The sequence below is a fragment of the Pseudomonadota bacterium genome, from assembly GCA_036141575.1.
Taxonomy (GTDB): domain Bacteria; phylum Pseudomonadota; class Alphaproteobacteria; order UBA2136; family JAPKEQ01; genus JAPKEQ01.
Genome location: JAYZXF010000002.1, coordinates 1 through 57671, shown reverse-complemented (window position 1 = coordinate 57671; position 57671 = coordinate 1). Strand labels below are relative to the sequence as shown.

Below are 57671 nucleotides of genomic sequence, written 5' to 3'. Positions count from 1 at the left end.
AAAAAACCGCCCCGAAGGGCGGCTTTTTTATGCTTAAAGCAGCAAATTACATCATGCTAGCAATAGTCTTACCTAGATCAGATGGCGTTGGAGCGATTTTCGCACCTGCATCAGTTAGAGCTTCAACCTTACTTTCAGCAGTACCTTGACCACCAGAAACGATCGCACCAGCGTGGCCCATGCGCTTACCTTTAGGTGCGCTAGAACCGGCGATAAATGCAGCAACAGGTTTGGTTACGTTTGCTTTAATGAAAGCAGCCGCTTCTTCTTCTGCTGTACCACCAATTTCACCAATCATCACAATACCTTCAGTTTGAGGATCATTTTGAAACTCTTTAAGGACATCGATGAAGTTTGTGCCGTTCACAGGGTCACCACCGATACCTACACAAGTCGACTGGCCAAGACCTTCAGCTGTTGTTTGTGCAACCGCTTCATAAGTCAGTGTACCAGAGCGTGATACGATACCGATTTTACCTTTTTTGTGAATGTGTGCTGGCATAATACCAATCTTACAGCCTGCATCGTCTTCTGGTGTAATCACACCTGGGCAGTTCGGGCCAATGAGGCGTGTTTTACAGTCGCTACGCTGAAGACGCGCTTTTACTTTAATCATATCTTTTACAGGGATACCCTCAGTAATACAGATCGCAAGCTCAATACCTGCGTCAATCGCTTCAAGGATTGCATCCGCTGCAAATGGAGGTGGTACGTAGATTACAGATGCTGTTGCTTCTGTTGCTGTTACCGCTTCCTTCACTGTGTTAAATACTGGCAGACCAAGGTGCGTTGTGCCGCCCTTACCTGGTGTTACACCACCAACCATTTTTGTACCGTACTTAACCGCCTGCTCACTGTGGAACGTACCGTTCTGACCAGTGAAACCTTGGCAAATTACTTTTGTATCTTTATCAATGTAGATAGACATAGTCTTTCCCTTTTATTATTAGGCCGCTTTAACAGCAGCTTCCGTTAAAAATGTTAAAATTTCATTATAGTCATCCATCACCCAGTCTGCGCCAGCTGCTTTCATCAGCTCAGTACGCTCTGCTTTATCTGGATATACCCCTGTGTAAGCTATTACCTGCATGCCTGCCGCTTTACCAGCCTTCACACCTGTTGGACTGTCTTCAATCACCACAGTTTCGTGTGCCTCAAAGCCAGCTTCTCTCAAGGCCATCAAGTAAAGATCTGGCGCAGGTTTTGGATTCTCAATCAAATCCACACCCACAACTGTTTCAAATACATCATCCCAACCATGGTTAGAGATGTGCTCTTTAACTGTTGGCGTTCTCGAGTTAGATGCACAAGCTTTCTTAAGAGATGGTTCACGCAGAAGCTTTTCTACATCCGTGCATGCTTCCAGGCCCACCGTATGGTCATATTCAAGCATTGCATCACGCAGATCATTATAAACCGTTTCAGGAAGTGTGACACCAAAGCGTTCTTCAAGAACAGGGAAGAACGACGTCCACATCGCCCCGCTAAACTCAGCGACAATCTCAGCAGCCGTCATAGTAATGCCGTGCCCCGTCAGATACTCAGACATAATCTGATAGTGCGGCGTTACGGTATCCACCAAAACCCCATCACAATCAAAAATGATATTTTTAATCATCGCTATATCCCCCTATTTCAATATGAAAGTCTCTAATTTCTTGAGCTATATTCGCAACATCTAACAATGATGAAATAACAACTATAACCGCAAGAATAACTCCAAAGACAAGAACCGCGCCAGAGAACTTAAACTCCTCAGGAAGAAGCTCATCCTCCTTGTTTAACACACGTAATGGTTTAAAGTTTGTCACAACTGCCACCACAGCATAAAACACACTTAATGCTAGCATAATAACAAGCAGTAAATATATAGATTCCGTATATTCAAAAGCATCTGATTCCCAATAAACCATCCCCCCAACAACTCCACTTACAAACAAAATAGAACCGTAATACAATAAAGTAAGAAGCCCTGGCCTTTTAATATTAAAGTTTTTAAATCTAAAATAGAGAAACCTAATACTTCCCAAGACAGCAATAGCAAATCGGTAAATAAAATATGACGAAAATATAATCGCAAGAATTGTTGTTTGCAGCCCAGACAAAGTCCACCCTAGATCAACATGGTCATGCGTCAATGTAATCAAAACTCCACTTACAACACCTGATACAAATCCGGGTGCAAAGTAAGCCGCAACGACACATACAGACATAGCAAACGCTAAAAACAACATGTGCATTACGTTACAAAACGCAAGGTTACGATAAACCTGCGAACCAATGCTCACCTGATCTTTAAAAGACGATTCGTTTAAGAACTGTAAATAAGTCTTCATTATATTTTCTTTAATAGAGGCGGAGAGCTTTCACCCTCCGCCAACACATATTCTACTTACGCAGCTTTCGCGTTACGCACTTCTGCGATGATCTTCTTGGCAGCGTCGTCTAGACTATCCGCTGGTGTAATTGGCAGACCTGATTCAGATAGAATCTTCTTACCAGCATCAACGTTTGTACCTTCTAGTCGCACAACAAGTGGTACAGAAATCTGTACTTCTTTCGCTGCAGCGACCACACCTTTTGCGATCACATCACACTTCATGATGCCACCGAAGATGTTCACAAGAATACCGTTTACGTTTGGATCAGATAGAATGATCTTAAACGCAGCTGTTACTTTTTCTTCTGTTGCGCCACCACCAACGTCTAGGAAGTTCGCTGGAGATTCACCGTAGTGCTTAATAATGTCCATTGTCGCCATCGCAAGGCCAGCACCGTTTACCATGCAACCAATTGTACCGTCTAGAGCCACGTAGTTTAGGTCGTATTTGTGTGCTTCAACTTCTTTAGAGTCTTGCTGTGTGTGATCATCCATGTCAGCAAGATCAGGGTGACGGAATAGTGCGTTCCCATCAATAGCAAGCTTTGTATCAAGGACAAGAACCTTGTTATCGCCCGTCACAACAAGTGGGTTAATTTCAAGCATGTCTGCATCTAGGGCATCAAACGCTTTCCATAGGCCCATTGCCACTTTAGAAAAGTTCTTAATTTGCTCACCTTCTAGACCCATACCAAACGCAAGATCACGTGCTTGGTAAGGCATAAGGCCAACCATAGGATCGATATCTACGTTTAGGATTTTCTCAGGTGTTTCTTCAGCCACTTCTTCAATGTCCATACCACCTTCAGAAGATGCCATAATGAATGGGCGAGAAGTTTCGCGGTCTAGCATGATTGAGAAGTAAAGCTCGTTTGCAATGTCGCTACCTTCTTCAACGTATACTTTATGAATAGGCAAGCCTTGTGGGCCTGTTTGCTTTGTCACAAGAATTTCGCCAAGCATTGCTTTAGCAGCTTCTTTTGCTTCAGCTGGTGATTTACACACCTTCACACCACCCGCTTTACCACGGCCACCCGTGTGCACTTGAGCTTTAACAACAGTGATTGCTGTTCCTAGCTCTTTTGCAGCAGCTTCCGCAGCTTCTGGGCTGTCAGCCATAATACCATTCGGTACGGCTACGCCAAATTTCTTCATGAGTTCTTTTGATTGATACTCGTGTAGGTTCATAATATTTATTCCCTAAAGTTTAGTTTTATTAAAATTTAAATTTTTATGCCGCAGACTTGTTCAGGTCGATACTATCTACAAGCCCCTTCACAGCGCTTACAGAATGATCAAACATCGCTTGCTCTTCGTCTGTTAGGTCAATTTCAACAACCTTCTCAATACCACCGGCACCAATCACTGCTGGTACACCCACGTAAAGATCTTTCACGCCGTACTCACCTGTTAGGTGTGCTGCACATGGAAGGATACGTTTTTTATCTAGTAGGTAGCTTTCAGCCATTGCAATCGCACTTGCAGCTGGCGCGTAAAACGCACTACCAGTTTTGAGAAGACCAACAATTTCAGCACCGCCATCACGTGTACGCTGAACAATCTCATCTAGCTTCGCCTGTGTCATCCAACCTTTAGCGACAAGGTCTGTTACTGGAATACCTGCAACTGTGCTGTAGCGAGTCAGTGGCACCATCGTGTCACCGTGGCCACCAAGTACAAATGTGCGCACATCTTCAATTGATACGCCAAGTTCTTCAGATAGGAAGTAAGAGAAACGAGAGCTATCAAGCACACCCGCCATACCCACAACTTTACTGTGGTCAAAGCCAGTTGCTTCACGCATCACCCACACCATTGCGTCAAGTGGGTTTGTAATTACGATCACAAATGCGTTTGGTGCGTATGTTTTAATGCCTTCACCCACGCTCTTCATCACGTTTGTGTTAATTTCAATTAGGTCATCACGGCTCATGCCTGGCTTACGCGCCACACCTGCCGTCACGATGCAAACGTCTGCATCTTTAATATCTTCGTATGAGTTTGTCCCTGACATAGATGAAGCAAAACCATCCACACTGCTGCTTTGTGCAAGATCAAGTGCTTTACCTTGTGGTAGACCTTCTGCGATATCAAACATTACAACATCACCAAGATTTTTAAGGCCAGCAAGATGCGCTAGCGTACCACCAATATTACCTGCACCAATAAGAGCAATTTTTTTACGTGCCATGAAGGTTCCCTTCCCTTTTTATTCTTTAAAGACGCACATAGGATACGCCCTTAAAGGAACAATTGCAAAGAAAAGAGGGCGCTTTTTACGCCCTCTTTATTCATCGATTATTTCTTGTTCTTTGACATGAAAAGATACACAAGGCAAACCCAAGGGAATACAGGGATCAGACACAAAGCCAGAACCAAACGAAACGGCCAAAACCTAAAAATTCGACCTGCAACTTCCCAAAGAATAAGCCAGAATATAGCCAACAGAGCAAGAAAAGCAACAAAAGCAAGAATGCTGCTATCCATTCAATTCTCCATAAAAACGGAACAAATAGAGTTAATATACTTATTGGTTATAGGGATTTTGTAGGATATTTCAAGATTTTTACTGTATCTCACGCCTAAAACCAGTAAACTAAGCCTATCAACTACCTTTCCTTCCCGTTTTCAAAGGATACGCCATGTCGTGGTCTCAAAGACCCCTTAACCCCAATAGCAAACGCTACAAACTGGCCTGCTTTATCTCTTCTCTTCTCACTGGACATAGCATTCAGCACATGAACCAATGGGGCGGATTTAACGCAGCCACCATTAATGTACTGATTCATGACGGTAAAGTTCTCATGGGCAAACGCGCTCCCTTTCTTGAACGCCACGGGCTTTACTCTCTCATGGGTGGTTATATCGAGCCTGAAGTTGCCGAAAGCTTTGCCGAAGGCGCTGCACGTGAAATTCTTGAAGAGTGTCACATTGCCATTGACCCTGACGCCCTCATGCTTCTAGAAGAAAAGAAAGCACCCAAGATTCATCACCATGTCAAAACCAAACACCACGCAGAAACCCATAATATTATCTGTGTTTTTGTATATGTGCTCAGTGATGAAGAAGCCGCAATGGCCGCCCCTTCTGATGAAATGGATCCACTTGAGTGGCTCACTTTCTCTGAAGTTGTGCAATATGCCAAAGATGACAAGCTCGCTTTTCGTGAAGATCTGCGCATCCTCAAAAAAGCGCGTACCCTTGGGTATTTTTAAACGATCCCCAAAGCCTCCGAAAGGGGGCTTTTTTTTGTGCTTAGAGACAGTGCCTTGCACACGAAAGCCCTAACTGCCACAACCTGCTTTACTTATATTTAGCTTGCCCGCCTCGCTCTCGCTCGAGCGTAGCATTACCTTGCGGACCAGCAACAAAAGGCCTGAGCCTTTTGGGTCGCACTTGCTCCCACTCGCACAGGCTTAATTTAAAAAATTTTAGGAGAGGTTTTTGTGCCTTTAACGAACGCAGAGCACAAAACGTGCTTAAGTGAGGCAAAGTGCAAAAAGCACCCTAAAGAAAAAGGCCAAGGACGACCCACCCGCTTTTGCTACCGTTGCTCCCTTTCGGGCCTGGCGGGGTTTACAGTGCGCTGCGTCCGTCCTTGGTGAGCTGCACCTTACACCAAAAGTCCCAGTTTGGAAAGCGTTAGTGCACTGTCATATTCAAAGCCTTGTGGACGCTCTGTATAAACGGTTTTATTTACGCTAAATGGCAGAGCTGGAAACTCACTGTGCCACAGCCCTTTCACTTGCAGAGACAGACAATCACTCCTAGCAAGGTTCACTACAATACGGTGGTCTGATAACTGCGCTGTCACAACCTTTCTGCCAGACCCATGCAACACGCCCATGCCTAAACCTTGCAAAGCTGAAATTGGAAATGGTGTAAACGAGACATTGGGTGTTTGGTACCAAAACTTCGGCCCCACACGAGAATCAGCCTCTAAACAAATGAGACCCTTATAAATTTTCGCCTTGTTAGATTCTTGCTCCATATGTAGGCTTATTGTGCAAAAAATAACCATAAAAAGGCAAGACCTTGGCACCAAAAAATTTATTTCGAGGTAAAATCCCACTTTTTATCAGTGTATTTCTACCCATTGCCCTATTAATGGGTCTTTTTTACAGTGTCAGTGTTGCGACTTTTTATAAACAAGCTGAGCACCAGTACCAGCTTGACACAAACAAAACGCTTTCAAGTGCCCTGCAATACGGTCGAAGCCTCCTTTCTGCACGTTGGAAAACAGAAGAGCGTCCAACAGGGTCTGCCTATAAAGACAAAAAAGAGTACATCAATAGAGCTCTATCAAATGAGCTCTCCCTTCTCTCTCTTTCGCCGACAAGCGGACTCATGCTTATTGATACAAAAGCAAAGCGCGTTCTGGCAACTTACCCTGAAAAAAGCCGCACCCTAAAGTATGCCAACATTCAAGAACACCTGCTTCATAAAAACAGCAGCATTGAGCCTTTTAAATTAATAGGTGAGCAAGGCGGTTACGCCCTTATTACATACTACGCACCTCTAGATATCCACTTTATTGCTTATGAGCGCCTCTCTTTTGAATCTTCCCCTCTCTATGAAGGTGTAAAAAACTGGGGCTACATGACTTTACCATCTGTCATTTTTTTTATTGGAATTGTTCTCGTCCTCATTTGTTTAAAAGCTTTCATTCAGCCCGTTCAGAGGCTTACAAGAACACTTGCTGAAGCCATTCAAAAAGATGACTTTAAGACCAAAATCCCAGCCTCTGGCTCATCAGAAATGCAATCTCTTTCAGATCAGATTAACACGCTGTTCTCTTTCATTAATAGGCGTGATGAAAAACTCGCCAAGCATGCAGATTATCTTGAAGAGCTTGTAGACGAACGTACAACTGATTTACAAGCCGCACAAAAACAGCTGGTTCAACATGAAAGACTTGCTGCTGTAGGTGAGTTTGCCTCCAGCATTGCACACGAACTCAGAAACCCTCTTGCCTCCATTAAAATTGGTGTAGAAAAACTTGAAAAACTGGCCTCTTTACCAAACGATCAAAAGCGCGCTCGGCTTGTTAAAAAGGAAATCCTTCGCCTAGAAAACATGCTCACAGGGATTCTTTCCTTCACAGCGAACCGCCCAAACACGATTGAACACGTTGAAGCACAAGAAATTATAGATCAAGCCATACCATCCATTGAATCTTTCGGTTCAAACAAAGATGTATTTGTGAATATTATTGGTAAAGAGAGCCACCAAAGAGTTGCTATCGATCGCAATAAAACCATGCAAGCCATCCTAAACATTACCAAAAATGCCTTTGATGCAGCACCACCAGAAAGCATGATTACAATTACGCTACACCAAACAGATAAAGACTTCTGTATTGATGTCCATAACGAAGGTGATCCAATTCCGGGCGATATTGTAGAGCGCCTGTTTGAACCATTTTACACAACTAAGTCAGGTGGTACAGGTCTCGGTCTACCAACAACTAAGCGTATTCTTGAAGAAATGGGCGGAAATATCACATTACGTACCGAGCATAACTACGGAACATGCTTTACTATCCACCTGCCCCTTGCATAACCTTTATGACACCCCTATATTTTAAAGGGATGAAACAAGGGGTTATAAAAGAATATGCCAGCTCTTAAAGAAGCAAAGGTACCTTTCTATAAGAATATGATGCTGATCACAGACTTTAACTGTGGTGTGGCAAACGCTCAAATCGAACTGCGCTTTCAAAACGTTTTTCTCTATACAACACAAGAGCTAGCTAAAGGCAAACTCACCAACATTGATAGACGTCTTAAACCTGCAGATTGGATTGAAGACTACATCTACAGAGAGCGCCCATTTGTTCCAACATCTATTCACAACGTGCCATTTGGTAATATTGATTTTGCAGCTTATGCAAACTACACATGTTACCGCGCTCTAGGCAGCAACACGCGCCCTAACATTTTCATTCACGTGACTGACCCGGGCGTTGGATTCGGGAAAGACAGAACCATTCTTGTAACAGATGAGCACAATGTGTTCATTGGCCCAAACAACGGATCACTCGGTCTAATGGCACGCTACTTTGAGTCTCGCGGCATTGGCTACACCATTTACAAAATTGATATTCCATTTATTGAACATTTAGAGCGCACACGTACAGGCAGCCCAACATATATTCTGCCGCACACCTTCCATGGTCGTGACCTGTTTGCCGTTGTCGCAGGCCTCATTGCAGGTGGTGTTCACCCAGAAAGCCTTGCACTGGATGAGCCAGATACAATTCTAGAACCTGCTTACGCACAAAACATTTCTCGCTTGCCTTCTAAGGTTGGCCAAGTTGCAAGATTCCAAGTCTTTAGAGACAACACGGCTGGTAACATCAAAACCAGCTTCTCTATTGACCAGAAGAGCTTTGACCGCATTGTTGCTGAAGGCGCAAGGTACCGCATCAGCAAGCCCAATACGGCAAAATTCCAGATTCCATTTTTAAAACGCCAAATGACGTTCCCTGCTAAAAATGTCTTCGCAGACATGAAAGCTGGCGAACCTCTTCTCTATCTCGGTAGCACCTTTGCTGTAAACTGGGATGAGCGTTTTGTAGAACTTGCCATTAACATGGGGAACGCAGGCCAAAGCCTTGATGTTTCTCCACTGCATGGCGCAGAGATGCTCATTGAGCGCATCCAATAAAATTAAAGTAAGAAACTGACAAAGAAAGAAGTAAAAAATGGCTAAAGCGTATCACATGTTTAATGTTCGCCAGTACGCACTGATCTTTAACGATGAGAACAAAGTACTGGCTCTTCAAATCCCTAAGCGTTACTCAGAGAGTGGCGGTAAGTGGGCATTCCCAGGTGGACGCATGGAAGCACATGACCAGCCTAAAGGCGGTCTCCTGCGTGAAGTGAAAGAAGAAACTGGCCTAGATATTCAGCCAGACGGTATCTGCCATGCAGGTGTATGGAGCAGTGAAGCTGTTTCTAAATACGCTGTCTTTTACACAGCAACACTGAGCGGTGATATTGCCCCCGTTCTAAGTGAAGAGCATGAAGATATGACTTGGATTGGTGAAGATGAAATTGCAGAACACACATTCATCTACCCAACATTTACGCAAGCGATCAAAAAGGCGTTTGAATCACGTAAATAAGCTTGAGTCCCTACAAAAAAATCCCCGCATCTAGCGGGGATTTTTAATGCATCAAACTTATGCAGCTGCCGTTGGCGAGCTTTCGTTTTTCGCAAGGTAAGCACCAGTGCTTTCACGGTCAGCAGTAATCGCTTCTTCACCGTTCTTCCAGTTTGCTGGGCAAACTTCACCGTGCTGCTCGTGGAATGCAAGCGCATCAACCATACGAAGCATTTCGTTTACGCTACGACCAAGTGGAAGATCGTTGATCACCATGTGACGCACAACACCATCTTTATCAAGTAGGTAAGATGCACGGTACGTTACGCCACCAGGAGCAAGAATACCAAGCTCGCTTGATAGTTTACGCTCAATGTCACTTACCATTGGGAAGTCAACTTCACCAATACCACCATCGTTGAGTGGTGTACGGCGCCATGCAGCGTGTGAGAATGTGCTATCTACACTTGCAGCAACAACTTTACAGCCACGCTCTTCAAATTGCTTAACAGCTTTGTGGAACGCAACAATTTCAGTTGGGCACACAAATGTGAAGTCTAGTGGGTAAAAGAAAACAACCGTGTAGCCGCCCTTACCGTATTCAGTTACAGAAAAATCATTATCGATGTTACCATCTGGGTTCACCGCGCCAACGCGTACAGATGGGAATTTATGGCCAATCATAAAGCTCATTTTTGACACCCTTTTATTGCAAATTTAGTTTCGTAACGCTAATGTGACTGAACTCTTTTTAGGCGTCAAGCATTAAAATAGGATTTTTGTAGTACCATTTCTTTGACAAAGATTTTTTTTGGCGATAGATTGAGAAAATATTCGATAGAGCTGTTTGGATTCTTATCCAACAGTTATGCTGGAACACTGTTGTTCCAGCCACGCACGAGCACCAAGTAAAACCGCGTTTTTACGCCGGTGAGAGGGCAGTGCTAAAATATATAGAGAAGCGAGAAGGAAAATAAAGCCCATGAGCACACAACATCACAAAATGATTATTCTTGGTAGTGGCCCTGCTGGATGTACAGCAGCAATTTACGCAGCGCGCGCCGGCCACAACCCAGCCCTTATTCACGGCATGCAGCCAGGTGGTCAGCTGACCATTACAACTGAGGTAGAAAACTACCCTGGTTTTGCAGATGTGATTCAAGGCCCATGGCTCATGGAACAAATGCACAAACAAGCTGAACACTGTGGCACTCAAATGATTACAGATTACATCACTGAAGTGAAACTGACTGATGGCGGCATTCAAACACTGATTGGTGACAGCGGTACAACTTACACAACAGACGCCCTTATCATCTCAACAGGCGCCAGCGCAAAATGGCTTGGCCTTGAAAGTGAGCAAAAGTTCATGGGTAAAGGTGTAAGTGCCTGCGCGACATGTGATGGCTCATTCTTCCGTAACCAAGACGTTGCCGTTGTTGGTGGTGGTAACACAGCAATGGAAGAAGCGCTTTACCTTGCTGGCTTCTGTAAGAGCGTGACAATGATTCACCGTCGTGATGATTTCCGTGGTGAAAAGATTCTACGTGAGCGCGTAAAAGCACACGAAAAAATTAACATCCTTTGGGATAGCACAACTGAAGAAATCCTTGGCAGCGATGGCCCAATGGGCGGTGTTGAAGCAGTGCGTGTGAAAAACGTGAAGACTGGCGACACAACAGATGTTGCCATTCAAGGTATCTTTATTGCCATTGGCCACAAGCCAAACACAGACCTATTTGTTGGCAAACTAGACATGGATGAGTACGGCTACCTTACTGTTCCAGCTGGTAAAGTTGAAACAAACCTTAAAGGTGTTTACGCGTCAGGTGATGTATGTGATGACACATACCGTCAAGCTGTCACAGCTGCTGGCCTTGGTTGCATGGCCGCTCTTGATGCTGGTCGCTACCTTGAGAACAAGGAAGCTGAGCACATGCTTAAGGCGGGCTAAATCGTCACATAACCCTTTGAAAGCGGCGCTAAATGCGTCGCTTTTTTCTTGAGTTCAAAGCAAATCTCCGTATGATAAATACACAGAACGACGTTCAATAATAAGAATATATTCAGGATCTAACCGATGAAAAAGATTTTACTTGCCCTCATTCTTCTTGTGGCTGCTGCCGCTGGCGGAAGCTATTTCATGTGGGACTCATACGTAACAAGCAACAAAGATAAACTTGATAAAGCTCTTAAAGAGCAACTGGTTCAAATGCCAGAACTCAACGTCACTTATGACGTTGAAACATCAGGTTTCCCACTTGCTGCAAAATTGACTTACAGCAACATTCGCTCAGAGTTTAAAGACCCTGAAACAGGCATGGTTTTCACAGCAATCATGAATACACCTGTGGTTGCCTCAGCGTCTCTGTTTAGCCCAAATGAAGTTGCCATCACATCTGATAACGCCCTTATCACGGTTGATTTTCCTGAAAACTTCATGGAAGAACTTGGCGAAGAGCCAATGCCAATCACATTCTCTATGGGTTGGGACAGCCTTGTGAGCAAACACAAGATTGACAACATGAACTCTGGTGAAACTGTGATCAAAAATATGAACTTTAAAGCTGGCGCCGAAGCTATGCCAATGACAGCAACAATTGCTAAAGTTCTTTCACGTCGTGACATTACAGAAACGAATGGCCTTGTAAGTGGTAAAGCATACGCACGCATGGATGATATGGAAGTTCGTGTAGCTGTTATCAGTGTTCCAATTGCTCTTTACGAAGTAGATGCTTCATTCACAAACTTCCCTGTTGCCAAAGAACTGCAAAACTTGTCTCGTAAACTTCAACTGAAGTCAGGTGAAAACGTAACAGAAGAAGAATTTAATCAACTCATTGCTGTGGCAAAAGACATGGTACAAAAGATGGTTGATAACGGCTCTAATCTAACACTTAACAAGCTTCGTGTAGAATCTGATGCGCTACAGTTTAACCTTGGTGGTGGCGTAACAGTAACGCCAGAAGCTCTCCTTGATGGCGGCTTTGACGTGAAGGTTTCAGGCATTCAAAAATTTATTGAAATGCTTCCAGCAGACCACCCAAGCAAGCAAATGGCTGGCATGGCAACAATGATGGGTGATGGTGAAAACCTTGAACTCTCTCTTGCCTTTAAAGATGGCATGGTTGTTTTCAACGGTGCGCCAGTTCTCCCAATTCCACCAATCAACACGCTACTGGATAACGTAACATACCCAGAAGGTGGCACCCTCGGCATGAGAGAACCAAACGTGAATTCTCCAATGGATCTTCCTATTCCAGATATGCACGATCACGCACATGAAGGTATGGACGACATGCCTATGGAACACCTGTCTATTGAAATTAACCCCATGGAAGGTGGCGCCACCTTTGAAGGCATGAAAATGGATGAAATCATTTCTAATGTTGAAACAGTAGAAGAAGTTGAAGCTGCTGCACAGGAAGCCATGGACATAATGGAAACAACAATGGAAGAAGCGCCTCAAGTAGAAGAAGTTGTTACTGAAGTAGAAGTGGACCTTCCGCCACAATCAGAAGCAGACTTTGAAGTAACTGAACAAGACCTTCAAAAAATGCTCATGGAGATTGATGAAACCTTGAAGGAGACAAACCTTCCATAAGCTTGAAAGCACATAAAAGAAAGCCCCCAGTTGGGGGCTTTCTCATTTCGTTTATTTACCGTACTTTTCGGCAACCAGATCGTTCAAGGCACCAAAGTCAACCTTACCAGAACCCAGCAGCGGAATTTCTTCCACCACCAAAAACTTAGCAGGAACATTCAAAGGGCTAAGATCTTCAGCCTTAGCCATTTCCTGCAAAGTCTTTTTATCGGCATCCGGATTTTCGGTCACCAGCAAAATTTGCTGACCTTTGCTTTCATGATCAACAGCCACACTTGCATGGTTGAAGTCAGGCCACGCACGCGCAGCCAGATCATCCACCACAGGCAGAGCAACCATTTCACCAGCAACCTTTGCAAAACGCTTGGCACGCCCCTTGATGGTCAAGAAGCCCTGCTCGTCACATGCAACAATATCACCAGTGTCATGCCAACCATCTTCAAAAGGCTCCAGAACACCAGGGTTGGTATCACGGAAATAACCCAACATCACGTTAGGGCCCCTTACAAAGAGACGGCCACCATCTTCAATACCTGGAACAGGATCAAAACGAGCCTCAAGACCAGCAACCAGCCGGCCAACAGAGCCATTTTTATTGTACATAGGCGTATTCACCGCAATCACCGGTGAACATTCCGTTGCACCATAACCCTCGAAAACACCACACATAGGGAATTTTTCACCATAAGTGCGACGAGTTTCGTCTTTCACCTTTTCAGCACCTGCGAAGATCATCCGTACCGAACCAAAGTCCGCCGAGTGAGCTTGTTTAGCATAGCCTTGCAAGAAGGCGTCGGTACCAAACATGATGGTTGCGTTAATATCATACGCAATCATCGGGATCACCTTGTAGTCCAGTGGGTTCGGATACATGAAGGTTTTGACACCCTCCATCACAGGAAGGATCATACCTGCAAGCAGACCAAATGAGTGGAATAGCGGCATAGCGTTCAGCACGGTGTCCTGATGGGTAAAGCCGATCATGGTTTTCATCTGTGCCCGGTTGGACAGCAGGTTTTCATGGCTCAGCACAACGCCTTTCGGCACACCTTCAGACCCAGAGGTAAACAGAACCACAGCAGGGTCTGTCGACTTACGAATCCGGCTGTCCCAGTTTTCATAGGTCAGCGCAGCAGACAGTTTATCAACCGTCGTCACCGTTTCACGGATGTCATCCAGATAGACGATTTTACGACCGGATTCCTCCAGCGTCTTCACGATCTCACCCGGAAGCGTGTTCTTCTTTTCTGCCGCCAACTCAATGAACGTGCGCGAAGTCAGAACCGTTTGAACACCCGCTGTATCACAGCACGACACAACCGTTGCCGGCCCCATTGTAAAGTTCAACATCGCAGGAACAGCACCCATACGGTGCATTGCAAAAAAAGCAACAGCACTACCGGCAGCGTTCGGAAGCATCAGCCCCGTCACTTCACCAGCATTTACAATGCCTTTCAGCTTTTTCTCCAATACACGCGTACCAATCAAAACTGTTTTAAAGTCCAGGGTGATACGCTCTTCCGTCACCGGGTCAATGTTTTCCAGCACAGGATGGTCATAACCATGAAGCTGCGCACTGCGGAACAGTTCACCAAGAAGCGTCTGACCTTTCCAGCCAAAAGTTTCAAACATGGTGCTACGCATTGCGTCATACAGTTGAATGTCTTCACGGGCTGCACGACCGGTTTTCTTTTCCAGTTCAACGGGGTCCGTAAAGGACACGCGAACCTTCGGGAAAGCACGACGACGCAACTTGCCAGACATACGGTTTGCAAACGAGAACTGCAGACCATCCACATGAATCGGGATAATCACAGCATCCGCGTTGTTCACAATCATGGTGGAACCATTTTGAACCTTCATCAGGCTGCCCGTAAAGGCAATACGGCCCTCAGGGAAGATACAAATGGTCCGGCCAGCTTTTACATCAGCCACCATACCTTTCAGCGCCATCGCATTCATCATGTCTACTTTATAGATATCAGCAAACGGTGCGCCAAGGCGCGTGATGAACTTGAAGTGTGGCATCTCCGCTGTTGCGGCATGCATGGCAAAACTGATTTTATCAGGCACGGCTGCAATAATGAAAAACGGGTCAAGGAATGAAGGGTGCGTTGGGCAAAGCAAACGGCGCGGGCCAGCAGCCTTATAGTGCTCAATGCCTTCATACTCAAACCCGAAAGCCATTTTTTGAAAAGCCACAATCGGCGGCTTCACAACGGCACGGATCCAAGAATGAGGCGCAAACGCAAGGAAACTATAAGCTGCAAACAAAATGCCCCAAAGCCACACAGACCCATAAGCATATGTATTTGCAACCCAGCCAACATCTGCGGCCAAGTTATAGAATGCCATACCACCCAAGAAAACCAGCATAACCGGCTTCACAAAGATGACAGACAATGCGCCAAAAGTGATACGCCCAGGCAATAGCTTGAACGCAGCAGCAACAGCGACAATTGCAACAAACCAGTTGCTGGCAACATCCCCAAACAGGGTATTAATACCAACACCAGTCAGCACAAGTCCTGCCAATATGAGCAGTTTGTTAAACATGGAGGGGTTCTCCTCTAGAAGTGAGAGATAGGAAAAAGAGAGACAGATTTACAAATCCGTGCAAATTTATCGTATACAAAGAACCCTGTCAAACGCTTAATAACATTTCATTTTTTTTCATTTTCCGTTAAAGTCGCTGCCATGAAATTATATAAAAGACTCGTGCGCGCCGCACATAAAACCAGTACAAGAGTGACTCTTGTTCATAGTAAATTCCGTAGAGTGACACGCCGCTCTGGGCATTCTATTTTTATTGCAGCGATGCCGAAGTCAGCTTCAACCTATTTAGTACGCTTGATTGAAGAAGCAACAGGCTTTATTCCGCACTCTTACACATACAATCCGCATCAAGAGCAAGACCTCTACCTACCAAGGCTGACAGACGGCTACGGCATGAATACAGTGTCTCACCAACATACAAGACCTTCTCCTAAAAACTTAGATCTGATGGAAAAATTCAATATTAAGCCTGTGATCCTGACACGCAATCTTCCTGATGTGATCATCTCTCACAAGGACCTCCTTCTGAAAGATTCTCTCAACCAGCCTTCTATTCATGCTCCTGAAGAGTTTAAGAGCTGGCACGAAGACAAACAGCTCGATTTTATCGTTGACTTTGCAGGCAGCTGGTGCACGCAGTTTTTAGGGCAATGGCATGAGCATAGAAAAGATGCACTCTGGCTTACCTATGAAGATGTAACCGCATCCCCAGAAAAAGCCCTTGCCCAAGTCCTTGATTACTACAACATCTCATATAAAGATGAAGATATTCAAAAAGCGGTTAAAATCGTTGTAAATTCAGATAAGGAAGGGCATGGCAAAAAGCTCTCAAAAGCACAACTTGACCGCCTCAATCAATTTGCTTCTCACTATCCAGACGCACCCTTAGACCTAAAAACATCGTCTTAAGTCTTACAAAACACTTGCATTTTGTATTCATCTCTCTTATAAAGCATCCAAACCTCTTCTGTATGGCCCCTGTAAAAGTGTTTTAGATGGTCTAAAACCGCCAGCAGAGAGACGAGAAAGGGACAGTAATATGGGTTACAAACTCAAGACTAAAAAATCTGCCGTTCGTCGTTTTTGGAAATCAACAGCGCGCGGTAAAATCCGTCGTGGTATTAAAGGCCACGGTCACTTCCTAAGTAAAAAAGGTCAGGATGCTCACAAGCTTCAAGGTACTGCTATCGTTGACGATAACAACTTTGCAGTAGTTGATAAGCTACTTCCATACCGTAACGCAAAACGTAAGCGTACTAAGGCTCTTAAGCGTGCAATGCGCCGCGAAGCTGCAGCAAACGCTACGGCCAAATAAATTTTGTGCTAGCAAGTAATTTTTAGGAAAGGACACATATTATGACACGTGTTAAGACTGGTATTGTAAGACGCCAACGTCACAAGAAAATTTTGAAAATGGCTAAAGGCTACCGCGGACGTTCAAAGAGCTGTTTCCGCGTTGCTATTGAGCGCGTTGAGAAAGGTTTGCAGTACGCATACCGTGACCGCCGCGCCAAGAAGCGTGACTTCCGTCGCCTATGGATCGTTCGTATTAACGCTGCTGCTCGCCTAAACGGCATGAGCTACAGCCGCTTCATGAACGGCCTTAAGAAAGCAAACATTGAAATGGACCGTAAGGTTCTTGCATGGGTTGCTATGAACGACGAGAAAGCCTTTACAACTCTTGTTGAAAAAGCTAAGTCGGCGCTATAAGCGTAAGCGATTCAAAAGGCCGGCAGAAATGTCGGCCTTTTTTGTATAAAAAACATAGGAAATTGGGTGCGTTTCACCTCATTTTCATATAGGATGTGAAGCTGTTCAAATGGTTTACTAGATGGCTCGCGAAAATTGAGTTTTAGCGAGAACCAGAGCGCAGTGTACTTCATGATACATGAGCACGGGAAGCGCAGATAAAACCAATTTGCAGCACCATATAGAAAACTAGAAACAGCTTTAAAAAAGTATAGGATCATGAACACAGTGAATCTCAGCGCACTTAAAGAACAAAGCTTAGAGAGCATTAATGCCCTTAGCACACCAGCTGACCTCGAGGGTCTGCGTGTCAAACTGCTTGGTAAAAACGGTGAAATTACAGGGCTTCTTAAAACCCTTGGTACACTTCCGCCAGAAGAACGTAAAAGCTTTGGTGGTGAAGTCAACGCTGTACGTGACACTGTTACAAAAGCCCTTGCTGCGCGTAAAGAAAAACTTGATGCCATCGCTCTTGAAGAAAAGCTAAAGAGCGAAACATTGGATATCACACTACCAGCAACACCAACAACGACTGGTAAAATTCACCCTATTTCATACGTGATGGAAGAACTTGAAACAGTGATGGAGCGCATTGGCTTTACAACAGTTCAAGGCCCAGAGATGGAAACAGACTTCTTTAACTTCACTGCGCTTAATATTCCAGAAAACCACCCTGCCCGTCAGGATCATGATACGTTTTACCTAAAGAAAAAAGATGAAAACGGTGAGCGTATGGTTCTGCGCACACAAACATCTAACGCACAAATTCACTCTATGATGGAGCATGGCGCACCACTACGCGTGATGTCTGTGGGTCGTGTGTATCGCTGCGATAGCGACATGACACACACACCTCAGTTCCACCAAATGGAAGCTCTGTGTGTAGATAAAAACATTACTTTTGCAAACATGAAAGGTGTGCTGCACCGCTTCCTCACTGAGTTCTTTGAGCGTGACATTAAGATGCGCATGCGCCCAGCTTACTTCCCATTTGTCGAGCCTGGTGCTGAAATTGATATTGAATGGACATACACAGCTGCAGACGGCACAGAGAAAACACGCTGGCTTGAAATTCTTGGCTGCGGCATGGTGCACCGTAACGTGCTTAAAAATGCTGGTGTAGACCCTGAAGAGTACCAAGGTTTTGCCTTTGGTGTAGGTGTAGACCGCCTCACAATGCTGAAGTACGGTGTGAACGATCTTCGCACAATGTTTGAAGGTAACATTCCATTTACACAGCACTTCGGTATGGACGCCGCTAAGGTGAGAAAATAATTCATGCTTAAAAAACTTGCCCTTATGTTTGGTCTTATAACGTCTGGTTGCTCAGGCGTACAGCCGAGCGCAGACCCACAGCCCGAAATGGACTTTCTTTCATACTTTGAAGGTAAAGTTGATGGATGGGGTGTCATGTACGACTGGCGTGGCCGCGTGACGGATAAGTTCCATATCCTTATGGATGGCAAGATTACAAACCGCGAAAATGGTGACACTCACCTACGCCTTGATGAAACATTTAGTTATTCAGATGGCCGCACAATGGAGCGATACTGGGAAGTCACAAAGAAAGCAGATGGCACATACGAAGCTTTTGCTCCTGAAGTACCAGACGGCGTAAAAGCTGTAGAGATGGGAGATACCATTTCATTTCATTACACATTTAACGCACCAGTTGGAGAGCGTATCATCGCCCTTAAGATGGATGACCGCATGTGGATGATTGACGAAGACACGGTTATGAACAAAAACGTATTTAAAAAGTTCGGCATTAAAGTTGGCGAGCTCAACATTTTATTTAGAAAAAGAATTGAGGGATAAACGCAATGAAATTCACTTACTCATGGCTTAAAGAACTCTTAGATACAGATGTATCTGTAGAACAGCTTTGCTCCGACCTCACACAGCTTGGGCATGAAGTTGAAGAAGTAGAAGACCATGCAGAAAGCCTGAAAAAGGTTGTGATTGGTCATGTACTTGAGCGCACACAGCACCCAGATGCTGATAAGCTTGGCATTTGCAAAGTTGAGGTCGGTGAAGACTCTCCACGCCAAATTGTATGTGGTGCACCAAACGTACGCGCAGGCCTTACTGTTGCGGTAGCTCTAGACGGCGCTGTTCTTCCTGGTGATTTTAAGATTAAACCAACTAAAATCCGTGGCGTTGAATCTAACGGTATGATCTGCTCAGCACGTGAGCTTGAGCTTGGTGAAGACCATGACGGTATTATGGAACTTGAGTGCGATGCAAAACCAGGTAGCGATTTTGCAAGCGCCATGGGCTATGACGATACAACCATTGAAGTGGCCATTACACCAAACCGTGGTGACGCACTCAGCGTTCTTGGTTTGGCTCGTGACCTCGCAGCCCTTGGCACAGGCACACTGAAAGCCCTTCCAACAGCAGAAGGCATGGCCAAGGCTGGTGATGTTTCAGTCAACACAGACACTGAAAACTGCGCCCTCTTCTCAACAGTGAAAATTGAAGGCCTCAAAAACACATCTAGCCCAGACTGGATGCAACAGCGCCTGAAAGCAGCAGGTCAGCGCCCGATTGATGCGATTGTAGATGTAACAAACTATATTGCACTTACATACGGACAACCTCTGCACGCTTACGATATTTCTAAAATGAACGGCCTTACGCTTACGGCTCGTATGGCAACAGAAGGCGATAGCTTTGAAGCCCTTGATGAAAAAACATACACACTGAAAAGCACAGATATTGGTATCTATAATGGTGATACGCTTGTTGGCCTTGGTGGCATCATGGGTGGTGAAACAACAGCTGTTGATGAAAACACGACAGATATTCTGCTAGAAGCCGCGCACTTTGATAAAGACATCATTGCAAGCACTGGCCAACGCCTGATGATTCTGAGTGAAGCACGCCACCGCTTTGAGCGTGGTGTAGACGCCCATGGTTCAGTCAACTTTGGTGCTGTTGCAGCGGGGCTTATTACTGATATCTGTGGTGGTGGTATTAAAGGCCAAGCCGTTGCTGGTGAGGCGCCTGCTGAATCACGTAAGGTAACATTTGATACTTCGCGCATGGAAACATTTGCAGGTCTTGCGGTAAAAACATCTGAGTGTGAATCTATCCTAACGAAGCTTGGCTTCACGGTGAAAGCAACTGGTGGCTCAGTGCTCGAAGTGACTCCGCCAACATTCCGCACAATGATGGACACAGACGCAGACCTGATTGAAGAAGTTCTACGTGTGAAAGGCTACGACCAGATCCCAACGGTTCTGCCTGAACTTCCAGAAGAGAAAACAAAAGCCTCTGCGCCAATGCTCAGCTACGAGCGCCACATGCGCCGCAAGCTGGCAACGCTTGGCTACACAGAAGCCCTGACATACAGCTTCATTAGCCGTGAGCATGCTCGAGCCTTCACAAGCTCTCCTGATACATTGGTTGAACTTGAAAACCCAATTGACCAAGCAACCATGTCAACGCTTCGCCCGTCTCTTGTACCAGGCCTACTGGCTGCACTTAAAGCCGGTATTAGCCGCGGTGAGCAGCATGTAAAGCTTGCTGAAGTGGGTAAAGCTTACGATGAAAAATCTGGTGAAACATGGATGGCCTGCGGCCTTATGTATGGCGCTGGACATGACGCACACTGGCACAACGCCAGCACACCTGCTGATATCTTTGATGTGAAAGCAGATGCCCTTGCTTGTCTTGAAGCCATGCAAGTGCGTGCAGACCGCATGCAGATCTCACGTGACGCGGGTACAAGCTACCACCCTGGCCGTTCAGGCTCTCTGCGTCTTGGTAAAAATGCTTACGCAACATTTGGTGAGATTCACCCAAGCATCCTTAAGAGCTTTGGCATTAAAGGCCGTGTTTGCGTATTTGAAATTAACATTTCCGCATGTGCAAAAACACCAATGAAAGGCGGCGCATACGCCCCTTCTAGCTTCCAAGCTTCTAGCCGTGACTTCGCCTTTGTACTCGATAAAGGCGTAGATGCAGAACAGCTTCTCCGTGCCTTTAACGGTGCAGATAAAACGCTTGTGAAGTCAGTCAGCATCTTTGATGTCTACGAAGGTGACAAACTGCCAGAAGGTAAAAAGTCAGTCGCACTCCGTGTGGTTCTACAATCTGGTGAGAAGACACTCACAGATGAAGAGATCAACACAATCTGTGACAAAGCTGTAAAAACTGTAGAAACAAAACTGGGTGGAGAGCTCCGCGCGTAATGACTGAGAAAACGCTAAAAAACATTCGTAACTTTAGTATTATTGCCCACATTGACCATGGGAAATCAACGCTTGCCGATCGCCTGATTCAGGAATGTAACGCTGTTGATGCTCGTGAGATGCAAGACCAGCTTCTTGATACAATGGACATTGAGCGTGAACGCGGTATTACCATTAAAGCTAACGCTATCCGCCTCTACTACCAAGCCAAAGACGGTGAAACATACCAGCTAAACCTAATTGATACACCAGGACACGTAGACTTCACATACGAAGTCTCTCGCTCTCTTGCCGCTTGTGAAGGTGCACTGCTTGTTGTTGATGCCTCTCAAGGTGTAGAAGCCCAAACGCTTGCAAATGTTTACCTCGCCCTAGATAACGACCTTGAGATTTTCCCTGTTCTGAACAAGATTGATCTACCAGCAGCTGAACCTGAGCGCATTAAAACGCAAATTGAAGAGATTGTTGGTCTTGATACATCTGAAGCTGTTGAAGCCTCAGCAAAGTCAGGCATTGGTATTACAGATATCCTAGAACAAATTGTTGAGAAGGTGCCTGCACCTGTCGGTCAGCCTGATGCTTCACTGAAAGCACTCCTTGTTGATGCTTGGTATGATAACTACCTTGGTGTCGTTCTACTTGTGCGCCTAGAAGACGGCTCTATTAAGAAAGGCCAAAAGGTTCAATTGATGTCTAATGGCCGCAACTACACGGTTGAGCGCGTGGGTGTACTTACACCTCAACTGAGTGTGGTTGAAGAACTGAAAGCGGGTGAAGTAGGTGTCCTCACGGCTGCCATTAAATCGGTTGCCGATGTATCTATTGGTGACACAATTACTGACAGTTACAATCCAACTGAAAAGCCCCTTGACGGTTTTAAGGAAGTTCACCCTCTTGTCTTCTGTGGTCTATACCCAACAGATGGCGCAGACTATGAAAAGTTGAAAGAAGCCTTTGGTAAACTACGTATTAATGATACCTCATTCACATACCAAGGTGAATCTTCTCCAGCCCTTGGACATGGTTTCCGTTGTGGTTTCCTTGGCCTTCTGCACATGGAGATTATTCAAGAGCGCCTTGAGCGTGAGTTTGACCTCGATCTTGTAACAACAGCGCCAAACGTTGTGTACCGCGTGGTACAAAACAACGGTGAAACGATTGAGGTTGAAAACCCAGCAGACCTGCCTGAACCAAACTTTATCTCCCACATTGAAGAGCCGATTATTAAGGCAACAATGCTGATGCCTGAAGAGTTTGTCGGTGGTGTGATTAACTTATGTATTGAAAAGCGCGGTGTTCAGGAGTCTATGACATACCACGGTTCACGTGTGATGTTGGTTTACAAACTGCCTCTTAACGAAGTGGTTCTAGACTTCTATGACCGCCTCAAGAGTATCTCTCGCGGTTACGCCTCATTTGACTATGAGATTGAAAGTTTTGAAGAGAGCCCACTGGTAAAAGTAGCCATTATGGTGAACGGTGAAAACGTAGATGCGCTCTCTATGATCGTACACCGCGACAACGCTGAATTCCGTGGTCGCCAACTGCTTGTGAAGCTCAAAGAGCTCATCCCACAGCAAATGTTTGAAGTTGCTCTTCAAGCTGCCATTGGCGGTAAGATTATTGCCCGTGAAAACGTGCGCGCACTCCGTAAAAACGTAACAGCTAAATGTTACGGTGGTGATATTACCCGTAAGAAGAAACTGCTTGAAAAGCAGAAGAAGGGTAAAAAGCGTATGAAAGCGATTGGTAACGTGGAAATTCCACAAGAAGCTTTCCTTGCAGCCCTTAAGCTGAACGACTAACAAGCTTGCCATTCTACGTAAGATGCCGTACACATACCGTATACGGCATCTTTTTTAATGTTTACAAGGAGAAGAACTATGCAAATTGTGTACGTCCCTGAAACGATTATGGATGAAACTCTACGTCCTGTTCCGACAACACCAAACAGCATCTTTCTTGCAGGCCCTACGCCTCGTGACGAAAAGAACGTGGCTTCTTGGCGCCCTGAAGCGCTAAAGATTCTAAAAGAGCTTGGATTTACTGGCACTGTTTTCATTCCTGAAGCCCGTGGCGGTGGCTGGGCCAATGACTATGACACTCAGGTCAAATGGGAATGGACTGCCCTTGCAGCCTCAGCCTGCGTTGTTGTTTGGGTTCCGCGTGAACTTGAAACCATGCCAGCCTTTACAACCAATGTAGAGCATGGCTTTATCTCAGCATTGCGCCCTGACCGCCTGGCCTTTGGTTACCCTGAAGGCACCCCCAAAAACCGCTACCTTGAGAGCATGGTTACAGATATGGAAGAGTTCCATTCCATTTTTGGAGGCACGCATCATAAGGCCTCTTTTAACTTATCGCGCTCAAGCACACTAGAGGACACCCTTAAAGGTGCAATGCAAAAAGCATCACGCTTCCACTAGTTTAATAACCGATTAAAAAAGGCCGCAACTGCGGCCTTTTTCTTTTAAGCATAGCAAGCTCAAAGAAGAGAGATTTAGGATGTGTTTTTATATTGTGATCAGCCGCAGAGTAGTAAACCTACTTCAGGCTGGAGGAATATAAAAAACCGCCTATAGATCCTTCTTAAAGAGAGACGCCAAACAGGTAACCTATCCCTGCCGTCAATGCCATGGCAAGAATACCCCAGCCAACAACACGACCAATGGCACGCGCCATTGGTGCGCCACCAGCTCTCGCACCAAGTGCACCCAGCACCACCAAAGCAAAGATAGTAGAAACGCCGACACTAAATAGGGCATACTTATGCGCAAAGACAAGCACTGCCAGAAGCGGCACCCCTGCTCCAACAGCAAAGGTAAAGGCTGATGTCACAGCCGCTTGCATAGGCTTTGCTTCACCATGTTCTGTAATACCCAGTTCGTCACGCAGGTGCGCTTCCAGTGCGTTAGACTCACTCAGCTCCTGCGCTGCTTTAAGGGCTGTTTCCTTACTCATACCCCACCCTTCATAAATAAAGGCAAGCTCTCGTAGCTCTGCTTCTGGGTTATGTTCAAGCTCATGCAGTTCACGCTTAATATCCGCATCTTCTAAATCTGATTGAGAACTGACTGAAACATATTCTCCGGCTGCCATAGACATCGCACCCGCCATAAGACCTGCTACACCAGCAAGAAGCACTTCAGGCTTATCTGCGCCTGCTGCAGCAACTCCCATAAGAAGACTGGCCACTGACACAATCCCATCATTCGCGCCCATAACAGCAGCACGAAGCCAGCCTGTACGGTGAATTAAGTGATGTGGTTCAATATGTGTCATAGCATCGTCCTCTTTTATTTTGGCGCTACTATAACACGCCTCTCCCTAAAGAAGAATCTGGAAAACGAAAAGAGAATTTGCATATCTATACAACTCTTGCTAAATTAAATGCATACAAAATCTTTTCCTCCGTTTTCCTGAAGGAAGAATTCCTATGAAATCTTACCTCTTTATCTTAGCAGCAGCGGCTGGCTTGCTATTTTTAGCAGGCGTCCCTTTTGCGACGATTCTTCTGTTTCTGGGCCTTATTGTCTTTGTCTGGTTTGGTGTCACCAAGCTTGGCAACCTTGAACAAAGGCCAATACATGACACATTTGGTGGTCAAACCATTGAACAGCACATCGAACGCTGGGATGATCATATTCGTCGTTGTTTGCCCAATCACCCTAAAACTTACGTCCAAACCTATGGTGTGTATGGCAATGCCCTCTACCCCATTATGGATAAAGACGAAGAAGACAAAGTGATTGGCTATCAGGTTGATTTCCTGATCTTCAATGTGCGCAACCATGCTCATACTCACCGTGAAGGGCGCCTCTCATTTCTCGACGCAGAGCTCAATGATACGCTGAATACGGCTTACCAATTTTGGGAAGAAGTAGACCGCCTGACTGAAGAGCTCAGTAAAGCGAACAGTGACCTTGTTCATGATGAAGTTCTGGAACAACTCAAAGATACCTTCTTTGAGATGTATTACAATATTTATCCAGATGAGCGTCCAACCGAGGACGAAACTCCTGAATAATTCGAAAAAGAAACCTCCCCTATTTGGGGAGGTTTTGCTATATCACAGGCTTTTCATAAAGAAGCTTATCACAGCCCTTTTCCCCTTCAGGAATAAGTGTCCAGCCATCGGCAGGGAGAAACTTCAACATAGAGGTATGTCTCGGCGTTGTTTTAAGCTTGAGAGACGTATAGCCGTTCTCTTTTGCATAAGACATGGTTTCATCCATAATATGGCTCATAACACCCTTACGGCGCCCCTCAGGCACCACACCACCCATCCAGCAGTAAAGAGACCCATCCTCATAACGATCATAGCGCAGAGCGTACCCTACAGGCGCGCCCTCTATGTAAGCAACAAAACAAACATAGCTTTTACCTTTTAAACGCTCTTCAAAGAATGAAAGATTCACGTCCTTCATTTCAGGAATAGCCTTATGAACGAGAACAGCCTCACTAAGTGAGGCTGTTTGAATGTTAGTGGTGCGCTGGTTCACTTGCGCCTTCTCCATGAATTGGAAGCTTGAGACCTTCATACTCAATCTCAACGCGGTCACCAAATTGCTCAACAAATGGCTCGTACTTTGTGTGCCATGAGCCGCCAAGGAATGTCACCATAATAAAGAAGTAACCCACACCCAGAAGAATGATTGCACCTACTGCTTTCATAGAAAGGTTGTACACTTCTGTGTAATCTTTATGAAGGGCCTCTTTATCGTAGTGAAGCTTATCTTCTTTTTTTGCTTTTGTTGCCATAATCTTTTCTCCGTTTCAAACCTTAAGTGAGCCAAATGCCTGCTGTTGCTACAAGAACAACCATCACACCCAGTACAAGAGCAATCCATACATTCATGCTCTTGCGCTGCGCTGCAAATTCATCAAGCCCAGGGCCTTTATCTTTAGAAACTTTTGTTTTAACTGAAGACATACTTAGTAGGCCTCCTTATCCGCTGCAATGACTGGGATTGTTTCAAAGTTATGCTCTGGTGGAGGGCTAGATACCTGCCACTCAAGCGTATGACCTTCCCATGGGTTATCGCCAGCTTTCTTACCTTTTTTCGCAGTATGGAATAGGTTCCACACAAGGAAAAGCTGAGCCAGACCAAAGCCAATCGCACCGATTGTCGCAATCATGTTGATATCCGCGTAAGCTGGGTTGTAATCAGCAATACGACGCGGCATACCCATCATACCAAGGAAGTGCATTGGGAAGAATGTTAGGTTCAATGTAATAAACGTTGTCCAGAAGTGCCAGTTACCAAGGCGCTCGCTCAAGTACTTACCTGTCATTTTAGGGAACCAGTAGTACACACCCGCCATGATAGACATCAGTGAACCTGCCACAAATACGTAGTGAATGTGTGCCACAACAAAGTATGTATCGTGCATCATGTAGTCCACAGGAACACTTGATAGCATCACACCAGACAGGCCACCAATTGTGAACAGGAAGATGAACGCAGTCGCAAACTTCATCGCCACGTTAAAGTGGATTGAACCACCCCACATTGTTGCGATCCAAGAGAAGATTTTTACACCTGTTGGAACGGCAATCAGCATTGTCATAAACATGAAGATCGATTTCGCCATCACGTCCATACCAACCGTGTACATGTGGTGTGCCCATACAAGCAGACCAAGTACCGCAATTGTAGCTGTCGCTGTTACCATGGCTTTGTAACCAAACAGTGGCTTCTTAGACATTGTCGCAATGACTTCAGACACAATACCAAAGCCTGGGAGGATCATAATGTAAACCGCTGGGTGAGAGTAGAACCAGAAAATGTGTTGGAACAGAACTGGGTCACCACCACCTGCAGGGTTAAAGAAAGCTGTACCAAAGTTACGGTCAGTTAGAAGCATTGTAATTGCACCTGCAAGTACTGGTGTACCAAGAAGCATCAACCATGCAGTAATCAGCCATGCCCATACAAATAGAGGCATCTTAAACAGTGTCATACCAGGGGCGCGCATGTTTAGAATTGTTACGATAAAGTTAATCGCACCAAGAATAGAACTTGCACCAGCAAGGTGAACCCCAAGGATCCACATATCAATACCAGGTCCTGGTGAGTAGAGGGCATTTGTAAGAGGTGGATAAATGGTCCAACCTGCTGCGTTTGCACCACCTGGCGCAAAGAGGCTAAGAACCATAAGAAGTGCCGCAAATGGCACAATCCAGAACGTCCAGTTGTTAAGACGTGGAAACGCCATATCTGGCGAACCAATCATGATTGGTACAAAGTAGTTACCAAGACCAACAAACGCAGGAATAATTGCAAAGAAGATCATGAATGTGGCATGCATTGCCGTCATTTGGTTGAACACGTCACCTGTTACGAATTGCACGCCAGGTTTCATAAGTTCAAGACGAATCACTTCTGCCATGATCCCACCAACGAAGAAGAACGTTAGTGCGCTAAGCAGGTACATGATACCGATATCTTTATGGTTTACCGTTGTTAGGTAATACATAAGTCCTTTTTTTACAGGAGCTGTAGATGCCATTTTCATATTCTCTTTCTTTTTTATGCTCGTCATTTATAGCATTAATTTTCGGTCTGTTCAAACAAGGTATAGCCAAAAACAAGCGTGTGAACTTCTTTTGGTAAATCCTCTGTGATGAAAAACTGTAACGGGAGGTTTACATCCTCTCCTGCAGGGTAAATTTGCTCCTCAAAACAGAAGCATTGTTGCAGGTCAATGTAAGCACTCATATCTTCCCCACCTGTTACCCCTTGGCCATTTACAGTATGCACAGCAACACCATTCATACTTTCAGGTGAAAGGTTCTTTGCCTCATACGCTGTGAGGAAGTTTTGGCCAATTTTAAGGCGCGTTACACGTTCCACTGGCGCAAACTCAATCGGAAGGCCTGCTTCAGTATTGGCCATAAAGCGCACAACCACTGTTCTATCTTGTGGCTCTTTTGGCATCGGCTTTGGTTCACCAGCTTTACCAACCATGACACTTGGTGTTGGGATGCCAACAAAATCACAGAAAATTTTATAGAGCGGTACAAATGCGTAACCAAGGCCTAGCATACCCAGCGCTACAAAAAATAAAATAATAAAAAGTCTTACATTTTTACTCATATGAATGTATCCAGTACCATTGCCGCAAAGAGGTATGCGAGGTAATAAAGTGAAAAGCGAAACACATCTGCAGCTTCATCAAACTGCCCCGGCGTTGCCTTTGTTGTTGAACGCATAAGCACCATCGCTTTTTTCAGCCAGATTGCACCCAATACACACGCTGTTGCAAGGTAAATCCAGCTAATTGACTTCCCTGTTGCCATAAGTAGCGTTACAGGAATCAGAATCAACATGTAATACACAATTTGAGATTTGGTTTCATCTTCACCTTTCACAACAGGCATCATCGGCACACCAGCTTTGGTATAGTCACCGCATTTTTTAAGAGCAAGCGCCCAAAAGTGAGGCGGTGTCCAAAGGAAGATAATTGCAAACATCAACCACGGCTCAAGCGCCATCACATCACCGCGCACAGCTGCCCACCCCACAAGCGGAGGAAACGCACCAGCCGCGCCACCAATCACAATGTTTTGCACCGTACGACGCTTCAGCCAAAACGTATAAATAAACACATAAAACAGGTAACCTGCTAACGCCATAAGTGCTGTCATTGGGTTCACAAGAATCCAAAGAAAAGCGGTTGAAAACACACCCAGAAAGATACCGAGAGCCAGAACAGTAGACGGCTTCATACGACCAGATGGAAGCGGGCGGTTCTTGGTGCGATTCATCACCTTATCAATATCGCGATCATACCACATATTCACCATGTTTGCGCCAGATGCACTCATCGCAAGGCCAAAGCATGCAAAAAAAGCAAGAGACCAGCTCATCAGGTCTGTATTTCCACGCGTTGCTACTCCCATAGCACCTGCACATGTAATCACTAAAAGTAGAATAATACGCGGTTTACAAAGCATAATAAGGTCGCGGTAAAGTCCCTTACGCATGGTCTGCCTCCTTGTAGTGGCTACCGCCAGCTGCGCCGTAGTAAATTTTACCAAGCGTACCAATCGTTGCCATGAAGAACAGTGTGCCCCAAGCAAGGTGCGCCACGCTCAAGTGCATGTAGTAATCCGCATAATGAGAGAAGCTGTAAAGCGTCAATACACCCAGTAGAATTTGGCCAAGCAGGAACACTTTAAATGCAATGGCACTCTTTTTCAGTTCAGGGTGAACCTTCTTCACTTTAATAAAGTAAAAGACTGTAAGAAGTGTTGTAAAGAGAGCCAAGTAACGGTGCTTCATATGTAGAAGCTGTTGGAAGTCTTCTGATGGCATCCAATCGCCCATGCAACTCAACAGACCACCACAGCTACCGCCTGCATGTGCACTGCTCACCATTGCGCCCATAACCATTGTAAGGAAAACAGATACAGCGACCAACCATGTAAGAACCTTGGCACCAAACGGCGTTTCAAACTCACCTCTGTTTGGGTTTTCACCTTGGGCAACAAGGCGCTTAATCATAATTAAAGTACTAAAGAAGATCATGGCATTTCCAAGGTGCAAAGCCACACTCCAGTGAATGTTAGACAACCACACAGTAATACCACCCAGTTTCACTTGCACAGCAAGCACAACAAATGACGCCACCGTCCACCAGAAAATAGCAGGACGCACTTTACGCACTTTAACAGCCATCACACCAATACCAATGAGGAAAAATCCAATAATAGAAGCAAGAAGCCTATGTCCCCATTCCATAAAGACTTGGAAGTTTGAGTAACCAGAGCCTTCAGGCGCTGGGAAAGGAATCCACTGACCATAACAAAGCGGCCAATCTGGGCATGCCATGCCACTATCTGTCACACGTACAGTGGCTCCCATAACAATAAGAGCATATGTTAAAAACAATGTTAATTTAACCCATGGCAACATGATTTTTGGCATGTAGATCATCCTATTTTTTATACTTGGCTTCTGTTTTACCTGACGGATACGCAGAGGTCAAAAAAAACTGGACGAAAATCGTCCAGTTTTTGCAACTTCGTTACGTTGAAACTTATTGAGCCGATGCCATTGTTGGAGACGGCATCGTATCAAAATCAACAGGTGCCTCACCATTTTCAGAACGCATCTTGTTGACCCAAGCGCGGTACTCAGCCTTGCTCACAACTTTTACGTTGAAGAACATTTCACCGTGCGCTGAACCACAAAGCTCTGCACATTGGCCAATGTAGTCACCTTCTTTAGGTGCATTAAACCATGCGTAGTTAATACGGCCAGGTACAGCATCAATCTTAAGACCCAGATCAGGCGCATAGAACGCGTGGATCACATCACGGGCTGTAATATGTAAAACGATATCTGTATCTACAGGAACAATGATGTCTTTTACGTAACGATCCACACCAGCTGATGAAAGCTGTTTGTGTGCCTGCGTTGCTTCTTCAGAAGAAATACCGTAATCAGGGTAATCAAACTCCCAACCAAACTGGTAAGCAATCACTTCAACTGTCTCGCCTGCTTCAGGCATTGTACGGATATGCTTCATCGCATCGAAAGATGCCCAAGCAATCACAGCACAAATCAGAACAGGTACAGCTGTCCAAATGACTTCAATCAAGTTGTTATGTGAAAACGTTGCAGGAGTCGGGTTTTTGCTACGTCTGAACTTGTAAACAGCGTAAAGAATAAGAATTTGCACAAACGCGAAAATAACAAGGCAAATCCAGAAAATAAGGTTGTATGTCAGCGTAATTTTTTCAGCAACTGAACCAATTGCAGTCGGGAAACCGAGTGGGTGAGCGGTGTTAACTTCCGCAAAACCAGTTGAAGCTAAAACCAGAGTACATAGTGCTGTTAGCAAAATACGATGCATGAATCTTTTCTCTTATACAGTTTTTATTACCCCCTCTTTGTACCGTATTTTTTGCAAAAAGAAAACCGCCTTTATAGGGCATACCTTTTTGAAACCAAACTGCGTGCTTGACAGAACACACAAAGCTTAGGTATACAACAGCTGATCTATATGATCTATCTTCACTTTTCCCACATCTATCTGGAGGTCTGTTATGGACTTTATTACTGGGTTTTTCATCGGCGCCTTTGCACCGTTTTTTGCCTTGGGCTGGATCTGGATGGCAGCTATTGTTGCTTTCATTATTGCTGAAACAGTTTGTGTTCGCAATGACAACTGGTTCTTTTCCACGGCACTTCTGATCGGTGGTGTTCTTGGCATCTTTTTCCTTGGAACTCCGCCTGACGGCCAAACATGGCTGAGCTTCACTTCTGCCCTGCTGTCTGTTATGTGGCTGGTTATTTATGCTGGCTCTGGCATTGTCTGGTCTTTGTTCTTTGGTGTTTTTGTCAAAGGTGGCAAAGCCAACAAAGAGTTTGACCGCCGCAAAGCCAAGATTCTGGAACAGCACCCTGCAGGTGACCAGCGCGACAAAGAACTGAAGCGCCTGAAAGAATGGCTGCGTGAACGAGCACCGAACAAAAGCAAGTTCCTTGGCTATTTCTTCTTTTGGCCGTTCTCTGTTCTTGGCTGGATCATTGGTGACTTCCTGGGCGACATCTTGGAAGGTCTGTGGAACGTCATGAAGCGTTTCGGTACCGCTGTTTGGAACGCTCTGTCTGGCTTTTTTGCAGCTGCATGGAAGCGTCGCATCGGCAACCGCCTGGACGACTAAGTTCTAAATCGAAGTAATCTATCTTTAGATTCAACAGGAAAGCTCCCATCACGGGGGCTTTTTTGTGTCATGTATGCAACAACATGTGTCAATTTGGTCGGACAAAAATCTTTCTTCCCTTGCAAAAGCATTTCACATTGCGCCACAATGAGGATGTTAAGCCTCTGGGCTTGGCCTGCTTGCCTCTATCACCAATGGACTTCGCGAGCGAAAGGGGCCAAGGCCAGGGGTTTAAAATATTTGCCCCCCTCTTCCCCATTTGCTACATTCCTCATGCCTTAAGATGAATGTGAAAGGGACACACATGCAAAAAGCAACATTTATGGGAAACTCTCCTATCGACATCCTTCAAGAATCACCTCTCGAAAAAATTTCTGAGTACGGCCTTAAGCTTGGTGATTTTCAAGGGACAGATGCAGATACAATTCACCGCATACAAAACGAATGTGGCGAAGAAACCCTGTGCCCAGGTGGCGCCGTTGCAAACACAACATGGTCTCTTGGTATGCTCGGCCACAAAGCAAACTTTATTGGCCGCGTGGGTGATGATAAAGCCGGCAACATGTTCTTTAACAGCATGGAGAGCGCTGGCATCACAATGCCAAAGCCTGAAGCTGGCAAAAAATCTATGGAGATTCGTGTACTGGTTACACCGAATGGTGAGCGCACATTCGCAACAACGGGTATCCCTGCCCCAATGACGGCAGATTTTGTTCCACATAATCTGATTACAGAAAGCGACTGGCTCTTTGTTGAAGGCTACCTGCTTCTTGATCCGAACCAAGTTAACGCTGTGAAAGAATCAATTCAAACAGCCCGTAATGCAGGCCTTAAAATTGCGATGACACTGGCCACTGTTGCGGTTATGGATGTGGCTTTTGACCACCTTGCTGAAGAAGTGATTGGTCACGTCGATCTTATTATTGGTAACGAAGATGAATACCGCGCCCTTATTCATGCTGCGGAAAACTACAAACATGAAGCCGCAGATCTACTGGCACAAAAACTTCAAAAAACACCTCGCCTTGTGACACATGGTGAAAAAGGTGCAAGCTTCCTCGATAGCGAAGGCAACAAAACATTTGAACCTTGCCCACCTGTTGCTGAAGTCCTCGACACAACAGGCGCTGGCGATGCTTTCCTTGCAGGCTTTCTAGATGGATTCCTTCAAGACAAACCCATTGCAGAGTGCTTGAAGCAAGGCCACGCCATTGCAAGCATGGTTGTGCAACAATTTGGTGGCCGTTACCCACACGTCGGCGCACACCTTTACGAAAACGTAGCTTAATGGGTCACGCACTTCGCTTTTTTATTGAAGGTGATTATAAGGCCAGGCAGAGTTTTCCTCTGCCTGACCCTTTAAGGCACCGCCTAAAAAAAGTGCTGCGTCTCTCTCGCGGAGATACCATTCACCTGTGGAATGGTAAAGATGGCCTTTGGCTTGCTGAGCTGAACCATGACAATTTAAAGACTGTGGAACTTAAAAAGCAACTTGAGGCACAGACCTTCCAACCTAAAAAGCACCTGTTTATGGGGCTCCCTAAGCGCGATGCATGGGAAACTATTCTTCGTCAGGCCACAGAGCTAGGCGTGACAGATATCCACCCGATTAAAACTGACTTTGCAGACAGAGATAAAACCAAGCCTGAGCGTGCTCAGCTGATTTGTGTTGAAGCTTCAGAACAATGTGAACGCCTTGATGTGCCAACGGTACACGCAGTAACAAACCTGCAAGAGACTATTTCAAATTTTGACAGTACTATTTTCTGGGCAGCTGAGCGCGAAGACAGCGCTAAGGAGCGCCCAACTTACACAGAAGGTCATGGTTTTCTAGTTGGCCCTGAAGGTGGTTTTTCAGATGCTGAAAAAGCCTTCCTTATGGATCAAAAACATATCATTCCAATTTCTCTTGGCCGCCTCATCCTTAAAGCAGATACAGCGGTTCCAACTTTAATTGGTAAAATTTCACTCTAAGCCTTGCATTCCCCGCTTTTCAGGCTTATATCCAGTCCACCAATTCACTCTTTCTTACCGTTTACAGGAGAAAAATATGAAAGATATCCACGCCATTAGCGGCAAACAGGACATCATCACCTTCACCAACACCCTCTGGCAAACAGACATGTTTCGGATTTTTGCAGGCCAGAAAAGCTCACCCTTACATGGCATTCTGGAAAAATTTGCAGAACTCCCTCGCGTATTCTATCGCTATACGGACCCAAGCATTGAACGCTTCCACAATACGCCATGGTTTAGCGCATTAGCTGATCTCAGCGACATCAAATTCAAAAACCCCTATGTTGCAGATATGGCTCTGCTACATGAAATCTGCCACATGGCTTACGCGGAATATGATATCAACCTCTCTTTTGAGGCTTGGCATCAAAAAATGCTAAAGGAAGAAGCCCTTGCTAGGACCATCAGCGATGTAATGGTGTATTTCTGGATGCCTGACCTTCGCCCCCTGACCTTTGAGCAGCCCATTTGGGCGGATCGCTTCCTCAATGAGGATAACTATGCTCTCTTTGCTGAAGATCCCAAAGCACTGAAAGACTACATCATGCGCGCTCGACTGGAGTGCATGAAGGAAACGCACAAAAACAGTGCCGACCCTGAAGTGCGCCGTATTGCACAATACGGCTTCAGCAATTACGAATGGTCCAGTATTTGGCAGGAAAGCTACCGTGAGGTTGAGTTCAAAATGTATTTGCTGATATATGGCTCAATGCGCAACCGCGAGTCAGCTCTCAGTGATCACATCAGCTGGCTTAAAAGTAAAATGCTTCATGGCATCCCGTTCCGCGCTCAAGCCGAAGCCTATGCAGCCCACCTTGACGAGGTATATGGCGACTAATCGAAAATAAGAACAAGGCCCCATTCTGGGGCCTTGTTTGTGTTTAGAATGCATTCACGCGAATGGTATCGACATCACTCAACAAAGTTTCTCCCTCTCGCTTCACCGTAATACTACCACGATACACACCTTGTGGAAGGCCGTAAGTTTCAGCCTTACGACCTACATAAGCAAAGTAGCGTTCCTGATCCTTAGGAAGGATATCCTCATGACGAGAAACCATGGCCCCTTTAGGGTTATAGATAGCAATGGTCACTTTATCGCCCTTCTTAAGGCCAAAGGCATAACTCCAAAACAGAATCTGATCGTCATCCCCTCTAAAGTAGCTACTATCCAGCATAGAACGCTTTACACGCTCAATGTCTGGCACTTCTTTAGAAAAACCTGTCGCAATTAAACCAACATCACGTGTAAAAGCAATTTGCTCAAAGTTTTCTTTCCAAAGCGGCTTACGCTTTAAGTCTGTTGTGAACATACCGTCATACACGCCTACAAACGGATCAATTGGAATACTCTTATGACGTACAACAAAGTGCATTGTTGGGTAGCTTTGGCGCGCAAAGCGTTGCACCTTACCAAGCACATCACCCGCTTTAACTTTGTCCCCTCTTTTCACAGGCACACTGTTTTTTAAGAGGCCGCTGTATTGCGTTTCCCAACCATTACCATGGTCTACAACAACAGAGTTCCCAACAGACTCACGCAAGCGAGACCCTAACACTGTAATCGCATAAGGATCGCTCGGCAGTTGGTCACGAACAGAGACAACCACACCATCAGCTGAAGCCGTGATATCTGCCCCTCTATCTGCAAGGGTTGAATTATAGATTTGGAAACGCGTTCCGTAGTAATCATCTGTCGTACGCTTGTTGCCTGTGTAATCCATCAGAAACGGATGCCCCATTTCATCCAAGTTACGACCATGGTCATATAAATCCACAATAAAACATGTACGCCCTAGAACACAGTTTATAGGCAGTTCTAAAGCAGGTTGCGCATGTGATGTGACTGCTGCAAGCAGGCTTAATCCTAAAAGAAGTTTAGCTTTCATCTTCTGATTCCTCATGCTTAAGCAGACGATTCATGACCACAGTCGCTGTTAAGTCACCTGTTACGTTAATCGTTGTACGACACATATCTAAAATACGGTCCACACCCAAAATTAGCGCAATCCCTTCAGGTGGTACACCCACACTCACAAGAATTGTAGCCAACACAATAATACCAACACCAGGTGTACCCGGCGTACCCACAGAGGCCGCAATGGCGAGAGTCAGAACCATACCCATATCCCACATTGAAAGATCAATCTGGAAGACTTGCGCAAGGAAGATCGTCGCAATGGTTTGGTAAAGCGCAGTACCATCCATGTTAATGGTTGTACCCAGCGGAATTGTAAAGCCAGATACGGATGGCTTCACACCCAGCTTCTCATCTGCCACACGAAGTGTGACTGGCATAGTTGCTGCTGAAGAGGACGTTGAAAACGCAATCAGCTGCGCTTCACGAATCTTCTTAAAGTACTCAAGAGGGTTCATGCCCAGAAGCGTTACAATTAAGCCATAAAACACCACCATCAACACAAGCCCTGTAAAGACTGTCACCACATAAAGCCCCATTGCAAGAATAGAGCTTACGCCGAGTTTCACCATCGCATCCATAATCAAACCAAACACCGCGTACGGCGCAAGTTTAATCATCCAACTTACCAGCACCATACACAAGTCTTGAGTACTCTGCGCCAGCTCTAAAATAGGTTTTGAACGTACAAGGCTCATAGAAGCCAGAGCAAACCCAATAAAGATCGAGAAGATCACAATGCTCAGCATGTCTCCGCTGGCAATAGAAGCAAATGGGTTTTTAGGAATAAGACCCACAATACGCTTTGGAATATTACTGCCATCTGTAAGAGCTTGATTGGTTGGTGGAGGCGTGTAGCCTTGTGTCAACGTACTCGCTTTTTCAATATCCATCATCTGGCCCGGCTCAAACAAGTTACCAAGCGTTAAACCAATGCTCACGGCAATGGTTGTTGTAAACATAAAGTAAAGAATCACACGCCAGCTGAGTTTTTTAATCAGACTTAAACTTTCACCACCTGCAATCCCAAGAATAAGAGAGGCCATAACAAGAGGGATCACCACCATTTGAAGAACACGCAGGAACAAGTACCCTGGGAAAGCGACCCACGTTGAAATCTGTGTTGCATGTTCAGCTTTCATGACAGCCACATCAGGGCTAAGGATATACCCAAATACCCCACCTAAAAACAGGGCGATAAGGATCTTTAGCCAGAGCTTTTCTTGAATATGCTCTGTAATTTGGCGCCTGAATGCTTTTGGAGATGTCTGGTCTTCTGATTTTTTAAACCACATGGGATTCCCTATTCTTAATCTTTTTAGCCTTCATACTTTAACCGCAGGCCACAGGATTCACAAATTATTCTTTAATTTTGAGAGCTGCCCCACTATGATGGGCCTTATGAATTTACAGGACGCACAATCTCTTCATCAAAGTGGCGATTTACAGGGCGCAATTGCGGCTTATGAATCTCTTGTTAAAGCCAATAAAAACGATGCTGCTGCCACACACTTTTTAGGCATGGCAAAGCTCCAAGCTGGCGATGCATCTGGTGACATACACCTACAAAGAGCTATTGAGCTAGAGCCTGAAAATGAACTTTTCCAAACAAACTACGCCAATCTTAAGGCACAAATGGGTGACCTAAAAACAGCGTACGCTTTGTTTGAAGCCACCACACAAAAGTCACCACAAAACCTCCTTGCACAAGAAGGCGCTGGCCAGTGTGCGATGAGACTTGGCAATATGCTCCAAGCTCTTGGACATTTTAAAACCGTTCTCGCACACGATAAAAACCGCCTCAAAAGTTTAGAGCTTGCAGGTGTTGTCTCTTTCCGTATGGGCCGCTACGCAGAAACAAAAGTATACTTTAACAAAGTGCTGGGACACGCCCCAAAACATATTGGTTCACACCTTCACCTTGGCCTTATTGGCCTTGCAGAAGAAAACTTTCCTGTTGCGCTGCACCATTTACAAACAGCTGAAAGCATTCAACCCAACAACCCTTCAGTTCATATGGAACTTGGTCGGGCTTACCTTGCGGCAACGGCCTTTGCTAAAGCAGTAGAACACTTTAATAAAGTTTTGGCGCTACGCCCTGATGCAGAAGAAGCTGTTACATACCTTGCAAAAGCTCACTTTGGTATGAATAACATGGAAGAAGCCACAAAGTGCGCCGATCAGATTCTTACGAAAGATCCAAAGAACGCTGAGATGCTCACCCTTAAGGCCAACATGGCTTCGGCAGAAGGTGACACAGAAAAAGCCTTCAACTTTGCCAGAGACGCGGCTATGAGTACGCCAGACTTTGCATGGGGCTTCCTCAGCGCTACGCATATTGATGCAAAACGTATTGATGAAGATATGTTTAATGCTATGGAAACAGGCCTTAACGAGTGCAAAAGCGATGTTGAAAAATCAAAATGGCACTATGCCATTGCCCGCACACTCGATGCACGTAAAGAACCTGTTGAAGCGTGGGAGCATTTCTCAAAAGGTGCTGATATTATCCATAACAGTATCTCAGAAAAGGCTCATGAAGATGTAGATCTTATGAATCTACTTATGGACACATTTAAAGAACCTCTTCCAAAAGCAGATAATGATGTAGACCTTTCATGGACACCGATCTTTATTGTTGGTATGCCAAGGAGTGGCAGTACGCTTGTTGAACAAATCCTCACAACAAGCCCTGATGTATTTGATGGTGGTGAACTTAGCCTCATGCGCACCATTGCCCTACAAGTTTGTGGCGGAAAGCTTGATAAAGATACACTTCAGACACTGACTTCACAAGACGCCGTTAATGCTGTACGAGAACTCTACGTCAGCTCTGTAAAAACGCTATTCCCTGACATGAAAGCCAAGTTCTTTACAGATAAAATGCCATTTAACGCGCTATGGCTACCACTTATTACTGCCGCTTTCCCTGAAGCAAAGATCATCTATACAGATCGTGACCCTGTTTCTATCTGTGTGTCTTGCTACAAACAAATGTTCAACACTGGTCAGTGGTTTAGCTACAACCAAGAAACTCTTGCGGAAACATACGCCACCTTTAATGACATGATGCAGCAGTACATGCAAAACAGTTCTGTTTACACAGTAAGATATGAAGATATTGTCAGCACTCCTGAAACGCACATTAAAGAGCTGGTTGAACATACAGGCCTTGAATGGTCTGAAGACTTTATGAACTTCCATAAGGCAAAACGTACCGTTCGTACAGCCAGCATGCAGCAAGTAAATAAGCCGCTTTATACGTCTAGCGTAAAGAGTTGGGAACCGATTCAAGAGCAACTTAAACCGCTTATTTCTGCCCTTAAGGCAAAAAATATTGCGTTGTAACATATTGTTTCAAAACACTATGTATACGCATTTTTTGGCTAAGAGTTGCAATTTGTTTGTAGTGGCTCCATAATCCGCACCATGACTACGAAAAAGACACAAGCGCTCAAGCCGCCAAGATTCCCACAAGTAATGGTGGGATGGGTGGAAACAGTCGCACTCCCTAAACTCGGCATTGAGGCTCTCGAAGCCAAAATTGATACAGGCGCAAAGACGTCCTCTCTGCATGCTGAAAAGATTACCCCATTTGAAAAAGATGGTGAGCAGTGGGTTCGCTTTATTACGCACCCTAACCGCAAAAACCGCAAAGAAGAACTCACGTGCGAAGCAAAAATTCTCGATAAACGTGAAATCACCAGCTCCAACGGTAAAACAAACACACGCTACGTGATTCTGACTTGGGTGCATGTTGGCCCGTACCGTTGGCCAATTGATATCACCCTCACATCGCGTAAAGATATGACTTACCGCATGCTCTTTGGCCGCAGCTCACTTGGTAAAGCTTGTCTTGTGAGCCCAACATTTGCCCACCTTATGGGCACGCCACAACTTGAACACTGCATAACGCTTCAATCTAAGCGTTACCAACTGGATGACACACATGTTTGATTTTATTAAAAGCAACCCAACAAAAGCTAAAAAACCGCTTAAAATTGGCGTGCTTTCTGTTGCCCCTAAAATTTACTCAACAAACCGCCTTGTTGATGCAGGCCGCGCTCGTGGACATGATATGCATATCATCAACACGCTCAGCTGTAGCATGAACATTTCAAGCAACAACCCATCTGTTGTGTATAAAGGCGAATCTCTTGAAGGATTTGATGCGATTATTCCGCGCATTGGCGCCTCAATTACATTTTACGGAACAGCCGTACTTCGCCAATTTGAAATGATGGGCGTACACAGTGTAAACCGCTCCATTGCTATTTCTCGTTCACGCGACAAACTACGTGCACTACAACTCCTCTCTCGTGATGGTATTGGCATGCCTGAAACATGGTTTGCCCATAACCCAGATGACCTACCACACATTATGGAGCAAATGCAGCAAGAGCAGTTTGTTGTCAAACTTCTAGAAGGGACACATGGTAACGGTGTCTTCCTCATGGATGACCGTAAAACAGCCATCAGCATGATTGAAGCCTTCATGGACCTTAAGGTAAACCTAATGGTGCAAGAGTTTGTGAAAGAAGCCAACTGTGAAGACATTCGCTGCTTTGTTGTGGGTGATAAAGTCATTGCAGGCATGAAACGTAAAGCCAAAGATGGTGACTTCCGTTCAAATCTCCACCGTGGTGGTAGCGCTGGCAATGTTGAACTCTCTAAAGAAGAGATTCAAACAGCTATACAAGCCACAAAATCACTCGGCCTTAATGTCGCTGGTGTAGATATGCTGCGCTCTAAAAACGGCCCTGTTGTGCTTGAGGTGAACTCTTCTCCAGGCCTAAACGGTATTGAGAAAACAACAGGCATTGATACGGCCACTCCTATTATTGAATTTATCGAAACAATGGTGAAATAACCCCTATGCAAGACGCTGCCCGCCTCCAAGCCGCAATTGATATCATCCAAATTTGGATGGATAACCCACGCCCTGCTGACCGCCTCATGGCAGCTTACTTCCGTGACCGTCGTTACATTGGTGGAAGCGATAAAAAGTTTATCAGCAGCCTTGTTTACACAACATTCCGCCACTGGCGCCGTGCTGAATACATTTGGAAAGCGGGAGACGTAGGCGCAAGAAAGCGCACCTTTGCTGCCGCTATCCTCAGCGACGTGTGCACATACCTTGAACTTAAAGAGGCTTGCACAGGTGAGCGCCACGTACCAGAACCACTGTCTCCAACAGAAGAAAACGTTTTAGACGATACGCCAGAGAACTGGTTTGAAAATGCTCCTGAAGAAGTAATGCTAGAAGTGCCTGACGCGACATATGAACACCTTCTTGGTGTTTTTGGGGACCAACTCCCACGTCAAATGAAAGGCATGCTCACAGAAGCGCCTGTGGACATCCGCGTCAACACACTCAAGTCTGATAAAGACCGCGTGAAAAAGGCTCTTAAAACCAAAGGCCTTGAAGCAGAAGACATGCAAGTCTCGCCAGATGGCGTGCGTGTTCATCAGCGCTTCCCATTCCACACACTCGATGCCTACCGTGAAGGTCAGTTTGAAGTGCAAGATGAAGGCTCACAAATTCTTGCGCAACTCTGCGCGCCAAAGCCGGGCCAAACTGTTGTTGATTTCTGCGCAGGTGCAGGTGGTAAAACGCTCGCCCTTGCCGCACTCATGGAAAACAAAGGTACCATTTACGCCTGTGATATTGTTGAGCGTCGCATGGAAGAACTCTCTAAGCGTTGTAAGCGTAATGGCGTTCATAACGTTCGTCGTCAGCTTCTGAGCGATGAGAATGATAAATGGGTGAAGAAACACAAAGGCAAAGCTGATGTGGTTCTGATTGATGCCCCATGTAGCGGTACTGGCACATGGCGCCGTAACCCAGATGCCAAATGGCGCCTGACTAAAGCAGATATTGCTGAGTACCATCGCATTCAGCTGAGTATTCTAGAAAGCGCCTCTCGCCTTGTAAATAATACAGGCCACGTGGTGTACGCTACATGCTCTCTCCTGCCACAAGAGAACACACACACGGTGCAAAAATTCCTAGAGAAGCATCCAGACTTTGAACTTGTTCAAGCACAGGATATTCTCAAAGATCAGAACTTGGTAAACCTACCATACGCCCAACCATATCTGCGCCTGACTCCAGCAGAACATGGTTGTGACGGATTCTTTGGGGCGGTCTTAAAGAGGGCTGAAAAGATAGCTAATTAATGGCTTTCATTCTTTAAGCGCTTTCTTTTATATGTAAACTTCATAAGAAGTTCGGTTTTGTCTGGTCCGCTGTAACACATACTTCCTGGCTCTTTCATAACACTCAGAGGGTTTACATCTAATTTTTCACAATATTTATGAGCATCACTATCAACATCCCCCTGCTCATTTATAAAGGTAATATTTGGATACCCGCCACACCCACCAAAACTAATTTTAATATCACGACCATCAGCAGCCTTACCGTACTGAGGAGAAACAGGCATTTTCTCTCTCCACTTCCATTCTCCTCCTGTCCCCCCACAGGTGCCATCATGATACGCCTCACACACTACAGTGTGGCTATACTTTTTTTTCGTTACATGCTCATTAACTGTCACATCAGTAATGCGGTCCTTTTCAAAAGAAACACGAGGAATAGTAGCATCTAAACAACCATATGCATAAAGCCCTATCAAAGGAGGAGCAACCATAGCAGCTCCCACCACCTTCATAGGCGCTGTCGCCACAGCCTTTACTGGTTTTTCAACTGATTTACTGCAAGAAATAAGCAGAAGAGCACTCAAGCCTAAGAATATTATTTTTTTCATTTATAACCTCTAAAACTAATGCAACACAAAGTAGCATCAATCATAAGTTCGTACAAATAAAGAAAAGACAGGATTGCCAGTCGCTTTGCTCCTTTGCGCATCGCTCCGCTCGCTTACGGGCGCTCGTTCCTCGCTTTCAAACCTGCTTCGCAGGTTCTTATCTCTGTTTCTCTTAACCCCATATAAAAAGCCCCACAAGGGGGCGTTTTGATATGGCGGAGAAGACAGGATTCGAACCTGCGAGAGGTTGCCCTCAACACGCGTTCCAGGCGTGCGCCTTAAGCCACTCGGCCACTTCTCCATAACAGAGGGGATATAAAAACAAAGTCGTATCTATGAGTCAACTTTAATAAGAAGACCAATTTGCGTCCCACGACGATTCAGAACAATTTCAGCCTCATCAGCATTCTTCAGTTCCATCAGCATCGGGAAGAGACGATCACGGTCTGACACAGGCACATCATCCACCTTCACAAGAATGTCATTCTCTTGAACTGTGAGTTTCGCAAGGAAGCTGTCATGCTTAAGCTTTGTGACACGGAAGCCAACAATCTCTTCACCTTCAATACGAGGCAAGAAACGTGCTTGTGTTGCAAGGCGACCAAGGTTGGAGAACGCATCTTTAATATCAGCTTTTGAAACACGAACTTCTTGACGCTTTACAACTTCCCTGTTTGAAACATAGACGTTAGAAGGCCCAGAGCGCTTCTGAGAAGGTTTCACAGTAGCAGGCTTCTTAGCACTGCCTTCATTCTTAACAAATTGCGAGAAATCGTTTCCAGGAAGGCTTAACTTTTCCAACTTACCTTTGTTACTCAGTACAACCATGCGGCGCTGAATATCTTTTAACACAACCCCCTTAAGCACAGACTCACCCATTTGAATGAGTTTACTTTCACCCGTCATGTTATCCACAATAATAGCGTAAGGTGAAGATCCAGAAATTGTTCCCTTAAGAGTCAAATTCAAAGCTGTTTCTGCTTTTACTGTTTCTACTGGCAGCTCGTTTAATGCCATCTGTGTTGATGCACCAAACCATGCAGCACGCTCAAGAGAGTCATAGCTCTCAAGTGAAACTGCCTGCGCCTTTTTCAAATCACCTGCTTCAAATGCATAAGCTGTCGTTTCTGGATTACTTGTGAGCATCAGGCTTGGCAAGTATGGCATCAGTGCAAAAACAGAAGAGACCAACATAACAGCAACCAAAACACTCAACACAACAAGAGAGAGAAGAGAAGTACGTTTTGAATGCATGTAGCACAGGAGTGTTTGAGCAAAAGACTCAAGCTTTTGCTGAGCAGACCAGAATAAAGAATCAGTTTCAAATTTCATGAAAGCAAGTATAGAGGATTTTTATAAAAACACAAAAGTAAAACCCCCGCACTTGCGGGGGTTTATTAAGTCATCTGTAGAACTTAGGTATTATAGAGTACCTAGGTCAATGATGTCGATGATACCATCAGTGTTTGATGCATCACCATCACCAACGACAACAGTGATCGAACCAGCAACAGGAGCTTCAAGTTCAGCACCAACTGTTAGAGAACCAACTTCTTCAATTGTAAGACCAGTAGCAGTCGTTGTAGGAGTTGTGTCATCAGTTGAGTTTACAGTTACTGAGTACTCACCAGTGTTATCCGCAGATACAGCTGTAATAGCTGTGAATGGGATACCAGAGATCGTTAGAAGCTCAGTACTAGAAACAAATGATACACCTGAAACGTTGTCAGCAGCAGCGTTAGCCATTACGACAAACATTGCTTCACCAGAATCAATTGTTGCATCACTGTTACCAGTTTCTTCACCGTAACCAATCGCTAGGTCAAAGTTACGAGCTACTTGAGTTGTACCATCATCAAAGATGTCGTAAGCAACTTGTAGAAGAGCTGTACCTGAAGTAGAAGCCCAAGTGCTTGTAGCTAGAGGACCAGCACCAGCATCAGTAACCATGATACCAGAAGCGTTGAATGTTGCATCAGCAGGAGCTAGAGCAGCAGTCGCGCCATCAAGGTCACCCATTGGGATCACAAGGTCAAACGTACGGTAACCAAATGGTACAGCAGTTTGAGTTACAGCACTGATTGCACTGTTGTAGTCAAACGCTACAGTAGAGTCAGCTGTTTGAGCTGCATCGATAGCAGTACCAAGTACATCTGAGTTTTCTACTGTGAAGTCAGCCATAGAAACGTACTCACCCTGGTCAAGTTCTTTATCGTTGTCAGCATCGAACCAAGCAACTGGTACAGTGTCAACAGCAGGAACATCGTAGAATGTGATTGTTTCGCTCGCAGAACCGTCCGCTACGTCAGCAGCAGATGGGCGGAACGTTTGGTGGAACATAGGACGAGCATCAGTCATAGACTTAGCAAATAGACCTACAGCAATGTTAGAAGTACCAGCGTTGAAGTCAGTTGCAGCAGCAAAAGCGTTTGCTTTAACAGTGAATTCAAAGTCGATAACGTCAGAGCTATCAACGTTGTTTGCTAGAGTGAATGGCTTTAGAGAACTTACAAGGTTCACGTCAGTACCAATTTCTTCTACGCTTGCAGCTGGGAAGTTCCAGTTGAACTCAGGAACTGAGAAACCGCTAGCAGTCACAACAACAGGCTGCATTGGAATAGCAACAGCACCGGCAATTACGTCTTGAATAGAAGCACCAAGACCGTCACCAATTGAACCAAAGATCATTACGTCACGACCACCGTACTGGTGGAATAGAGCGCCACGGAAACCACCGTTTCCTGGAACGTCTGTTAGGTCAACGTTAGTGATACCAGCAGTAGAACCAGATACTTCAGCAGTTGTGAAGTGAACGATCATAGACTCGTACACGCCAGTTGAAGGCTTAACTAGGTTGTAACGCTCGTTGTCATCAGCAAAGAAGTCAACAGTTGTAGTTGTTGCTGCACCTACACCAACAGATGGCTTGTACACAGTAGCAGCAGATGAGATGTAGTTGTCAGCATCGCTAACAAGCTCAATTTCATCGATCAGGACGTTGAATGATTGCGCGTTCGCGTTAGAAGCGAAGAAAGCGCCCATCACACCGCCGGCGATCAATGTGCTTTTAAGAAGTTTGTTCATTTTGAACTTCCCTATTATTTATTTTATTTTTTATAAGTTTTCCGTTAGCTAACGAAAATGTTGTTTATATCAACGATTAGTTGTTTCTGATTACCAGACCAGTAGCACTGCTATCGTCATCATCACATGCAGATACAGCGAAACCAGCTACAACAATCATAGATACAGCCAACATCATTTTGATCATATCCTTCATTGGATTTATCCTATTTTTGTTTAGTTATAGTTGTTCTCCGAAGAGATTATTTTGCGGCCCCAAATGGACCAGCCCAAAAATAGACTTTGGAGAAAGTCTTATAAGTTTTGCGCTTCTTGTAAACTGTTCATTTAATGAACATGCAATTTAATTCCAAATCAAAAGCCATTCATTAAAGTCTTGTATCATATAAGTAACACTCTACTTTTTCTAAAGTATTTTTGTACGATCTTTACTGGATTTTTGGGATTTTTTGCCGTAAAACTGTAGTTGGAGAAGGAGAACGGGAATGCCAACTAAAGCACAATCTAATTTTGCCAAACATCGCACACAAGAGGCCGTAGCACTCGGTTTATTCTTTACTGCTATTTTTTTATGTTTGGCCTTTTTTACACATAATGCAACAGATCCATCCTTAAGTGTTGCAACTGCGTCCTCGCAGGTCAATAACAGCATGGGCCTTGCAGGATCGTATGTATCTGATCTTGGTATCACATACCTAGGCCTTAGCGTATTCTGGCTCCCTGTTGCCTTTCTGGTTCTTGCGGCTCAGCTTGTAAAGCACCGTGGTTTCCATGAGGCCGGCTTTAGGCTTTGCGCCCTCCTCCCAATGCTCCTTAGTTTTGCAACACTTTGCACACTCCTTAATGTTATGCCAGAATGGCCAGCACCAAACAGTATTGGTAACGGAGGCCTTCTCGGCAAACTCCTTGCTGTAATTTGTAGCCCAATGATTGGCTATGCTGGCACACTGCTACTTATGGCGCTTACATTCTTTACATCATTTGTATGGTGGACTGGCTATGCCTTCTCTGACGTTGCGCGTTTCTCTCGCATTGCTTACAGCTTTGTGAGCATGTTTGCCAAATATGCATACCGCGGCCTGCGTCGCATTAATTTCAACAAGAGCAGTCTACAAATTGACCTACCTCTCTTCTCACCAACAGAGGCTGTAAAGAAAGATATCTCGCACGCTGTGAAAAAGCAGCAAGCTCAAACAGCACAAAGCATTGCTAAACCTGCTATTGAGAAGCCTCAAAAACAAATAAAGCCTGCTGCCAAGGTTGAAAGTGAAAAGCAAACAGCTCTTCCACTGAACTTAAGCGACTCATTTTCACTCCCTGCGCTTAATCTGCTTGATGAGCCGCCAGAAGCAAAAGAAGCAACAGATGATGAAGCCCTTCAACAAAACGCGCGCCGTATTGAGGCTGAGCTTGCAAACTACGGTGTCCAAGGTAAAATCACGCGCATCTGCCCAGGGCCTGTTATTACAATTTACGAGCTTGAACCTGCTGCAGGTGTCAAAAGTTCTCAAGTGATTAACCTTGCTGATGACCTAGCGCGCTCTATGGCAGCCATGTCAATCCGTATCGCCACAGTGCCAGGTCGCAATGCTATTGGTATTGAAATGCCGAACCTGAATCGCGGCATGGTCACGCTACGCGAGCTTCTTGCGACAGAAGAATTTGAGACCCATCCAGGCAAGCTAACAGTTGCCCTTGGCGTGGATACATCTGGTAACCCAGCATACGCAGACATTGCTAAAATGCCTCACGCCCTTATTGCGGGTACAACAGGCTCTGGTAAATCGGTTGCGATGAATGCATTCATCCTTAGCCTGCTCTACCGCATGACACCTGACCAACTAAAGTTTGTGATGATTGATCCAAAGATGCTGGAACTTTCTGTTTACAACGATATTCCACACCTCATTACACCAGTTATCATTGACCCGCAAAAAGCCAACAACGCGCTGAAGTGGGTGGTACGCGAAATGGAACAACGTTACCGTCAAATGACAGACATGGGCGTGAAGAACATCCAAAGCTTTAACCAAAAATTTGCTGAGTTTGAAGCGAAAGGCGAAATCCCGAAGAAGATGGTTCAAACTGGTTTTGACCCTGTAAACGGCCAACCAACATATGAAGAGAAGCCGGTTGCTGAAGCCAACATGCCGTACATTGTTGTGGTGATTGATGAGCTCGCTGACCTGATGATGGTGGCAGGTAAAGAAGTGGAACACAGTATTGCACGTATTGCACAAATGGCTCGTGCTGCTGGTATCCACCTTCTTGTGGCAACGCAGCGTCCAAGTGTTGATGTTGTAACAGGTCTTATTAAGGCCAACATCCCAACACGTTTCTCATTCAACGTAACAAGTAAGATTGACTCACGCACAGTCCTTGATTCTATGGGTGCTGAGCAACTTCTTGGTAAAGGGGACATGCTTTACATGGCGAACGGCTCTAACGGCCTTGATCGCTTGCATGGTGCCTTTGTGAGCGAAGAAGAGTGTCATGCCATCTCAACACACCTCAAAGAACAGTCAGACCCTCAGTTCATCGATATCACCAAGTCTGGTGGCAGCGACGGTGCAGCTGGCGGTACTGGTAATGGCGGTGTCGAAGATGATGACCCTCTCTACCTGCAAGCGGTTGAGGTTGTAGCGCGTGAACAAAAGGCGTCTACGTCCTTCATTCAACGTCACCTGAAAATTGGTTACAACCGTGCGGCCAGCATCATTGATAAAATGGAAAGCGATGGCCTTGTCGGTGAAGCCAACCATGTTGGTAAACGTGAAGTCATCATTAAACAGCCACCACAAGGTGGGTACTAAATACATTGAAAAGGCCGCCTCATTGGGCGGCCTTTTCTTGGTATCGTTTATAAAGCTTTTTGAAGCGTGGGTTCACAGATTTACCAGACAAGGTAATATGCGTAAAAGGAACAACCGGGTCACGCCCGTTTCCCTCATACACATCCTCATACTGAGGTGCTGTAACATCCACTTCACGGCCACAAGGCAGGATATTCCAGTAATGCGCAACACCGGTTGGCATCTTGGCGTAAACAATACGACCACCAAACAACTGCTGCACCACCCAAGAGGCAGCCTTACAGTGCTGAGCGAGTGGACGTGTTTTACAGACCTGCAGATATGTGTCCGCGTCAAAAGCGGTTTCAACTGAAGCTGCTTGTTCAAGCTTTACACGCACAGCATCTAATTCGCTATCCGTCACATCTTGAACTTCTACACGGCTCCGCTTCAACTGAGGCAGCACCTTTTCCAAAGGCACCATCTGAGAAAGCCCTATACGCTGAACAGGCATATCAGAAACATCTGTTTCATCCATCCACCGCACAAGGGAACGCCCTAAGGGCAAAGAAAGTGTCATGGCAAACTCCGCCATATCAAAAGTGCTGAAAGATCAACAATACACTTAATGTATACAAACAAAACTATAGAATCAAGTAAACTTTGATTTAGAAACGATGAAGCTGCGGCGTTGGATATGGCATCAAAGTACAACGACGGTAGTACTGCTGGTCATTCACGCCGTTTACTGTAATCGTACGGCGTTCACTCTCCTGATGTAAACATAAACGCTGATCTAATGCAGCAGAACGCTCTGTATAACTTGGGAACGCATCACTAAACCCAGAAATTTTGCTAAACGTTTTACCATACTCAAACGTCTTCACATCTTGCCATTCAGATTTGGCAAAATGTTCAATCTCAGGCGTACAGGCTGACACTAGCAGGCCAGCCAGCACACCAAATGCTGGAGCATACCTTCTCATAAAGTTAAGTGTGTCTTTTAAGAAAGGCTGAAATCAAGTTCTTTCAAGAAAGGCTTTATTTTTGAATACACATCCTGTGGCGAAATGGACGCAATATCTTCAGCATCTCTCAAGAAAGAAACGCCCTCTGCGCGCGGCGCGCACAAGTTTGGATTACTATCATTGCCAAAAAGGACGAGGCCTTTTAAGCCAGACGCAGCTGCAATATGTGAAGGTCCTGTATCATTCCCAACAAACACACCTGCCTTTTGAAAGAGCCCAACCAACTGCCCAAGTGAGGTTTTACCGCAAAGGTTAACAACTTTGGTCTCATGAGCAATTTTGCCAAGGTCATCTTGCTCTGCTTTTGCCCCAACAAGAACCACTTGATATTTATCTTCTAGCTTCTGAATCAATTCTACATAATGTGGCCAACGCTTATCTGGGCGATGCGGACTTCCACCCGCGACAACACAAACAAACTGGCCAGACTTAAGGCCGTATTCTTTCATAAGCCCCTCAACATCTTCCTGCATATAAGAGAGGTCAGGTTCATGAGTCATATCTACACCGGCAACCGCCAGCTGATCTTTTAAACGATCCAAACTGTGCATTTGGTTACGCAGTGGGTTTTTATGGCAAAGCACATCACGCTTTACAATACCGTTCCACTCTGCCTGACCTGCAAGCTTAGAATAAACAAATGTCGTACGATCATTAGTCTGAAGATCATAGACACGCTCATACCCTCTCAACTGAGAAGCGAGTTTTTTCAAGTAAAATGGATTCCAAACAGACTTGCGCCCGTCAAACTCGATGGCATCCACCCAAGGTAAATTTTTTATGAAAGGCTTCATAGCCTGACTTGTGAGCAGTGTAATGTGCGCATCTGGGTGTGTCGCACGAATAGATTGCAGTGCTGCAGTGGCCTGCACAAAATCTCCAAGAGCACCCAGTTTAATAACGAGTATACGTGCCACTTTTTAATCACATCCCCTTAGTTACAAATCACTCAACTTTTCCCACGCTAGACGGTTTTTAAGGCACTGGCAAGGTTTTTGCTTTAGACTTCTTACTATGATGTTTAAGTTTATGAAATACGCAGTCCTCAGCACGACACTTCTTAGCAGTGTCCCAGCTTTCGCATCTGAGGGATCTTTTAAAGAATTCGAGCCTGTTGTGGATTACAACACTAAGCTTGGTAACAACCGTAACATCTACTCTATGGATTTCATGATCCCTCTCAACCAACGTGCGGATGCTATGACGTTTGCAGATATTCGTGGAGTTGTGACAGATCAAAACACAACAGAGGGTAACTTTGGTCTTGGGTATCGTAAAATTAAAGACAATAAAGTTATTGGCGTTTACGGCTTCTACGATGTAAGGCGTTCGTTCACAAACTTTACTTACAAACAAATGACTTTTGGTGGAGAAGTTCTCACAAAGAACTGGGATTTCCGTGCCAACATGTACCACCCTCTCTCGCGTCCAAACCTCATTTCAGATACAGGACTACAAATCCGTATTGCAAATGACGGGCGACTGATTGCAGATAGCGGCCAAACCTATGAATCCAGTTTAAAGGGATATGACTTTGAAATTGGTCGACGCATCCCTCTTGGTAAAGAGCGAGACCTTTGGGTCAACGCTGCTTACTACCGTTTCTATAAAGGGAACTATACAGATATTGAAGGCACACGCCTGCGTGCGCATACCAACCTAACGCCATGGCTTAGAATGGGTTATGAAACCCTATATGATGAAGCAAGAGGTCATAACCACTATGCAGATTTGCGCATACGTATCCCACTTGGAAAAAGCAAAAAGCTTGTTGATCATAAAGGCATTCGCGCCCGCATGATGGAGCCCATTGAGCGTGATATTGATATCGTTGTCGCTGATGTCCCTGGCCTTATTAGTGCTGCTTACGACCCTGGTTCTGGTGCAGACGAATCACGTATTTATTTTGTTGATAACACAGCTGGTGGCGGTGGTGATGGTTCACCAGGCAACCCTTACAACACACTTTCTGCAGGTATTTCAGCCGCAGGTAATAACGACTTTATTTATGTATATGAAGGTGATGGAACCAGCACAGGTTACACAGGCAACTTTGTTCTCCGAGATACAAACCAAAAGCTTTATGGTGAAGGTGTAGACTTTTACATTGATGGTGATACTGTAACCTTCCCAGGTTTTCCACCTGAAGATGTCAATGGTTTTGTAGTTCTTCCTGCTGGCGGGTTTCCAATTTTGACATCTAATTCAGGTGATACCATCACAATCCGTAGTAATAGCGGCATTGAAGTGGCGGGTATCCGTATTGATAATGCAGCCGATGAAGCTATTTACGTACGCGATGATAATGCAGATAATGCTATTATCCGCGATGTCATCATTAACAACCCTGGCGACGAAGGTATTTTCTCTAACAGTGGTGACAACCTCATTATCTCAAACGTACAAATTAACAACGCTGGGCAAGATGCGATTTATCTAAATAACTCTGCCGATACACTTGTTCATAACACAACAATCACAAGCCCAGGCCGCTACGGTATTCGTTACAGAAATGCAGACAATAACGTGGCTCAACTTGTAACTGTGAACAACAGTGGTAACCACGCTTTTTATGCTGAAAATGGTACATTCTCTCTAGAGCTTGACCAAGTAACCGTTAATACAACAGCTGCTGGTGATGGTATTTACTTCTCTTCTGATAATGAAGATAACTACGCTGTCACAAACTCTAATATTACTGGTACGTTTAGACATGGTATCCATATTAATGGTGCTGATAACGGAACAATTACAGGTACAAACATTACCAATACAGGTACTGATGGCATCCACTTTAGCAATTCAGGCGCTAACACTGGAAATACCATTTCAAACATTCTCGTGACTAATGCTGGTGATGATGGTCTATACGCATACTACATTGATAATACGTCCGTAAACACATTTGAGGTCAACGGAAGCGGTGGATACGGCCTTCATTATGAATATACGTGGGATACAACACTTGCCAACATTACCGTAACAGGATCTGGTGATGATGGTATCCGCATGACCGACTCACGCAGAAACCCAATTACAGGTGCAACAATTACAAATGCAGGTGCTCATGGTTACAACCTTGTTTCAGGAAGCAACGGAACACCGAATTCTCCTAACAGTACGCTTACCAACGCAACGATTGTTAACGCAACACGTAATGGTGTAAACATTGATGGCGACGGACAAGATTCATTTACCCTCACAAACGTAGATATTACAGGTGCAGGCGAGAGTGGCATTTACATTAACGGTGCTGACAATGGATTTATTACTGGGTCAGATGTAACAGGAAGTACAGACAGTGGTATTTACCTAACAAACAATGCTGATGGCACAACGATTAGAGATCTCACTGTAGACACATCAGCTGGTAACGGTATTGAACTGCTAGACCGTTCATCTGGAAACACAATTAATAATGTCAACATTACAGGTACAACAGGCACAGGTCTCTTCAACCACAATGCCGATAATAACCAATTTACAGACCTCACCATTACAGGCTCTGGTAGCCATGGTATGCTGGGACTCTTTACAGATAATGCTACGGTTTATAACATGAACTTTAGTGGTACAAACGCCTTTAACAATAATGGCGGATACGGTTTTGTAACGCTTACAAATGGCACAACACAATCCCTGCTCACACTAGATGGTGCGACAGCGAACAATAACGCCCTTACAGGCTTTAGCTTCCAATATGCGGATAGCGCTCAAACATCTGGTGTAGGCCTTGACCTCAGCAACCTTACAGCAGGTGGAAATACCGTAAATGGTATTGAAATCCTTGCAGGCACAAGCGCAAACATTCGCAACTACGATATTGCAACAGCTAACACAAGCGGTAACACAAACCATGGCCTTAACATTACGGGTATCAACAACTCACAAATTGGTAGCACAACAGGGACAGTCAGCAACCTTACATCCAACACCAACGGCAATGAAGGCCTGTTTGTAAATGCACAAAACGGCTCTACGGTAAACATGGCTCTTACAACAGGGACCATTGAGGATAGCGGCGATAATGGTGTGATTATTCAATCTGAATCAACATCCAACATGACAATTGCTCTTAACAGCCTCACAATTAGAGACAGCATGGGTCAAGATGGTCTCTTTATGCAGGCCAACAACAGTTCAACAATGAATGCAACTCTTAACCAAGTAAACTCACGCAACAATGCTGATGACGGTATGGATATTCGCAGCAACCAATCTGGTAACCTCACGTGGTCTCTTACAGGTTCTAGCGGCGTAAGCGGTAACGCAGATGCTGGTATTGAGTTTAATGCCTATGACACATCAAACTTTAGTGGTGAGTTCCAAAACGTTTCAGCGTTTGATAACACCAACTGGGGCGCATACATTAATGATGACTCAACAGGTACCGTAACAATGGACCTTGGTGGCGGCGCGCTTTCTACGACAGGTAACAACCGTATCTTTAACAATACCAACAACGACATCTTTGTTGATGTAGATGGCGGCACACTTCGCGCCGAAAACAACTGGTGGGGACAAGCTGGTGGCCCACTGGGCGGTGACGTCCTCCTAGATAGCGGTACGCTTGATTCAACCCCTGCTCTAGGCTCAGACCCTGGTCCGTGATGAACAAATAAAAAGGCGCCTCTCTCAGGCGCCTTTTTTGATAGCTAACGTCAACTTTAAATGAAGACGATCCATACATAGATGCTTGCAATCACGATGCTCATCAACATGAGCGGGAATGCCATCAGCATGAATTTTAGGAAGGGGATACGGTGGCCTGCTTTTTCAGCAAAACCAGCAACCACAAGGTTGGCACTCGCACCAATCAAAGAACCGTTACCACCAAGGCAAGCACCAAGAGATAGCGCCCACCATAGAGGCTTCACAGCTTCTTCACCACCCATAGCAGGTGTCATTTCCTGAATCATTGGAATCATTGTCGCAACAAAAGGAATGTTATCAACAAGAGCAGACAGGATTGCAGAACCCCAAAGGATCACAAAGATTGTTGTCGTCTTATCACCACCAGTCATCGCCATCATGTGGTCAGCCATCCAGCCAATCACACCCACGTTTTGAATACCGTGCACAAGAACAAATAGACCACCAAAGAAGAAGAGCGTTACCCACTCGGCTTCACCAATTGCATGGTGAACCTTCTCGTGCTGCTCTTCACTACCATGGTGAATGTTATCAAGAAGCAGAAGAACTGCTGCACCTGTTAGGGCGATCGTTGCTGGCATAATGTGGTAGCTGTGACCAACTACAAAACCAACAAGAACAGCAAACATCACAATAAGAGATTTGATCAAAAGCTCTTTATCTTGAATCGCTTCTTTCTCATTCATGCGCATAATACGCTGTTTTGCGTTTTCTTCAGCGTGCAGAGAGTTTCTCCAGAAGAAGATAATTGGAATCAGCGTTGCAGCCATAATGAATACTGAAGCCGGCGCAACATTTACAATAAAGTCAGAGAACCCAAGGTGAGCGGCAGAACCAATCATAATGTTTGGCGGGTCACCAATAAGCGTTGCTGCACCACCAATGTTAGATGCAAGAATACTTGTGAACAGGTACGGGTAAGGCTTAACATTCAGCTCACGCGTAATCAGCAGAATTACAGGCGTTGTTAGAAGAACTGTTGTCACGTTATCCAACAGGGCACTAAACACGGCTGTTACAAGTGCAAATACCACAAGCATCTTCACCGGTTCAGCTTTCACCACTTTAGCGGACTTAATGGCAACGTACTGGAAAACACCAGACTCTTTCATCACAGCGACAAGGATCATCATACCCAGTAGAAGACCAATTGTGTTGGCATCTACAGAGTGGACAGCTTGCTCTTGTGTCATCACGCCAAGAAGGACCATAAGGCCCGCACCAATAACCGCAACAATAGCACGGTTAATGCGCTCAGATAGGATTACGCCATAAGTGGCAATAAAGATCGCAACAGCCGTCCACATTTGGACTGCTGAAACGCCAGAAAGATGGCCAGCATTGGCCGCATGTTCAATCATCATTTTCGGATTTCTCTTTTCAAAGTCGTATTTACTGTGTAATAGTGATGGTTGAAATACGCCTGTTTGAAACATACGTCAAGATTTTTTCGGCAGGTTTCTTAATTTTTTTACATAGGGGAATAAGAAAAATGATAGCACTTTTATGTGTTGATTTAATGAATGAATACCTTGATCCAAAAGGTCTTCTCAGTGAAGAAACTTCACAGTACGTGAAAAAACACGATACGCTTCAACGTATCGCGCGTATTCAAGAGCACTTCAGAGAGCAAGGTGGCCTTGTCATTCACGTACGTACAGGCTTTAGCGATGGTTACGCGGAACTTCCTGAGACGAACTCTAAAATTTTTAAAGGTATTAAAGATAAGGGCGCTCTTCTTCTTGACCAATGGGGTACTCAAATCCCTGAAGAAATCGCTGCACAAAAAGGCGAACCAGTAATCCGTAAACACCGCGTAGGCCCATTTGACCGTACACGCCTAGAGATCATCCTGCGCACAAAAGGCGTCACTGACCTTTACATTGTTGGTGGTCTGTCACTTGGTACAGTCTCTATGAGTGCTTACGAAGCCCATGACATGGACTTCAACGTATGCGTCATTGAAGACGGCTGTTACGACCGCACAGACGAGCGCCATGACCTAGGTATGCAGGTTGCTGCACAAGTGGGTGAAGTGAAGAACTTCTCTGACATTGCCCCTCGTCTTATCCGATAGGTTATGCACAAACGTAAGAAGCGCCCCGTGGGGCGCTTCTTTTTGCTTCAAGCTTTTAGTTAAGATCTACAATCTGAGACGAAATTAACGGAGCCTGATCGTCATCTGTTTCGTAAAGGTCAAACTTCACCTTAGCTCCCGGAGGAATAACCTCAGGAAGCTTGACGTTCACTTTACGAACAATTTGATCAACTTCACGGTACACACGCACCCAAACAACTTGAGAACTAATCGCTTCACCACTTGCGTCTTGAATGTAAACTTTTAGGAATCCTGAAGCCTCTGAGTTACCCGAACGGATAAATGGCACGCTCGCAAACAACACTTTACCATCGCTACGTGGCGCAACTTCAATCTGGCCCATTTCAATACCAGACTCAATCTCACCCTTTTGTACAATAATTGGAATCGCAACACCAAAGTATGTACCAATGTTAAATGAAAGTGTTTTTGCAGCAGCGCCTGTCTTGACTTGTACATCAGATTGTTTACCTGCAAGCTCTGCAGTTTCATCCTTGTTCGGTACTTCTCTAAATAGAAGGTGCGAGTGGTAATCACCATCATCTAAATCCGCAGGACGACGCGCCATAATACGAACAATCTGGCGCTCACCAGGCTTAAGCGTTACGCGCTGTGGAACAAAACGAAGCATACGCTTAGCTGAATACTGGAATGTATCTTTACGCTGCGTCACACCGTTCTCATTCATGACCTGATCTACCGCAATCATCTCATATTTACGCTCACGATCAGATTGGTTTGCAATACTCACAACATCTGTACGCTCTTTAGGCTCAATAACAACACGGTGTGGAGACACAAAAAGGATAGCTCCCTCTGCGTATGAAGCCGTTGCACTACATAGCGTTACAAGCGCTAAAGCAACTAAAGTTATTTTTTTCAACATAATACGTTAATTTCCTTATTCAGCTTTTATATTTTACGGGATAACAGCTTCTATCACAAGGGGCGTACCGCAAGCATTAGCACTACTAAATGCCCCAAAAGCAGGAGGACCGGCCGCCCCAACAGAGAGCACACCACCAACGTAGTATGTTC

General features: G+C 45.1%; 53 protein-coding genes, 1 tRNA gene and 1 other RNA gene. 26 read left to right on the top strand and 29 right to left on the bottom strand.

What is annotated here, in order from left to right; translation table 11 throughout:
• Nucleotides 1-46 precede the first annotated feature (46 nt).
• From sucD to mdh, 5 genes are read right to left on the bottom strand one after another with little or no spacing between them, the layout of a single operon-like run.
• Entirely contained in the window at nucleotides 47-928 is an 882-nt protein-coding gene (sucD, locus tag VX730_01350) for a succinate--CoA ligase subunit alpha (GenBank protein ID MEC9291026.1), read from the bottom strand.
• A gap of 18 nt (nucleotides 929-946) precedes the next feature.
• On the bottom strand, nucleotides 947-1618 hold the full coding sequence (locus VX730_01345; GenBank protein MEC9291025.1) for an HAD family phosphatase: 672 nt from the start codon (nucleotides 1616-1618) through the stop codon (nucleotides 947-949).
• Nucleotides 1611-2336: a hypothetical protein gene (locus VX730_01340; protein ID MEC9291024.1), complete on the bottom strand. Its 726-nt coding sequence runs from the start codon at nucleotides 2334-2336 to the stop codon at nucleotides 1611-1613. The genes VX730_01345 and VX730_01340 overlap by 8 nt, the downstream gene beginning before the upstream one ends.
• Before the next feature lie 56 nt (nucleotides 2337-2392).
• Nucleotides 2393-3568 (bottom strand): ADP-forming succinate--CoA ligase subunit beta, encoded by a 1176-nt coding sequence (gene sucC / locus VX730_01335; GenBank protein ID MEC9291023.1) that lies wholly within the window; start codon nucleotides 3566-3568, stop codon nucleotides 2393-2395.
• 43 nt (nucleotides 3569-3611) lie between these two features.
• The gene (mdh, locus tag VX730_01330) at nucleotides 3612-4571 is read right to left on the bottom strand and encodes a malate dehydrogenase (GenBank protein ID MEC9291022.1); all 960 of its coding nucleotides are present in this window, start codon (nucleotides 4569-4571) and stop codon (nucleotides 3612-3614) included.
• A 451-nt stretch (nucleotides 4572-5022) separates the two neighbouring features.
• Here mdh and VX730_01325 point away from each other — a divergent pair, with 451 nt between their 5' ends.
• On the top strand, nucleotides 5023-5595 hold the full coding sequence (locus VX730_01325; protein MEC9291021.1) for an NUDIX domain-containing protein: 573 nt from the start codon (nucleotides 5023-5025) through the stop codon (nucleotides 5593-5595).
• A gap of 295 nt (nucleotides 5596-5890) precedes the next feature.
• Here VX730_01325 and ffs read toward each other — a convergent pair.
• Both ffs and VX730_01315 read right to left on the bottom strand, forming a co-directional pair.
• Nucleotides 5891-5983, bottom strand: an RNA gene (gene ffs, locus VX730_01320) — signal recognition particle sRNA small type.
• Between the two features lie 10 nt (nucleotides 5984-5993).
• Entirely contained in the window at nucleotides 5994-6371 is a 378-nt protein-coding gene (locus tag VX730_01315; protein ID MEC9291020.1) for a hypothetical protein, read from the bottom strand.
• Between the two features lie 116 nt (nucleotides 6372-6487).
• Between VX730_01315 and VX730_01310 the strand changes: the two genes are divergently transcribed.
• The 3 genes from VX730_01310 to VX730_01300 are packed head-to-tail and all read left to right on the top strand — an operon-like array spanning nucleotide 6488 to nucleotide 9509.
• Nucleotides 6488-7942, top strand: coding sequence for an ATP-binding protein (locus VX730_01310; protein ID MEC9291019.1), 1455 nt, complete (start codon nucleotides 6488-6490; stop codon nucleotides 7940-7942).
• 54 nt (nucleotides 7943-7996) lie between these two features.
• Nucleotides 7997-9049 (top strand): SAM-dependent chlorinase/fluorinase, encoded by a 1053-nt coding sequence (locus VX730_01305; protein ID MEC9291018.1) that lies wholly within the window; start codon nucleotides 7997-7999, stop codon nucleotides 9047-9049.
• Nucleotides 9050-9086: 37 nt separating this feature from the next.
• Nucleotides 9087-9509 (top strand): NUDIX hydrolase, encoded by a 423-nt coding sequence (locus VX730_01300; protein ID MEC9291017.1) that lies wholly within the window; start codon nucleotides 9087-9089, stop codon nucleotides 9507-9509.
• Between the two features lie 57 nt (nucleotides 9510-9566).
• Here the strand turns inward: VX730_01300 and VX730_01295 are convergent, their stop codons facing one another.
• Nucleotides 9567-10181 (bottom strand): peroxiredoxin, encoded by a 615-nt coding sequence (locus VX730_01295; protein MEC9291016.1) that lies wholly within the window; start codon nucleotides 10179-10181, stop codon nucleotides 9567-9569.
• 289 nt (nucleotides 10182-10470) lie between these two features.
• On the opposite strand from VX730_01295, the gene trxB reads away from it, so the two are divergent.
• Together trxB and VX730_01285 are read left to right on the top strand one after the other, a co-directional pair.
• Nucleotides 10471-11442, top strand: coding sequence for a thioredoxin-disulfide reductase (gene trxB, locus VX730_01290; GenBank protein ID MEC9291015.1), 972 nt, complete (start codon nucleotides 10471-10473; stop codon nucleotides 11440-11442).
• A 126-nt stretch (nucleotides 11443-11568) separates the two neighbouring features.
• Entirely contained in the window at nucleotides 11569-13092 is a 1524-nt protein-coding gene (locus VX730_01285; GenBank protein MEC9291014.1) for a DUF2125 domain-containing protein, read from the top strand.
• Between the two features lie 51 nt (nucleotides 13093-13143).
• Here the strand turns inward: VX730_01285 and VX730_01280 are convergent, their stop codons facing one another.
• Entirely contained in the window at nucleotides 13144-15648 is a 2505-nt protein-coding gene (locus VX730_01280) for an AMP-binding protein (GenBank protein ID MEC9291013.1), read from the bottom strand.
• 141 nt (nucleotides 15649-15789) lie between these two features.
• On the opposite strand from VX730_01280, the gene VX730_01275 reads away from it, so the two are divergent.
• The 8 genes from VX730_01275 (at nucleotide 15790) to VX730_01240 (ending at nucleotide 24022) form a co-directional block, all read left to right on the top strand.
• Complete coding sequence (locus VX730_01275; GenBank protein ID MEC9291012.1) at nucleotides 15790-16557, top strand: sulfotransferase domain-containing protein; 768 nt, start codon at nucleotides 15790-15792, stop codon at nucleotides 16555-16557.
• 130 nt (nucleotides 16558-16687) lie between these two features.
• Nucleotides 16688-16963: a 50S ribosomal protein L35 gene (locus VX730_01270; protein ID MEC9291011.1), complete on the top strand. Its 276-nt coding sequence runs from the start codon at nucleotides 16688-16690 to the stop codon at nucleotides 16961-16963.
• A 41-nt stretch (nucleotides 16964-17004) separates the two neighbouring features.
• Nucleotides 17005-17358: a 50S ribosomal protein L20 gene (gene rplT, locus VX730_01265; protein ID MEC9291010.1), complete on the top strand. Its 354-nt coding sequence runs from the start codon at nucleotides 17005-17007 to the stop codon at nucleotides 17356-17358.
• A gap of 267 nt (nucleotides 17359-17625) precedes the next feature.
• Nucleotides 17626-18672, top strand: coding sequence for a phenylalanine--tRNA ligase subunit alpha (pheS, locus tag VX730_01260; GenBank protein MEC9291009.1), 1047 nt, complete (start codon nucleotides 17626-17628; stop codon nucleotides 18670-18672).
• A gap of 3 nt (nucleotides 18673-18675) precedes the next feature.
• On the top strand, nucleotides 18676-19215 hold the full coding sequence (locus VX730_01255; protein MEC9291008.1) for a DUF3833 family protein: 540 nt from the start codon (nucleotides 18676-18678) through the stop codon (nucleotides 19213-19215).
• 5 nt (nucleotides 19216-19220) lie between these two features.
• Nucleotides 19221-21596 (top strand): phenylalanine--tRNA ligase subunit beta, encoded by a 2376-nt coding sequence (gene pheT, locus VX730_01250; GenBank protein ID MEC9291007.1) that lies wholly within the window; start codon nucleotides 19221-19223, stop codon nucleotides 21594-21596.
• Nucleotides 21596-23401 (top strand): translation elongation factor 4, encoded by a 1806-nt coding sequence (gene lepA, locus VX730_01245; GenBank protein ID MEC9291006.1) that lies wholly within the window; start codon nucleotides 21596-21598, stop codon nucleotides 23399-23401. The genes pheT and lepA overlap by 1 nt, the downstream gene beginning before the upstream one ends.
• Before the next feature lie 78 nt (nucleotides 23402-23479).
• On the top strand, nucleotides 23480-24022 hold the full coding sequence (locus VX730_01240; GenBank protein MEC9291005.1) for a nucleoside 2-deoxyribosyltransferase domain-containing protein: 543 nt from the start codon (nucleotides 23480-23482) through the stop codon (nucleotides 24020-24022).
• A 163-nt stretch (nucleotides 24023-24185) separates the two neighbouring features.
• Here VX730_01240 and VX730_01235 read toward each other — a convergent pair whose 3' ends face one another.
• Entirely contained in the window at nucleotides 24186-24878 is a 693-nt protein-coding gene (locus VX730_01235; GenBank protein ID MEC9291004.1) for a VIT family protein, read from the bottom strand.
• Nucleotides 24879-25032: 154 nt separating this feature from the next.
• On the opposite strand from VX730_01235, the gene VX730_01230 reads away from it, so the two are divergent.
• On the top strand, nucleotides 25033-25623 hold the full coding sequence (locus tag VX730_01230) for a hypothetical protein (protein MEC9291003.1): 591 nt from the start codon (nucleotides 25033-25035) through the stop codon (nucleotides 25621-25623).
• A gap of 37 nt (nucleotides 25624-25660) precedes the next feature.
• Here the strand turns inward: VX730_01230 and VX730_01225 are convergent, their stop codons facing one another.
• The 8 genes from VX730_01225 to coxB all read right to left on the bottom strand — a co-directional run bounded on the left by VX730_01225 (nucleotide 25661) and on the right by coxB (nucleotide 31460).
• Nucleotides 25661-26098 (bottom strand): GNAT family N-acetyltransferase, encoded by a 438-nt coding sequence (locus tag VX730_01225; GenBank protein ID MEC9291002.1) that lies wholly within the window; start codon nucleotides 26096-26098, stop codon nucleotides 25661-25663.
• Nucleotides 26079-26357, bottom strand: a complete 279-nt coding sequence (locus tag VX730_01220; protein MEC9291001.1) for a hypothetical protein — start codon at nucleotides 26355-26357, stop codon at nucleotides 26079-26081. The genes VX730_01225 and VX730_01220 overlap by 20 nt, the downstream gene beginning before the upstream one ends.
• 22 nt (nucleotides 26358-26379) lie before the next feature.
• The gene (locus tag VX730_01215; GenBank protein ID MEC9291000.1) at nucleotides 26380-26529 is read right to left on the bottom strand and encodes a hypothetical protein; all 150 of its coding nucleotides are present in this window, start codon (nucleotides 26527-26529) and stop codon (nucleotides 26380-26382) included.
• Nucleotides 26530-26531: 2 nt separating this feature from the next.
• Nucleotides 26532-28109 carry a cytochrome c oxidase subunit I gene (ctaD, locus tag VX730_01210; protein ID MEC9290999.1) on the bottom strand — a complete coding sequence of 526 codons (1578 nt, stop codon included), beginning with the start codon at nucleotides 28107-28109 and terminating at the stop codon, nucleotides 26532-26534.
• 41 nt (nucleotides 28110-28150) lie between these two features.
• On the bottom strand, nucleotides 28151-28696 hold the full coding sequence (locus VX730_01205) for a cytochrome c oxidase assembly protein (GenBank protein ID MEC9290998.1): 546 nt from the start codon (nucleotides 28694-28696) through the stop codon (nucleotides 28151-28153).
• Nucleotides 28693-29586 carry a heme o synthase gene (locus VX730_01200; protein MEC9290997.1) on the bottom strand — a complete coding sequence of 298 codons (894 nt, stop codon included), beginning with the start codon at nucleotides 29584-29586 and terminating at the stop codon, nucleotides 28693-28695. Before VX730_01200 ends, VX730_01205 begins: the two co-directional genes overlap by 4 nt.
• Complete coding sequence (locus VX730_01195) at nucleotides 29579-30529, bottom strand: COX15/CtaA family protein (GenBank protein MEC9290996.1); 951 nt, start codon at nucleotides 30527-30529, stop codon at nucleotides 29579-29581. Before VX730_01195 ends, VX730_01200 begins: the two co-directional genes overlap by 8 nt.
• Before the next feature lie 112 nt (nucleotides 30530-30641).
• The gene (gene coxB, locus VX730_01190; GenBank protein MEC9290995.1) at nucleotides 30642-31460 is read right to left on the bottom strand and encodes a cytochrome c oxidase subunit II; all 819 of its coding nucleotides are present in this window, start codon (nucleotides 31458-31460) and stop codon (nucleotides 30642-30644) included.
• Nucleotides 31461-31653: 193 nt separating this feature from the next.
• On the opposite strand from coxB, the gene VX730_01185 reads away from it, so the two are divergent.
• From VX730_01185 to VX730_01170, 4 genes are all read left to right on the top strand, one after another.
• Nucleotides 31654-32274 (top strand): hypothetical protein, encoded by a 621-nt coding sequence (locus VX730_01185; GenBank protein MEC9290994.1) that lies wholly within the window; start codon nucleotides 31654-31656, stop codon nucleotides 32272-32274.
• A 304-nt stretch (nucleotides 32275-32578) separates the two neighbouring features.
• Nucleotides 32579-33562 (top strand): adenosine kinase, encoded by a 984-nt coding sequence (locus VX730_01180; protein ID MEC9290993.1) that lies wholly within the window; start codon nucleotides 32579-32581, stop codon nucleotides 33560-33562.
• Complete coding sequence (locus tag VX730_01175; GenBank protein ID MEC9290992.1) at nucleotides 33562-34248, top strand: RsmE family RNA methyltransferase; 687 nt, start codon at nucleotides 33562-33564, stop codon at nucleotides 34246-34248. The genes VX730_01180 and VX730_01175 overlap by 1 nt, the downstream gene beginning before the upstream one ends.
• Nucleotides 34249-34324: 76 nt before the next feature.
• On the top strand, nucleotides 34325-35128 hold the full coding sequence (locus VX730_01170) for a hypothetical protein (GenBank protein MEC9290991.1): 804 nt from the start codon (nucleotides 34325-34327) through the stop codon (nucleotides 35126-35128).
• A gap of 43 nt (nucleotides 35129-35171) precedes the next feature.
• Here the strand turns inward: VX730_01170 and VX730_01165 are convergent, their stop codons facing one another.
• Together VX730_01165 and VX730_01160 are read right to left on the bottom strand one after the other, a co-directional pair.
• Nucleotides 35172-36179 carry a M23 family metallopeptidase gene (locus VX730_01165; protein ID MEC9290990.1) on the bottom strand — a complete coding sequence of 336 codons (1008 nt, stop codon included), beginning with the start codon at nucleotides 36177-36179 and terminating at the stop codon, nucleotides 35172-35174.
• A complete protein-coding gene (locus tag VX730_01160; GenBank protein MEC9290989.1) occupies nucleotides 36169-37503 on the bottom strand; it encodes a dicarboxylate/amino acid:cation symporter in 1335 nt (444 codons plus the stop codon). The genes VX730_01165 and VX730_01160 overlap by 11 nt, the downstream gene beginning before the upstream one ends.
• A 106-nt stretch (nucleotides 37504-37609) precedes the next feature.
• Here VX730_01160 and VX730_01155 point away from each other — a divergent pair, with 106 nt between their 5' ends.
• The 4 genes from VX730_01155 (at nucleotide 37610) to VX730_01140 (ending at nucleotide 42388) form a co-directional block, all read left to right on the top strand.
• Nucleotides 37610-39556, top strand: coding sequence for a sulfotransferase (locus tag VX730_01155; protein ID MEC9290988.1), 1947 nt, complete (start codon nucleotides 37610-37612; stop codon nucleotides 39554-39556).
• Between the two features lie 81 nt (nucleotides 39557-39637).
• Nucleotides 39638-40165: an ATP-dependent zinc protease gene (locus VX730_01150; GenBank protein MEC9290987.1), complete on the top strand. Its 528-nt coding sequence runs from the start codon at nucleotides 39638-39640 to the stop codon at nucleotides 40163-40165.
• Nucleotides 40158-41078 (top strand): 30S ribosomal protein S6--L-glutamate ligase, encoded by a 921-nt coding sequence (rimK, locus tag VX730_01145; protein MEC9290986.1) that lies wholly within the window; start codon nucleotides 40158-40160, stop codon nucleotides 41076-41078. The genes VX730_01150 and rimK overlap by 8 nt, the downstream gene beginning before the upstream one ends.
• 5 nt (nucleotides 41079-41083) lie before the next feature.
• Nucleotides 41084-42388 (top strand): RsmB/NOP family class I SAM-dependent RNA methyltransferase, encoded by a 1305-nt coding sequence (locus tag VX730_01140; protein MEC9290985.1) that lies wholly within the window; start codon nucleotides 41084-41086, stop codon nucleotides 42386-42388.
• On the opposite strand, the gene VX730_01135 is transcribed toward VX730_01140, so the two are convergent.
• The 4 genes from VX730_01135 to VX730_01120 form a co-directional block, all read right to left on the bottom strand.
• Complete coding sequence (locus VX730_01135; protein MEC9290984.1) at nucleotides 42385-42978, bottom strand: hypothetical protein; 594 nt, start codon at nucleotides 42976-42978, stop codon at nucleotides 42385-42387. The two genes, VX730_01140 and VX730_01135, sit on opposite strands and share 4 nt — an antisense overlap.
• A 213-nt stretch (nucleotides 42979-43191) precedes the next feature.
• Nucleotides 43192-43279: transfer RNA gene (locus tag VX730_01130), tRNA-Ser, on the bottom strand.
• A 32-nt stretch (nucleotides 43280-43311) separates the two neighbouring features.
• Nucleotides 43312-44310, bottom strand: coding sequence for a type II secretion system protein N (locus VX730_01125; GenBank protein ID MEC9290983.1), 999 nt, complete (start codon nucleotides 44308-44310; stop codon nucleotides 43312-43314).
• Between the two features lie 90 nt (nucleotides 44311-44400).
• Nucleotides 44401-46062 carry a hypothetical protein gene (locus VX730_01120; protein ID MEC9290982.1) on the bottom strand — a complete coding sequence of 554 codons (1662 nt, stop codon included), beginning with the start codon at nucleotides 46060-46062 and terminating at the stop codon, nucleotides 44401-44403.
• 485 nt (nucleotides 46063-46547) lie between these two features.
• Between VX730_01120 and VX730_01115 the strand changes: the two genes are divergently transcribed.
• A complete protein-coding gene (locus VX730_01115; protein MEC9290981.1) occupies nucleotides 46548-48875 on the top strand; it encodes a DNA translocase FtsK 4TM domain-containing protein in 2328 nt (775 codons plus the stop codon).
• A 19-nt stretch (nucleotides 48876-48894) separates the two neighbouring features.
• Here the strand turns inward: VX730_01115 and VX730_01110 are convergent, their stop codons facing one another.
• The 3 genes from VX730_01110 to VX730_01100 form a co-directional block, all read right to left on the bottom strand.
• A complete protein-coding gene (locus VX730_01110) occupies nucleotides 48895-49434 on the bottom strand; it encodes a hypothetical protein (protein MEC9290980.1) in 540 nt (179 codons plus the stop codon).
• Between the two features lie 88 nt (nucleotides 49435-49522).
• Complete coding sequence (locus VX730_01105; protein ID MEC9290979.1) at nucleotides 49523-49840, bottom strand: hypothetical protein; 318 nt, start codon at nucleotides 49838-49840, stop codon at nucleotides 49523-49525.
• 17 nt (nucleotides 49841-49857) lie between these two features.
• Nucleotides 49858-50799 carry a glycosyltransferase family 9 protein gene (locus VX730_01100; protein MEC9290978.1) on the bottom strand — a complete coding sequence of 314 codons (942 nt, stop codon included), beginning with the start codon at nucleotides 50797-50799 and terminating at the stop codon, nucleotides 49858-49860.
• A 97-nt stretch (nucleotides 50800-50896) separates the two neighbouring features.
• Between VX730_01100 and VX730_01095 the strand changes: the two genes are divergently transcribed.
• Nucleotides 50897-54493: a right-handed parallel beta-helix repeat-containing protein gene (locus VX730_01095; protein MEC9290977.1), complete on the top strand. Its 3597-nt coding sequence runs from the start codon at nucleotides 50897-50899 to the stop codon at nucleotides 54491-54493.
• 56 nt (nucleotides 54494-54549) lie between these two features.
• Here the strand turns inward: VX730_01095 and VX730_01090 are convergent, their stop codons facing one another.
• Nucleotides 54550-55899, bottom strand: coding sequence for an ArsB/NhaD family transporter (locus tag VX730_01090; GenBank protein MEC9290976.1), 1350 nt, complete (start codon nucleotides 55897-55899; stop codon nucleotides 54550-54552).
• 128 nt (nucleotides 55900-56027) lie between these two features.
• Here VX730_01090 and VX730_01085 point away from each other — a divergent pair, with 128 nt between their 5' ends.
• Nucleotides 56028-56612, top strand: a complete 585-nt coding sequence (locus VX730_01085; protein MEC9290975.1) for an isochorismatase family cysteine hydrolase — start codon at nucleotides 56028-56030, stop codon at nucleotides 56610-56612.
• Between the two features lie 55 nt (nucleotides 56613-56667).
• Here VX730_01085 and VX730_01080 read toward each other — a convergent pair whose 3' ends face one another.
• Nucleotides 56668-57519 (bottom strand): fimbria/pilus periplasmic chaperone, encoded by an 852-nt coding sequence (locus VX730_01080; GenBank protein ID MEC9290974.1) that lies wholly within the window; start codon nucleotides 57517-57519, stop codon nucleotides 56668-56670.
• Between the last annotated feature and the right edge of the window lie 152 nt (nucleotides 57520-57671).

Excerpts from the sequence above, each read along its gene's own strand:
- sucD (MEC9291026.1), bottom strand. The coding sequence starts at position 928 with ATGTCTATCTACATTGATAAAGATACAAAAGTAATTTGCCAAGGTTTC.
- VX730_01345 (MEC9291025.1), bottom strand. The coding sequence starts at position 1,618 with ATGATTAAAAATATCATTTTTGATTGTGATGGGGTTTTGGTGGATACC.
- VX730_01340 (MEC9291024.1), bottom strand. The coding sequence starts at position 2,336 with ATGAAGACTTATTTACAGTTCTTAAACGAATCGTCTTTTAAAGATCAG.
- sucC (MEC9291023.1), bottom strand. The coding sequence starts at position 3,568 with ATGAACCTACACGAGTATCAATCAAAAGAACTCATGAAGAAATTTGGC.
- mdh (MEC9291022.1), bottom strand. The coding sequence starts at position 4,571 with ATGGCACGTAAAAAAATTGCTCTTATTGGTGCAGGTAATATTGGTGGT.
- VX730_01325 (MEC9291021.1), top strand. The coding sequence starts at position 5,023 with ATGTCGTGGTCTCAAAGACCCCTTAACCCCAATAGCAAACGCTACAAA.
- VX730_01315 (MEC9291020.1), bottom strand. The coding sequence starts at position 6,371 with ATGGAGCAAGAATCTAACAAGGCGAAAATTTATAAGGGTCTCATTTGT.
- VX730_01310 (MEC9291019.1), top strand. The coding sequence starts at position 6,488 with ATGGGTCTTTTTTACAGTGTCAGTGTTGCGACTTTTTATAAACAAGCT.
- VX730_01305 (MEC9291018.1), top strand. The coding sequence starts at position 7,997 with ATGCCAGCTCTTAAAGAAGCAAAGGTACCTTTCTATAAGAATATGATG.
- VX730_01300 (MEC9291017.1), top strand. The coding sequence starts at position 9,087 with ATGGCTAAAGCGTATCACATGTTTAATGTTCGCCAGTACGCACTGATC.
- VX730_01295 (MEC9291016.1), bottom strand. The coding sequence starts at position 10,181 with ATGAGCTTTATGATTGGCCATAAATTCCCATCTGTACGCGTTGGCGCG.
- trxB (MEC9291015.1), top strand. The coding sequence starts at position 10,471 with ATGAGCACACAACATCACAAAATGATTATTCTTGGTAGTGGCCCTGCT.
- VX730_01285 (MEC9291014.1), top strand. The coding sequence starts at position 11,569 with ATGAAAAAGATTTTACTTGCCCTCATTCTTCTTGTGGCTGCTGCCGCT.
- VX730_01280 (MEC9291013.1), bottom strand. The coding sequence starts at position 15,648 with ATGTTTAACAAACTGCTCATATTGGCAGGACTTGTGCTGACTGGTGTT.
- VX730_01275 (MEC9291012.1), top strand. The coding sequence starts at position 15,790 with ATGAAATTATATAAAAGACTCGTGCGCGCCGCACATAAAACCAGTACA.
- VX730_01270 (MEC9291011.1), top strand. The coding sequence starts at position 16,688 with ATGGGTTACAAACTCAAGACTAAAAAATCTGCCGTTCGTCGTTTTTGG.
- rplT (MEC9291010.1), top strand. The coding sequence starts at position 17,005 with ATGACACGTGTTAAGACTGGTATTGTAAGACGCCAACGTCACAAGAAA.
- VX730_01255 (MEC9291008.1), top strand. The coding sequence starts at position 18,676 with ATGCTTAAAAAACTTGCCCTTATGTTTGGTCTTATAACGTCTGGTTGC.
- pheT (MEC9291007.1), top strand. The coding sequence starts at position 19,221 with ATGAAATTCACTTACTCATGGCTTAAAGAACTCTTAGATACAGATGTA.
- lepA (MEC9291006.1), top strand. The coding sequence starts at position 21,596 with ATGACTGAGAAAACGCTAAAAAACATTCGTAACTTTAGTATTATTGCC.
- VX730_01240 (MEC9291005.1), top strand. The coding sequence starts at position 23,480 with ATGCAAATTGTGTACGTCCCTGAAACGATTATGGATGAAACTCTACGT.
- VX730_01235 (MEC9291004.1), bottom strand. The coding sequence starts at position 24,878 with ATGACACATATTGAACCACATCACTTAATTCACCGTACAGGCTGGCTT.
- VX730_01230 (MEC9291003.1), top strand. The coding sequence starts at position 25,033 with ATGAAATCTTACCTCTTTATCTTAGCAGCAGCGGCTGGCTTGCTATTT.
- VX730_01220 (MEC9291001.1), bottom strand. The coding sequence starts at position 26,357 with ATGGCAACAAAAGCAAAAAAAGAAGATAAGCTTCACTACGATAAAGAG.
- VX730_01215 (MEC9291000.1), bottom strand. The coding sequence starts at position 26,529 with ATGTCTTCAGTTAAAACAAAAGTTTCTAAAGATAAAGGCCCTGGGCTT.
- ctaD (MEC9290999.1), bottom strand. The coding sequence starts at position 28,109 with ATGGCATCTACAGCTCCTGTAAAAAAAGGACTTATGTATTACCTAACA.
- VX730_01205 (MEC9290998.1), bottom strand. The coding sequence starts at position 28,696 with ATGAGTAAAAATGTAAGACTTTTTATTATTTTATTTTTTGTAGCGCTG.
- VX730_01200 (MEC9290997.1), bottom strand. The coding sequence starts at position 29,586 with ATGCGTAAGGGACTTTACCGCGACCTTATTATGCTTTGTAAACCGCGT.
- VX730_01195 (MEC9290996.1), bottom strand. The coding sequence starts at position 30,529 with ATGCCAAAAATCATGTTGCCATGGGTTAAATTAACATTGTTTTTAACA.
- coxB (MEC9290995.1), bottom strand. The coding sequence starts at position 31,460 with ATGCATCGTATTTTGCTAACAGCACTATGTACTCTGGTTTTAGCTTCA.
- VX730_01185 (MEC9290994.1), top strand. The coding sequence starts at position 31,654 with ATGGACTTTATTACTGGGTTTTTCATCGGCGCCTTTGCACCGTTTTTT.
- VX730_01180 (MEC9290993.1), top strand. The coding sequence starts at position 32,579 with ATGCAAAAAGCAACATTTATGGGAAACTCTCCTATCGACATCCTTCAA.
- VX730_01175 (MEC9290992.1), top strand. The coding sequence starts at position 33,562 with ATGGGTCACGCACTTCGCTTTTTTATTGAAGGTGATTATAAGGCCAGG.
- VX730_01170 (MEC9290991.1), top strand. The coding sequence starts at position 34,325 with ATGAAAGATATCCACGCCATTAGCGGCAAACAGGACATCATCACCTTC.
- VX730_01165 (MEC9290990.1), bottom strand. The coding sequence starts at position 36,179 with ATGAAAGCTAAACTTCTTTTAGGATTAAGCCTGCTTGCAGCAGTCACA.
- VX730_01160 (MEC9290989.1), bottom strand. The coding sequence starts at position 37,503 with ATGTGGTTTAAAAAATCAGAAGACCAGACATCTCCAAAAGCATTCAGG.
- VX730_01155 (MEC9290988.1), top strand. The coding sequence starts at position 37,610 with ATGAATTTACAGGACGCACAATCTCTTCATCAAAGTGGCGATTTACAG.
- VX730_01150 (MEC9290987.1), top strand. The coding sequence starts at position 39,638 with ATGACTACGAAAAAGACACAAGCGCTCAAGCCGCCAAGATTCCCACAA.
- rimK (MEC9290986.1), top strand. The coding sequence starts at position 40,158 with ATGTTTGATTTTATTAAAAGCAACCCAACAAAAGCTAAAAAACCGCTT.
- VX730_01140 (MEC9290985.1), top strand. The coding sequence starts at position 41,084 with ATGCAAGACGCTGCCCGCCTCCAAGCCGCAATTGATATCATCCAAATT.
- VX730_01135 (MEC9290984.1), bottom strand. The coding sequence starts at position 42,978 with ATGAAAAAAATAATATTCTTAGGCTTGAGTGCTCTTCTGCTTATTTCT.
- VX730_01125 (MEC9290983.1), bottom strand. The coding sequence starts at position 44,310 with ATGAAATTTGAAACTGATTCTTTATTCTGGTCTGCTCAGCAAAAGCTT.
- VX730_01120 (MEC9290982.1), bottom strand. The coding sequence starts at position 46,062 with ATGAACAAACTTCTTAAAAGCACATTGATCGCCGGCGGTGTGATGGGC.
- VX730_01115 (MEC9290981.1), top strand. The coding sequence starts at position 46,548 with ATGCCAACTAAAGCACAATCTAATTTTGCCAAACATCGCACACAAGAG.
- VX730_01110 (MEC9290980.1), bottom strand. The coding sequence starts at position 49,434 with ATGACACTTTCTTTGCCCTTAGGGCGTTCCCTTGTGCGGTGGATGGAT.
- VX730_01105 (MEC9290979.1), bottom strand. The coding sequence starts at position 49,840 with ATGAGAAGGTATGCTCCAGCATTTGGTGTGCTGGCTGGCCTGCTAGTG.
- VX730_01095 (MEC9290977.1), top strand. The coding sequence starts at position 50,897 with ATGATGTTTAAGTTTATGAAATACGCAGTCCTCAGCACGACACTTCTT.
- VX730_01090 (MEC9290976.1), bottom strand. The coding sequence starts at position 55,899 with ATGATGATTGAACATGCGGCCAATGCTGGCCATCTTTCTGGCGTTTCA.
- VX730_01085 (MEC9290975.1), top strand. The coding sequence starts at position 56,028 with ATGATAGCACTTTTATGTGTTGATTTAATGAATGAATACCTTGATCCA.
- VX730_01080 (MEC9290974.1), bottom strand. The coding sequence starts at position 57,519 with ATGTTGAAAAAAATAACTTTAGTTGCTTTAGCGCTTGTAACGCTATGT.